The organism is Mycolicibacter sinensis, from assembly GCF_001667945.1.
Lineage (GTDB): Bacteria > Actinomycetota > Actinomycetes > Mycobacteriales > Mycobacteriaceae > Mycobacterium > Mycobacterium sinense_B.
Genome location: NZ_LZJK01000046.1, coordinates 57,253 through 114,923, shown reverse-complemented (window position 1 = coordinate 114,923; position 57,671 = coordinate 57,253). Strand labels below are relative to the sequence as shown.

At 69.4% G+C, this 57,671-nt stretch carries 34 protein-coding genes and 1 pseudogene (2 of these 35 only partly in view); 29 read left to right on the top strand and 6 right to left on the bottom strand.

The window, feature by feature from the left end; genetic code table 11:
* The 5 genes from A5694_RS05970 to A5694_RS05950 form a co-directional block, all read left to right on the top strand.
* Positions 1-554, top strand: the 3' portion of a protein-coding gene (locus A5694_RS05970) for a DUF58 domain-containing protein (RefSeq protein ID WP_064920953.1). Its footprint begins 358 nt before the window's first position; only the last 554 of its 912 coding nucleotides appear in the window; the start codon falls outside the window, past its left edge; its stop codon occupies positions 552-554.
* A 31-nt stretch (positions 555-585) separates the two neighbouring features.
* Complete coding sequence (locus A5694_RS05965) at positions 586-1,593, top strand: VWA domain-containing protein (RefSeq protein ID WP_064920912.1); 1,008 nt, start codon at positions 586-588, stop codon at positions 1,591-1,593.
* A gap of 99 nt (positions 1,594-1,692) precedes the next feature.
* Positions 1,693-2,436 (top strand): 3-oxoacyl-ACP reductase FabG1, encoded by a 744-nt coding sequence (gene fabG1 / locus A5694_RS05960; RefSeq protein ID WP_064920911.1) that lies wholly within the window; start codon positions 1,693-1,695, stop codon positions 2,434-2,436.
* Positions 2,437-2,462: 26 nt separating this feature from the next.
* Positions 2,463-3,272, top strand: coding sequence for an NADH-dependent enoyl-ACP reductase InhA (inhA, locus tag A5694_RS05955; RefSeq protein ID WP_064920910.1), 810 nt, complete (start codon positions 2,463-2,465; stop codon positions 3,270-3,272).
* An 11-nt stretch (positions 3,273-3,283) separates the two neighbouring features.
* On the top strand, positions 3,284-4,312 hold the full coding sequence (locus A5694_RS05950; protein WP_064920909.1) for a ferrochelatase: 1,029 nt from the start codon (positions 3,284-3,286) through the stop codon (positions 4,310-4,312).
* Here the strand turns inward: A5694_RS05950 and A5694_RS05945 are convergent.
* A complete protein-coding gene (locus tag A5694_RS05945; RefSeq protein WP_064920908.1) occupies positions 4,309-5,142 on the bottom strand; it encodes a hypothetical protein in 834 nt (277 codons plus the stop codon). The two genes, A5694_RS05950 and A5694_RS05945, sit on opposite strands and share 4 nt — an antisense overlap.
* Before the next feature lie 731 nt (positions 5,143-5,873).
* On the opposite strand from A5694_RS05945, the gene A5694_RS05940 reads away from it, so the two are divergent.
* From A5694_RS05940 to A5694_RS05930, 3 genes are read left to right on the top strand one after another with little or no spacing between them, the layout of a single operon-like run.
* The gene (locus tag A5694_RS05940) at positions 5,874-6,308 is read left to right on the top strand and encodes an NfeD family protein (RefSeq protein ID WP_064920907.1); all 435 of its coding nucleotides are present in this window, start codon (positions 5,874-5,876) and stop codon (positions 6,306-6,308) included.
* A gap of 15 nt (positions 6,309-6,323) precedes the next feature.
* A complete protein-coding gene (locus tag A5694_RS05935) occupies positions 6,324-7,472 on the top strand; it encodes an SPFH domain-containing protein (protein ID WP_064920906.1) in 1,149 nt (382 codons plus the stop codon).
* Positions 7,469-7,858 (top strand): DoxX family protein, encoded by a 390-nt coding sequence (locus A5694_RS05930; protein WP_064920905.1) that lies wholly within the window; start codon positions 7,469-7,471, stop codon positions 7,856-7,858. Before A5694_RS05935 ends, A5694_RS05930 begins: the two co-directional genes overlap by 4 nt.
* Here A5694_RS05930 and A5694_RS05925 read toward each other — a convergent pair.
* On the bottom strand, positions 7,855-8,532 hold the full coding sequence (locus A5694_RS05925; RefSeq protein ID WP_082952525.1) for an MIP/aquaporin family protein: 678 nt from the start codon (positions 8,530-8,532) through the stop codon (positions 7,855-7,857). The two genes, A5694_RS05930 and A5694_RS05925, sit on opposite strands and share 4 nt — an antisense overlap.
* 226 nt (positions 8,533-8,758) lie before the next feature.
* Here A5694_RS05925 and A5694_RS05920 point away from each other — a divergent pair, with 226 nt between their 5' ends.
* Complete coding sequence (locus A5694_RS05920) at positions 8,759-9,655, top strand: NAD(P)H-dependent flavin oxidoreductase (RefSeq protein WP_082952536.1); 897 nt, start codon at positions 8,759-8,761, stop codon at positions 9,653-9,655.
* Positions 9,656-9,666: 11 nt separating this feature from the next.
* Here A5694_RS05920 and A5694_RS05915 read toward each other — a convergent pair whose 3' ends face one another.
* Both A5694_RS05915 and A5694_RS05910 read right to left on the bottom strand, forming a co-directional pair.
* Positions 9,667-10,137, bottom strand: coding sequence for a nitroreductase family deazaflavin-dependent oxidoreductase (locus A5694_RS05915; RefSeq protein ID WP_064920903.1), 471 nt, complete (start codon positions 10,135-10,137; stop codon positions 9,667-9,669).
* Between the two features lie 2 nt (positions 10,138-10,139).
* Positions 10,140-10,901, bottom strand: a complete 762-nt coding sequence (locus A5694_RS05910) for a TVP38/TMEM64 family protein (protein WP_082952524.1) — start codon at positions 10,899-10,901, stop codon at positions 10,140-10,142.
* Between the two features lie 165 nt (positions 10,902-11,066).
* Here A5694_RS05910 and A5694_RS05905 point away from each other — a divergent pair, with 165 nt between their 5' ends.
* The 12 genes from A5694_RS05905 (at position 11,067) to A5694_RS05850 (ending at position 47,431) form a co-directional block, all read left to right on the top strand.
* Positions 11,067-13,079, top strand: a complete 2,013-nt coding sequence (locus A5694_RS05905; protein WP_064920902.1) for a methylmalonyl-CoA mutase family protein — start codon at positions 11,067-11,069, stop codon at positions 13,077-13,079.
* Between the two features lie 5 nt (positions 13,080-13,084).
* Positions 13,085-15,373, top strand: coding sequence for a methylmalonyl-CoA mutase (scpA, locus tag A5694_RS05900; RefSeq protein ID WP_064920901.1), 2,289 nt, complete (start codon positions 13,085-13,087; stop codon positions 15,371-15,373).
* Positions 15,374-16,363, top strand: coding sequence for a methylmalonyl Co-A mutase-associated GTPase MeaB (meaB, locus tag A5694_RS05895; protein ID WP_064920900.1), 990 nt, complete (start codon positions 15,374-15,376; stop codon positions 16,361-16,363).
* A gap of 67 nt (positions 16,364-16,430) precedes the next feature.
* Entirely contained in the window at positions 16,431-17,696 is a 1,266-nt protein-coding gene (locus A5694_RS05890; RefSeq protein WP_064920899.1) for a serine hydrolase domain-containing protein, read from the top strand.
* Positions 17,697-17,722: 26 nt separating this feature from the next.
* The gene (locus A5694_RS05885; protein ID WP_064920898.1) at positions 17,723-18,430 is read left to right on the top strand and encodes a thioesterase II family protein; all 708 of its coding nucleotides are present in this window, start codon (positions 17,723-17,725) and stop codon (positions 18,428-18,430) included.
* A gap of 567 nt (positions 18,431-18,997) precedes the next feature.
* Complete coding sequence (locus tag A5694_RS05880; protein WP_064920897.1) at positions 18,998-20,755, top strand: AMP-binding protein; 1,758 nt, start codon at positions 18,998-19,000, stop codon at positions 20,753-20,755.
* 58 nt (positions 20,756-20,813) lie between these two features.
* On the top strand, positions 20,814-26,162 hold the full coding sequence (locus A5694_RS05875) for a type I polyketide synthase (protein ID WP_428844258.1): 5,349 nt from the start codon (positions 20,814-20,816) through the stop codon (positions 26,160-26,162).
* Positions 26,163-26,181: 19 nt separating this feature from the next.
* The gene (locus tag A5694_RS05870; RefSeq protein WP_064920896.1) at positions 26,182-30,933 is read left to right on the top strand and encodes a type I polyketide synthase; all 4,752 of its coding nucleotides are present in this window, start codon (positions 26,182-26,184) and stop codon (positions 30,931-30,933) included.
* A gap of 5 nt (positions 30,934-30,938) precedes the next feature.
* A complete protein-coding gene (locus A5694_RS22405; RefSeq protein WP_082952522.1) occupies positions 30,939-36,335 on the top strand; it encodes a type I polyketide synthase in 5,397 nt (1,798 codons plus the stop codon).
* Positions 36,335-41,752 carry a type I polyketide synthase gene (locus A5694_RS05860; protein ID WP_064920895.1) on the top strand — a complete coding sequence of 1,806 codons (5,418 nt, stop codon included), beginning with the start codon at positions 36,335-36,337 and terminating at the stop codon, positions 41,750-41,752. The genes A5694_RS22405 and A5694_RS05860 overlap by 1 nt, the downstream gene beginning before the upstream one ends.
* Entirely contained in the window at positions 41,749-46,149 is a 4,401-nt protein-coding gene (locus A5694_RS05855) for a type I polyketide synthase (RefSeq protein WP_082952521.1), read from the top strand. Before A5694_RS05860 ends, A5694_RS05855 begins: the two co-directional genes overlap by 4 nt.
* A gap of 19 nt (positions 46,150-46,168) precedes the next feature.
* Entirely contained in the window at positions 46,169-47,431 is a 1,263-nt protein-coding gene (locus tag A5694_RS05850; protein ID WP_064920894.1) for a phthiocerol/phthiodiolone dimycocerosyl transferase family protein, read from the top strand.
* Here A5694_RS05850 and A5694_RS05845 read toward each other — a convergent pair.
* The gene (locus tag A5694_RS05845; protein ID WP_064920893.1) at positions 47,424-48,254 is read right to left on the bottom strand and encodes a class I SAM-dependent methyltransferase; all 831 of its coding nucleotides are present in this window, start codon (positions 48,252-48,254) and stop codon (positions 47,424-47,426) included. The genes A5694_RS05850 and A5694_RS05845 overlap by 8 nt on opposite strands.
* 103 nt (positions 48,255-48,357) lie before the next feature.
* Here A5694_RS05845 and A5694_RS05840 point away from each other — a divergent pair, with 103 nt between their 5' ends.
* From A5694_RS05840 to A5694_RS05815, 6 genes are all read left to right on the top strand, one after another.
* Positions 48,358-49,056 (top strand): flavodoxin family protein, encoded by a 699-nt coding sequence (locus A5694_RS05840; RefSeq protein ID WP_109535607.1) that lies wholly within the window; start codon positions 48,358-48,360, stop codon positions 49,054-49,056.
* 12 nt (positions 49,057-49,068) lie between these two features.
* Positions 49,069-49,578 (top strand): DUF2505 domain-containing protein, encoded by a 510-nt coding sequence (locus A5694_RS05835; protein ID WP_064920892.1) that lies wholly within the window; start codon positions 49,069-49,071, stop codon positions 49,576-49,578.
* Positions 49,575-50,303: a nitroreductase family protein gene (locus tag A5694_RS05830; protein ID WP_064920891.1), complete on the top strand. Its 729-nt coding sequence runs from the start codon at positions 49,575-49,577 to the stop codon at positions 50,301-50,303. The genes A5694_RS05835 and A5694_RS05830 overlap by 4 nt, the downstream gene beginning before the upstream one ends.
* 154 nt (positions 50,304-50,457) lie before the next feature.
* Complete coding sequence (locus tag A5694_RS05825; protein ID WP_125225038.1) at positions 50,458-52,044, top strand: hypothetical protein; 1,587 nt, start codon at positions 50,458-50,460, stop codon at positions 52,042-52,044.
* A gap of 258 nt (positions 52,045-52,302) precedes the next feature.
* Complete coding sequence (locus A5694_RS05820; RefSeq protein ID WP_131809521.1) at positions 52,303-53,931, top strand: hypothetical protein; 1,629 nt, start codon at positions 52,303-52,305, stop codon at positions 53,929-53,931.
* A 166-nt stretch (positions 53,932-54,097) separates the two neighbouring features.
* The gene (locus A5694_RS05815) at positions 54,098-55,450 is read left to right on the top strand and encodes a hypothetical protein (RefSeq protein WP_064920888.1); all 1,353 of its coding nucleotides are present in this window, start codon (positions 54,098-54,100) and stop codon (positions 55,448-55,450) included.
* Between the two features lie 39 nt (positions 55,451-55,489).
* Here A5694_RS05815 and A5694_RS05810 read toward each other — a convergent pair whose 3' ends face one another.
* Positions 55,490-56,560, bottom strand: a complete 1,071-nt coding sequence (locus A5694_RS05810) for a PE-PPE domain-containing protein (RefSeq protein WP_234786324.1) — start codon at positions 56,558-56,560, stop codon at positions 55,490-55,492.
* A 148-nt stretch (positions 56,561-56,708) separates the two neighbouring features.
* Between A5694_RS05810 and A5694_RS22400 the strand changes: the two are divergent.
* Together A5694_RS22400 and A5694_RS05805 are read left to right on the top strand one after the other, a co-directional pair.
* A pseudogene (locus A5694_RS22400) lies at positions 56,709-57,512 on the top strand (SDR family NAD(P)-dependent oxidoreductase); the annotation flags it as partial.
* Positions 57,513-57,587: 75 nt separating this feature from the next.
* Positions 57,588-57,671, top strand: partial view of an alpha/beta hydrolase gene (locus tag A5694_RS05805; protein ID WP_185746561.1) — the beginning only. The gene runs 702 nt beyond the window's last position; the window shows 84 of its 786 coding nt (coding positions 1-84); its start codon is at positions 57,588-57,590; the stop codon falls past the right edge of the window.

The following is a 57,671-nucleotide window of genomic DNA, read 5'->3' as shown; positions in this document are numbered from 1 at the left end:
GCGGCGGTAACCGGCTGGGCGCGTTGGTGGCCAACGGCGAGCGGGTGGTGCGGGTGCCGGCGCGTTCCGGGCGCAACCACGAGCAGACACTGCTGCGCACCATCGCCACCATTCCGCGGGCCCCGGTCGGGGTGCGCGGCGACCTGGCGGCGGCCATCGACGCCCTGCGCCGGCCCGAACGGCGGCGCGGCATGGCGGTCGTGATCAGCGACTTCCTCGGGCCGATCAACTGGATGCGCCCGCTGCGCGCGATCGCCGCCCGCCACGAGGTGCTCGGCATCGAGGTGCTCGACCCGCGCGATGTCGAGCTGCCCGAGGTCGGCGACGTGGTGCTGCAGGACACCGAATCCGGCGTCACCCGGGAGTTCACCATTGACGCCAAACTGCGTGACGACTTCGCCCGGGCCGCCGCCGCCGCCCGCGCCGACGTCGCCCACGCGTTGCGCAGCTGCGGGGCGCCGTTGTTGTCGCTGCGTACCGACCGGGACTGGATCGCCGACATCGTCCGATTCGTCGAGTCACGCCGGCGCGGCGCGCTGGCGGGGATGCCCTGATTCCGACCCGCATGCAAAAGACAGGTCTGCTATGACATTGCCGCTCCTTGGGCCGATGACGTTGTCGGGCTTCGCGCACCCGTGGTTCTTCCTGTTCTTGTTCGTCGTCATGGGGCTGGTCGCGCTGTACATCCTCATGCAGGTGGCGCGGCAGCGGCGGATCCTGCGGTTCGCCAACATGGATCTGCTGGAGAGCGTGGCACCCAAGGCGCCGACCCGCTGGCGGCACCTGTCGGCGGTGCTGCTGGTGAGCTCGCTGCTGCTGTTCACCGTCGCGATGGCCGGCCCGACCCACGATGTGCGGATCCCGCGCAACCGTGCGGTGGTGATGCTGGTGATCGACGTGTCGCAGTCGATGCGGGCCACCGACGTCGAGCCCAGCCGGCTGGTCGCCGCGCAGGAGGCCGGCAAGCAGTTCGCCGACGAGCTGACCGCCGGCATCAACCTCGGTCTGATCGCCTACGCCGGCACCGCCACCGTGCTGACCTCGCCGACCACCAATCGCGAGGCCACCAAGGCGGCGATCGACAAGCTGCAACTGGCCGACCGGACCGCCACCGGCGAGGGCATCTTCACCGCGCTGCAGGCGATCGCCACGGTGGGCGCGGTGATCGGCGGCGGCGACACGCCCCCGCCGGCCCGCATCGTGTTGCTCTCCGACGGCAAGGAGACCGTCCCGTCCAACCCGGACAACCCCAAGGGGGCGTTCACTGCGGCGCGCACCGCCAAGGACCAAGGGGTGCCGGTCTCGACGATCTCGTTCGGTACGCCGTACGGCTACGTCGAGATCAACGAGCAACGCCAGCCGGTGCCGGTCGATGACGACTCCCTGAAGAAGATCGCCGACTTGTCCGGCGGCACCGCCTACACCGCCTCCAGCCTGGCGCAGCTCAAGGAGGTCTACGCCACGTTGCAGGACCAGATCGGTTACGAGACGATCCGCGGCGACGCGTCCACCGGCTGGCTGCGCCTGGGCTCGTTGATCCTGGCGCTGGCCGGGCTGGCAGCAGTGCTGCTGAACCGGCGGCTGCCGGTCTGAGGTATCAGCGGGCCGTTGACTCTGCGCGCACGGCGCAGAAGTACGAGTAGCTCGCGCCCTCAGCGCAGAGTCAACGCGTTGGTCCGATAAGTTGACCGGGTGACAGATGCTGCAGAAAACCCCGTCAAGCCGCCATTCGTCTCCCGCTCGGTGCTGGTCACCGGCGGAAACCGGGGCATCGGGTTGGCGATCGCTCAGCGACTGGCCGCCGACGGGCACAAAGTCGCGGTGACCCACCGGGGCTCCGGGGCCCCCGAGGGCCTGTTCGGGGTGGTGTGCGACGTGACCGACAACGACGCCGTCGACCGGGCGTTCAAGGAGGTCGAGGAGCACCAGGGCCCGGTGGAGGTGCTGGTGTCCAACGCCGGTATCTCCAAGGACGCCTTTCTGATGCGGATGACCGAGGAGCGCTTCGAAGAGGTCATCAACGCCAACCTGACCGGGGCATTCCGGGTCGCGCAGCGCGCATCACGCAGCATGCAGCGCAAGCGGTTCGGCCGGATTATCTTCATCGGGTCCGTCTCGGGCATGTGGGGCATCGGCAACCAGGCCAATTACGCGGCCGCCAAGGCGGGTCTGATCGGCATGGCCCGCTCGATCTCCCGCGAGTTGTCCAAGGCGGGCGTCACCGCCAACGTCGTCGCACCCGGCTACATCGACACCGAGATGACCCGGGCGCTCGATGAGCGGATCCAGGCCGGGGCACTGGAGTTCATCCCGGCCAAGCGCGTCGGCACCGCCGAGGAGGTCGCCGGCGCGGTCAGCTTCCTGGCGTCCGAGGACGCCAGTTATATCGCCGGTGCGGTCATCCCGGTCGACGGCGGCATGGGCATGGGCCACTGAGGGCCACTGAGAGATAAGGACTTTTCATGGCAGGCATTCTCGACGGCAAGCGGATCCTGGTCACCGGGATCATCACCGACTCCTCCATCGCCTTTCACATCGCCAAGGTGGCCCAGGAGGCGGGCGCGCAGCTGGTCTGCACCGGCTTCGATCGGCTGCGGCTGATCCAGCGCATCATCGACCGGCTCCCCGAGCCCGCCCCGCTGCTCGAGCTCGACGTGCAGAACACCGAACACCTCGACACCCTGGCCGACCGGATCACCGAGGTGATCGGGGAGGGCAACAAGCTCGACGGCGTGGTGCACTCGATCGGGTTCATGCCGCAGACCGGGATGGGCGTCAACCCGTTCTTCGACGCCCCCTACGAGGACGTCGCCAAGGGCATTCACATCTCCGCCTACTCCTACGCCTCACTGGCCAAGGCGACGCTGCCGATCATGAAGCCGGGCGGATCGATCGTCGGGATGGACTTCGACCCGACGCGGGCGATGCCGGCCTACAACTGGATGACGGTGGCCAAGAGCGCGCTGGAGTCGGTGAACCGCTTCGTCGCGCGTGAGGCGGGCCCGCACGGAGTGCGGTCGAATCTCGTTGCGGCCGGGCCGATCCGGACGTTGGCGATGAGTGCGATCGTCGGTGGTGCGCTGGGCGAGGGCGCCGGTGAGCAGATTCGGCTGCTCGAGGAGGGCTGGGACCAGCGCGCCCCGGTCGGCTGGGACATGAAGGACCCCACCCCGGTGGCCAAGACCGTGTGCGCGCTGCTGTCGGACTGGCTTCCCGCCACCACCGGCACGGTCGTCTACGCCGACGGCGGCGCCCACACCCAGTTGCTGTAGATAGGACGGGGATGGAGGTAGGCGCGGTCTTACTCCTCTCTTTCGGCGGACCCGAAGGGCCCGAGCAGGTCCGGCCGTTCCTGGAGAACGTCACCCGGGGGCGCGGCGTGCCATCGGCCCGGCTCGACGCCGTCGCCGACCACTACCTGCATTTCGGCGGGGTGTCGCCGATCAACGGGATCAACCGCGAGCTGGCTGACGCACTGCGTGCCGAAATGCCGGGCCTGCCGGTGTATTTCGGCAACCGTAACTGGGAGCCCTACGTCGAGGACGTCGTCGCCCGGATGGCCGCCGACGGGGTCCGGCGCGCCGCGGTCTTCGCGACCTCGGCCTGGGGCGGCTATTCGGGGTGCGATCAGTATTCGGAAGACATCACCCGCGCGCGGCAGGCGGTCGGGGAGCGGGCCCCCGAATTGGTGAAGCTGCGCCAGTACTTCGACCATCCGTTGTTCGTGGCGATGTTCGCCGAGGCGATCGCGGCCGCCGCCGACACCTTGCCGGCCGGCCTGCGCGACACCGCCCGCCTGGTGTTCACCGCGCACTCGATCCCGGTGGCCGCCGACGAACGCTACGGCCCGCGGCTCTACAGCAGCCAGGTCGCCCACGCCACGGCCCTGGTCGCCGCCGCGGCGGGATACCCCGACTACGACCAGGTGTGGCAGTCGCGCTCCGGGCCGCCACAGGTGCCCTGGCTGGAGCCCGACGTCGAAGACCACCTGACTGCCCTGGCCGAGGCGGGGGTGCCCGCGGTGATCGTGTGCCCGATCGGATTCCTCAGCGACAACATCGAGGTGATCTGGGACCTCGATCACGAAGTGCGGTTGCAGGCCCAGGCCGCCGGCATCGCCTACGCGCGCGCCAGCACCCCGAACGCCGACCGCCGCTTGGCGCGGCTGGCGCGTGGACTCATCGAGGAACTGCGCGACGGCGGCAGACCCGAACGTGTCGCCGGCGGCGCAGCACTGGGCTGCGGATTCGGTGTCAACGGGGCGCGCTGCGGGTCCTCGCATTGCATCGCCGACGTGGCGCCCGCGCGCTAATCGCGCCAGGCCGAGTGCAGGATCGCGCTCACCGCGGCGCTGCGCGACGAACGCACCGTCGCCGACAGCGGCTGCACCGCATCCACGGCGCGCTGCGCCGCTGCCGACGAGTGCGCGCTGGCGGTCAGCAGATCGGCGCTGACCGCGATGATCGCCTCGACGTGGGCGGCGCTGTGCAGCACCCGTACCGCGCGGGTCGGCGCATGATCCGGAATGCGGTGCAACAGCATGGCTTCCATCATCTGCTCGACCCGAAGCCGCGGGTCCTCGACACCGTAGTCGGCCCACCGCGAACCGGTGGACCCCAAGGCTTCGGCGGCTGTGCGCACCGCCGAGCGCAACGCGTACTCGGCGTCACCCAGATCGTGCTGCTCGGCCACCGGCACGCTGGTCAGCGGGAAAGCCGTCCAACACAATTCGGCGACGTCGGGGGAGTCGGCGTCCTCCAGATAGGCCGGCACCAGCCCGACCGGTGGGGAAGCGTCAGACGACCCGATGAGCACCGCCTCACCGGCCAGGATCGCTTCCCGCGCGAACAGGGTTCCGGCCGGCAGCCCGCGCACATCGCCCGGTACCGGAAACACCGGGTGGATACGGGAACCGGCGCCGGGCGCCGCCGCGCCGCGCACCACCTGCAGCAGCGACGCCGCACCGCCGTCGGGTGCGCCGGACCAGCGCAGACCGGCCTCGCCGATGCTGATCGCGTCATAGGCGGCCACCGATTGCACTGGCGCCCAGGCCGATAGTGCGTCCAATACGTCGTCGGGCGCGGCCCGGCCGGCGAGCCAGGCGTTGGCCCACACCGACAGGGAGACACTCGGGCACCACATAATGCAACGCAGTGTAGTTGTCCACCGGATGCCCCCTGCTGCGCCCGGTTTCGAGTGCGCGCGAGCTAAAGCGTGTCGAACGACTAGGTGCGGTCGAGTCGGTGTAGAAGCTGCGTGATCTGGCTGACGTAGCGGAAGCCCTCGCGTTCTTCGAGGGTGGCTTCGTGTTGGCGACCCATACGCCGACAGTGGTTGATCGAGCCGGTTGTGGGTTCGGCTGCCCAGCGGCGGGGCTGGGCCCAGAACCCGGTCGCGGGTTTCGGGTCCAGACCTGATGTCGATGCGTATCCCGGCTTTGGTGGCTGCCTCGGCCACGGTCGCCTCAACCTTCGGGGCATCGTCAAAGCCGCGCGGGCCGGCCAGCGGGGATGCCTTGACGCGGGTCGGGGTACGCCCCTTGCGGGGGAGAGTCCCACCTGCGTGCGGGGGAGAGTCGACCACAGCAGCGTCAGGGCCGCCGACGGGCGGCCGGTCTGCGAGCGAACCTTGCCGCGTGCCGCGGTGAGCGCTTTCGCCCAGAGGCCGACGCGGCACCAGCGGAGGAAGTGGTTCGGCGCTGACGACCAGCCGACGGTGAAGTCGTGCGACTGGGGCACCCTTCGTGTGCCGGTGAAACCAGCCTGGTTGAAGCGGGAACCGACGTTCACGCCGCACCCGCAGCCTGAACCGACGACGCCCGAGATGGGCGGTGCGAACACGCACCATCGTTCGACACGCTTTATCCTGGCCGCATGTCGGCTGCGCTGGTCTGGTTGGTCTTCGCACTTGGGCTTGCCGGTGCCGAGGCGCTCACCGGCGACATGTTCTTGTTGATGCTGTCGGGCGGTGCGCTGTCGGCGGCCGGGGTCAGCTGGCTGACGGATCTGCCCGTCTGGACCGACGGCGCGGTGTTCCTGGTGGTCTCGGTGCTGCTGCTGGTGCTGGTACGCCCGGCCCTGCGACGCCGGCTGTGGTCCGGGGTGGGCGCCGAGACGGGGGTGCGGGCCTTGCAGGGTAAGACCGCTCTGGTGCTCGACCGCGTCGAGCAACACGGCGGCCAGGTGAAGCTCGACGGTGAGGTGTGGACGGCGCGCCCCCTGGTCGACGGCGACGTCTTCGAGCCGGGCGAACACGTCACGGTGATGCATATCGACGGGGCCACCGCGGTGGTCGGCAAGGTCCTGTAGAGAAAGGGAGTGCTCATGGAAGGCGCTACGACCGGCCTGGTGCTGCTAGCGGTCCTGGTGGTGTTCGCGGCGATCGTGGTGGCCAAGTCGGTCGCGCTGATTCCGCAGGCCGAGGCGGCGGTGATCGAACGGCTGGGCCGCTACAGCCGCACGGTCAGTGGCCAGTTGACCCTGCTGGTGCCCTTCATCGACCGGGTGCGCGCCCGCATCGACCTGCGTGAGCGGGTGGTGTCGTTCCCGCCGCAGCCGGTGATCACCGAGGACAACCTGACACTGAACATCGACACCGTCGTCTATTTCCAGGTCACCAACCCCAAAGCGGCGGTCTATGAGATCAGCAACTACATCGTCGGCGTCGAGCAGCTGACCACCACCACCCTGCGCAACGTGGTCGGCGGGATGACGCTGGAGCAGACCCTGACCTCGCGCGAGGTGATCAACAGCCAGCTGCGCGGCGTGCTCGACGAGGCGACCGGCCGCTGGGGCCTACGGGTGGCCCGGGTGGAGCTGCGCAGCATCGATCCGCCGCCGTCGATTCAGGCGTCGATGGAGAAGCAGATGAAGGCCGACCGGGAGAAGCGGGCGATGATCCTGACCGCCGAAGGCCAGCGGGAGGCCGCGATCAAGCAGGCCGAGGGGGAGAAGCAGGCCGAGATCCTCACCGCCGAGGGCGCCAAGCAGGCGGCGATCCTGGCCGCCGAGGCCGACCGGCAATCCCGGATGCTGCGGGCCCAGGGTGAGCGGGCTGCGGCCTACCTGCAGGCCCAGGGGCAGGCCAAGGCGATCGAGAAGACGTTCGCCGCGATCAAGGCCGGCCGGCCGACCCCGGAACTGTTGGCCTACCAGTACCTGCAGGTGCTGCCGGAGATGGCCCGCGGCGAGGCCAACAAGGTATGGGTGGTGCCCAGCGATTTCGGCACCGCCCTGCAGGGCTTCACCAAGCTGCTCGGTGCCCCCGGCGAGGACGGCGTCTTCCGCTACCAGCCCTCGCCCGTCGACGAGACTCCCGCTCGCCCGGAGGACGACAGCGACGAGGTCGCCGACTGGTTCACCACCCAGACCGACCCGGCGATCGCCCAGGCGGTCGCCAAGGCCGAGGCCGATGCGCGTAAGCCGGTCGAGGGCGCGATGCTGCCGCCGCAGCTCGACCCCGGCATGGCGTGAGCGTGCTGACCGCGCGCCCGACGTACGCGGCGCTGGCGGTGTTTCTGGCCGGTGATGCGGCGGTATCGGCGATCCCGGTGCCCTACGTCGCGGCGAACATGGACGCCATGCGGATCCCGCCCGGCCTGCGCTCGGCGGTACCGGTGGCCAAGGCCGCCACCGCGCTGGGCCTGGCCTCGGTGTTCCGCTTCCCGGGTGTCGCGCGGGCCACCACCGCGGCGTTGACGCTGTATTTCGCCACCGCGCTCGGCATTCACCTGCGGGTCCGCAACCGCGCGGCGAACACCGTGCCGGCAGCGCTGCTGGCGGCGGTGTTCGCGGTGATGACGGTTCAGGGCCCGCACACCGCCGGCGGCGGGGTACGGGCCCTGGGATCGGCGGCTTAACCCTTACGGGCGTGCGAGTGCTCGTCGAGGCTGGTCGCCTTGTAGGCGTAGGCGGCCACGACCGCGCCGAGCACCTGGGCGAGAACGTAGACCCACAGGAATTTCCAGGCGAAGATGCCCGACAGCATCAACCCGAAGGTGATCGCCGGGTTGAACGCGGCGCCGGAGATGGCGCCGACCGCCACCACGCCGACGGTCACGATGAACCCGATCGCCAGACCGTAGAAGCTGTTGCCGGCGCTGTCTTTGCTGGTCGCGGTGTGCAGCACGATGTAGCACAGCGCGAAGGTGAATATCAGCTCGGCGAGGAATGCCGGCCAGATCGTGCCGCTCAGGTCAAGAGTCCCGGTCGAGTACTTGTCATGCCACAGCCCGAATCCCACGCCGAAGGCGGCGAGGGCACCGACCAACTGGGCAACGATGTAGGGTCCCAGATCCCCCAACGGCAGGGCGCCGCGCAAATACGCGGCGATGGAGACCGCCGGGTTCAGGTGGCCGCCGGAGATGTGGCCGCTGGCATACACCATCACCATCAGCACCGAGCCGATGCCCAGTGCGGTGGCGGCAACGCATTCGGTGCCGGACAATACGATGCCGATCACCGCGAACATGAAAACAAACGTGCCGATCATTTCGGTCAAATACTTGCGCACCGCGGCGCTTCGATCAGCCATTGATCCCGTCCCTTCAATCCGTCGAGCAGCTGCGAGAAATTGTGCTGCGGCCGCACCTGGCACTGGGGAATACTTTAACTCCGGCACCGGTTTTCCCCGGATATATGTGCACCGCTTTACACCGAATTGTTGCCGGATTGGGGAGGCATTCGTGTTGTTTGCCAGCGCACTTTCCACCGCATTCACCGCCCTGCTCGATGTCGAGCATCCGGTGGTGTCCGCGCCGATGGCCGACGCCGCCGGCGGCTACCTTGCGGCGGCGGTGAGCGCCGCGGGCGGGCTGGGCCTGATCGGCGGCGCCTACGGCGACGAAGGCTGGCTGCGACGCGAATTCGACCGGGCCGGTGACGCCCGGGTGGGCTGCGGGTTCATCACCTGGGCACTGGCCGAACAACCGGCCCTGCTGGACGTGGCGCTGAGCTACCGCCCGGCGGCGGTCATGCTGTCCTTCGGCGATCCGGCACCGTTTGCTGCGGCGGTCCGGGATTCGGGCGCCCGGCTGATCTGCCAGGTTCAGGATCTCGGCCAGGCTGACCGCGCGCTCGGCTGCGGCGCCGACGTGCTGGTGGCACAGGGCATCGAGGCCGGCGGGCACGGTTTCGGCTGCCGCACCACCATGACGCTGGTGCCCGAGATCGTCGACCTGGTCGCCGCCCGGGACTCCACGGTTCCAGTGCTGGCCGCCGGGGGCATCGCCGACGGGAGGGGGCTGGCCGCGGCGCTGATGCTCGGCGCGTCCGGGGTGCTGTGCGGCAGCCTGTTCTACACCGCAGCCGAAGCACTGACCACCCCCGCGGCGCGCGAGACGGTCGCGGCCGCCACCGGCGACAGCACCTGCCGCACCGGTGTGTACGACGTGATCCGCGGCTACCGGTGGCCGGCCGGGCACACCATGAGCGTCCTGCGCAACGCCTTCACCGACCGCTGGCACGGCGCTGAAGCCGACCTGGCGGCCGCGGGCGACCCGGTCGCCGCGCAGTACCGGCAGGCCGTCGCCGAAGCCGACTACCGCACCGCCAACGTCACCGTCGGCCAGGCCGCCGGGTTGATCGGGCCCAGCGCCCCGGCCGGCGACATCATGGCCGGGCTCACCGCCGAAGCAGCACGCCTGCTGGCCCGCTGACGCGGCGGCTGTCAGCGGTCCAGCTGCAGCTCGACCATCGGCAGAGCGGTATCGGTCGCCGTCACCGGCTCGCCCAGCGTCTGTTCGAGCACCGCGCTGAACCGTTCCCAGGTGCGGGGATGGCGCTGGATGTAGTCGCCTAGCACCCGGTCGGCCTCATGTTGGCCGAGCACCCGGGCGGTGGCCGGTGCGGGTCGGCGGCTGCCCGCGTAGACCCGCACCCGGGGATTGGCGGTGATGTTGCGGAACCATTGGGCGCGGTCGCCGAAACCCGACGCGACGATGTAGCGGTGGGCCTGCGGGTGCTCCACGACTTCCAGCACGACGTGGCGGCGGGCGCCGCTCTTGCGGCCGACGTGTTCGAGCATCAGCAGCCGCCCACCGAGCAGCCCGCCGAGGCGTGCCCGATACAGCCAGATCGGCGCCCGCACCAGCCACCGCGACCGCAGTAGGCGGCTGGCGGTGTCGACGAGGACGGACATAGTCAGCAGGTCACCGCCGGTTCGGCGGGTTCAGCGGGCACCGCGGCCGCTGTCGCGCCCGGATGCCGACGGTGGGTGCGCACCTCGTAGATCAGCAACGCCACCCCGACCGCGGCGGTGCACGCCGACACCGCGAACAGCAGCGGGCTCACATCGCCGGTGAGGGCGTCGCCGAGCACCACCACCGCGGCGGTGCCCGGCAGCAAGCCGATCAGGGTGGCCACCGTATAGGGCAGCAGCCGCACCGCCGACGCGCCGGCCGCGTAGTTGATCACCGAGAACGGGATGGCCGGAATCAGCCGCAGCGACACCACCGCCGGCCAGCCGCGCTGCCGCAGCCGGGCATCGAGGGAGTGCATCCGCGGATGGCGCACCACCCGGCTCAGCTGCCAGCCGAATACCCGCATCAGGACCAGCACCGCCACGGCGCTGAGCGCGCTGGCCGCCACCGCCAGGACGACACCAAGCCACGGCCCGAACAGCAGGCCGGCGGCCAGGGTGAACGCGGTCCGGGGAAACGGGAACACGGTGACCACGGTGTGCGCGGCCAGAAAGGCCAGCGGAAACCACGGGCCGAGCGTCTGCGCCCAGTCGCGCAACTGCACGGCGGTGGGTACCGGAACCAGCAGCGCCACCGCGACCACGGCCACGATCACCGCGGTGGTCAAAGCCAACCGCCACACCGCGACTTGGCGAGCGGTGGCCACCAGCGCCGGCCATGCGCTGCGCAGCGCCTGCGGGATTCCGGTCGCGGCGGACTTCACGAGGCTCAAGGGTACGGGCCGATGGTTAACACCATGCGTCGCACCGTGGGCGTTTCTGCGCTCGGCGCACCTCGGCCGCACCCGCCGATCGGCATCATTTAGCCTGGTGAACACGTGTCGGGTAGCGATCCAACTGCTACTCATGAGTAACCACAGGAGCCGCCGGTGTCAATCGACGTGTCCGCCGAACCCGCCGGCCTGGAGCAGGCCCGCGCCCGCTGGCGCGCCGCGGTGGCCGGGGTGCTGGCCAAGAGTTCGCGCCGCGAGCCCGCCGATATCGACTCCGAGACCGGCGGTGAGCCCGAGCGGCTGTTGGACACCCCGGTGGCGGGCGATTTCACGATCCGCGCGCTCTACACCGCTTTCGACGCGCTGCCGGAGCCGCCGCTGCCGGGCAGCTGGCCCTACGTGCGCGGCGCCGACGCCCTGCGCGACGTCAACAGCGGCTGGAAGGTCGCCGAGGTCTTCCCGGCCAACGGTTTGGTGTCGGCCGCCGACACCAACGGCGCCATCCTGGGTGCGCTGACCGAAGGGGTCAGTGCGCTGGTGCTGCGGGTCGGCGACGGTGGTTCAGCGAGGCTCGACGAAGGAGAGGCGAAGCTGGGACCACCGCATAGGCCCGGTGGTTCAGCGAGGCTCGACGAAGGACAGGCGACGCTGGGACCACCGCAAAGCCCCGGCGGAGTGCCGGCCGGCGAGCTGCGGCGAGCCTTCGACGACGTCTATCTGGGACTGGTCCCGGTGCTCCTCGATGGAGCGGGGACCGGCGATTACGCCACCGCCGCTGAGGCGATGCTGGCGCTGATCGACGGCCTCGACCCGAACGACCGGGCCAATCTGTCGGTGGATCTAGGTGCCGATCCACTCACCGCGCCGCTGGCAGCTCGGCCGGCCCCGACGATCGACGAGGTGATCGCGGCGGCGACGCGCGCCGCCGGTCAGCGCGGCGTGCGGGCGATCGCGGTCAACGGCCCGGTGTTGCACAACCTGGGCGCCGGTGCGATCGAGGAGCTGGCCGGCGTGCTGGCCGCCGCGGTGGCCTACCTGCGGGTGCTCACCGACGCCGGACTGTCGGTCGCCGACGCGGCCCGCCAGATCAGCTTCCGGCTCGCCGCCGACGACGACCAGTTCATGACCATCGCCAAGATCCGGGCGGCGCGCCGGCTGTGGGCGCGGGTGGCCGAGGTGGCCGGGGCGCCGGAGTCCGGCGCCGCGATCGTCCACGCCGAGACCTCACGGGCGATGATGACCCAACGCGACCCGTGGGTGAACATGCTGCGCACCACGCTCGCCGCGTTCGGAGCCGGGGTGGGTGGCGCCGACACCGTGATGGTGTGGCCGTTCGACGTCGCGATTCCCGGCGGTCAGCCGGGGGCCTCGCCCACCTTCTCCCGGCGCATCGCGCGTAACACCCAGCTGTTGTTGCTGGAGGAGTCGCACCTGGGCCAGGTGCTGGACCCGGCCGGCGGATCGTGGTTCGTCGAAGACCTCACCGAGCAACTGGCGCAGCAGGCGTGGCGGCTGTTCCAGGAGCTCGAAAAGCATGCAGCACTAGGCGGTTTCGAGGCCGCGCGGGACCACCTCGCCGAGCGGATCGCGACCGTCGCCGCTGCGCGCGCCGACGACATCGCGCACCGGCGCAGCGCCATCACCGGCGTCAACGAGTACCCGAATCTGGCTGAGCCGCCGTTGCCGCCGTCGGCGGCCGCGGACGGCCCCCCGGGATTGCGGCGCTATGCGGCGCAGTTCGAGGCCCTGCGCGACCGCTCCGACGCCCACCTGGCCGCCACCGGCGCCCGGCCGCAGGTGCTGCTATTGCCGTTGGGCCCGATGGCCGAACACAACATCCGGACGACGTTCGCCGCCAACCTGTTGGCCTCCGGCGGTATCGAGGCGATCAACCCGGGGCCGGTGGACGCTGCCGGTGTGGCAGCCGCGGTCGCCGAGGCCGGCTTGACGGTGGCGGTGCTGTGCGGGAGCGACGCGCGCTACGCAGCCGAGGCCGCCGGGGTCATCGCCGCGGCCCGTGCCGCCGGAGTCAGCAGGGTCTACCTGGCCGGCCCGGCGAAGGCCCTGGCCGGCAACCCCGACACCGATCCACAGCCGGACGACTACCTGACCATGAAAATCGATGCGGTGCAGGCATTGTCGGACTTACTGACCCGATTGGGGGCTTGAGCGCCATGACCACCAGCACCTCACCCGGCACCATCGGCAGCTTCGCCGACGTTGCGCTACACGGCGATCGCCGCACCGATCCGGTGACCGAGGGCGCCGTCGCCGCGCACGTCGCGGCCGCGGCGGCTGCGCACGGCTACACCCCCGAGCAACTCCAGTGGCACACCCCGGAAGGTATCGCCGTCAAGCCGGTGTACACCGCCGCCGACCGGGCCGCCGCGGTCGCCGACGGCTACCCGCTGGACAGCTTCCCCGGCGAAGCACCCTTCGTCCGCGGGCCCTACCCGACGATGTACGTCAACCAGCCCTGGACGATCCGCCAGTACGCCGGGTTCTCCACGGCCGCGGACTCCAACGCGTTCTACCGGCGCAACCTCGCCGCCGGGCAGAAGGGGTTGTCGGTGGCGTTCGACCTGGCCACCCACCGCGGCTACGACTCCGACCACCCGCGAGTGCAGGGCGACGTCGGAATGGCCGGGGTGGCAATCGATTCCATCCTCGACATGCGACAGCTGTTCGACGGCATCGACCTGAGCGCGGTCAGCGTGTCGATGACCATGAACGGCGCGGTGCTGCCGATCCTGGCGCTGTACGTGGTGGCCGCCGAGGAACAGGGGGTGCCGCCGGAGAAGCTGGCCGGCACCATCCAGAACGACATCCTCAAAGAGTTCATGGTCCGCAACACCTACATCTATCCGCCCAAGCCGTCGATGCGGATCATCTCCGACATCTTCGGCTACACCAGCGCCAAAATGCCCAAGTTCAACTCGATCTCGATCTCGGGCTACCACATCCAAGAAGCCGGTGCCACCGCGGATCTGGAGCTGGCCTACACGCTGGCCGACGGGGTGGACTACATCAAGGCCGGCCTGGACGCCGGTTTGGACATCGACAAGTTCGCGCCCCGGCTGTCGTTCTTCTGGGGCATCGGGATGAACTTCTTCATGGAGGTCGCCAAGCTGCGTGCGGGCCGGCTGCTGTGGAGTGAGCTGGTCGCGCAGTTCAACCCGAAGAATGCCAAATCGCTGTCGCTGCGCACACATTCGCAGACCTCCGGATGGTCGCTGACCGCCCAGGACGTGTACAACAACGTGGCTCGCACCTGCATCGAGGCGATGGCCGCCACCCAGGGCCACACTCAGTCGCTGCACACCAACGCCCTCGACGAGGCGCTGGCGCTGCCCACCGACTTCTCCGCCCGCATCGCCCGCAACACCCAGCTGCTGCTGCAGCAGGAGTCGGGCACCACCCGGCCGATCGACCCCTGGGGCGGCTCCTATTACGTGGAGTGGCTGACCCACCAGCTGGCGCAGCGCGCCCGCGCCCACATCGAGGAAGTGGCCCAGCACGGCGGGATGGCCCAAGCCATCAGCGACGGCATCCCCAAGTTGCGCATCGAGGAGGCCGCTGCCCGCACCCAGGCCCGGATCGACTCCGGGCGCCAGCCGCTGATCGGCGTCAACAAGTACCAGGTCGCCGAGGACACCGAGATCGAGGTGCTCAAGGTCGAAAACAGCCGGGTGCGTGCCGAACAGCTGGCCAAACTCGAGAAGCTGCGCGCCGAGCGCGACGAGGCGGCCTGCCAGGCAGCGCTGGCCGAGCTGACCCGGGCGGCCGGTAGTACCGGGACGGCGGGGGAGGACGGGCTGGGCAACAACCTGCTGGCGCTGGCCATCAACGCCGCCCGGGCCAAGGCCACGCTCGGGGAGATCTCCGACGCCCTGGAGAAGGTCTACGGGCGCCACCAGGCCGAGATCCGTACCATCGCTGGCGTCTACCGTGATGAAGTCGGGAAGGGCAGCAACATCTCTAGCGCAACCGCCCTGGTGGAGAAGTTCGCCGAAGCCGACGGCCGCCGGCCCCGGATCCTGATCGCCAAGATGGGTCAAGACGGGCACGACCGGGGCCAGAAGGTGATCGCCACCGCGTTCGCCGATATCGGTTTCGACGTCGACGTCGGCGCGCTGTTCTCCACCCCCGACGAGGTCGCCCGGCAGGCCGCCGACAACGACGTGCACGTGGTCGGGGTGTCCTCACTGGCCGCCGGTCACCTGACCTTGGTGCCGGCGCTGCGCGACGCGCTGGCCGAGGCGGGCCGGCCCGACATCATGATCGTCGTCGGTGGGGTCATCCCGCCCGGCGATTTCGACGAGCTCTATGCCGCGGGGGCGACCGCGATCTTCCCGCCGGGCACGGTGATCGCCGACGCCGCGGTGGGCCTGCTGCACACGCTCGCGTCGCGGTGTGGCTACGAGCTCGGCGAGCCGGGCGGACCGGTCGCCGACCCGAGATAGATGGCCGCCAGCATGGGCGACACCGTCGCGGCGTTGGCGGCAGCGGTGCGGTCCGGTGATCGCTCGGTGCTGCCGCGGGCCATCACCCTGGTCGAGTCCACCCGCGCCGACCACCGCCAGCAGGCCCAGGAACTGCTGCTGGCGCTGTTGCCGGCCGCCGGCGGTGCCCGCCGGGTAGGCATCACCGGCGTGCCCGGGGTCGGCAAGTCGACCACCATCGAGGCGCTCGGGATGCACCTCATCGAGCACGGGCACCGGGTGGCGGTGCTGGCGGTGGACCCGTCGTCGACGCGTACCGGCGGTTCGATCCTGGGCGACAAGACCCGGATGCAGCGGCTGGCCGCGCACCCGGACGCCTACATCCGTCCTTCACCGACGTCGGGCACCCTGGGCGGGGTCGCCAAGGCCACCCGGGAGACCGTGGTGCTGCTGGAGGCCGCCGGCTTCGATGTGATCCTGATCGAAACCGTCGGCGTCGGCCAGTCCGAGGTGACGGTGGCCGGCATGGTCGACACCTTCGTTTTCTTGACCCTGGCCCGCACCGGCGATCAGTTGCAGGGCATCAAAAAGGGCGTGCTGGAGCTGGCCGACGTCGTGGTGGTCAACAAGGCCGACGGCGAACACCTGCCCGAGGCGCGGATGGCCGCACGAGAGCTGTCGGCCGCGATCCGGCTCATTTATCCGCGTGAAACCCTTTGGCGCCCCCCGGTTTTGACGATGAGCGCGATCGAGGGCACCGGGCTGGCGGAATTCTGGGACACCGTCGAGCGGCATCGCCAGACGCTGATCGACGCCGGCGAGTTCGATGCCAGGAGGCGCGCCCAGCAGGTGGACTGGACCCGGCAGTTGGTGGCCGATGCGGTGCTGGAGCGGGCGTTGGCGGATGCGTCGGTGCGCGAGGTGCGCACCGACGTCGAACAGCAGGTGCTGCGCGGTGAGCTGACCCCCGCGCTGGCCGCCCAGCGAATCCTCGCCGCCATCTGGCATTAGCCGCCTAACCGCCGACGCGCCGGATAACTCGACTTATCTGCGCCGGTCGCGAGGTAGATTGCCAATCATGAGGCAGCATCCCGACCCGCGCCAGACGGCGCTTCCGGCGAACGTGCACGGCGCGGCAGACCCGAACTTCGGCTGCGCGGTGCGCGCCTTCGCGGCGATGTTCCCCGGCCGCCGCTACGGCGGTGGGGCGCTGGCGGTGTACCTGGACGGCCGGCCCGTCGTCGACGTGTGGACCGGATGGTCGGACCGGGCGGGCCGGGTGCCGTGGTCGGCCGACACCGGCGCCATGGTGTTCTCGGCGACCAAGGGTGCGGCGTCGACGGTCATCCACCGGCTGGTCGACCGGGGTCTGATCGACTACGACGTCCCGGTGGCGCAGTACTGGCCGGAGTTCGGCGCGAACGGAAAGGCCGCGATCACCGTCCGGCAGCTGCTGGGCCACCGGGTCGGGCTGACTCACCTGCACGGCGCCAGCAGAGCGGACCTGCTGGACCACCTGGCGATGGAAGCGCGGATGGCTGCCGCGGCACCTGGCCGCGAGTTCGGCAAGCCCGCCTACCACGCGTTGACCTACGGCTGGCTGCTCTCCGGGCTGGCCCGGGCCGTCACCGGCGTCGGCATGCGGGACTTGTTCCGCGCCGAGCTGGCCGCCCCGCTGGACACCGATGGCCTGCACCTGGGCCGGCCACCGGCCGGTGCGCCGACCGTTGCCGCGGAGATCATCATGCCGCAACGCAACCGGCAGAACCCGGTGGTGGATTTCCTGGTGCCCAAGGCTGCCGCGCTGCTGCCGTACGGGGGACTCGGCGCGTTCTACTTCCCCGGCGTGATGGGCACGGTGCGCGGCGACATCCCCTTCCTGGACACCGAGGCCGCCTCCATCAACGGCGTCGCGACCGCGCGAGGATTGGCCCGCCTCTACGGCGCACTGGCCAACGGCGGGCGGATCGACGGCACCCAGTTCCTGTCCCGCCGATTGGTGGACGGCCTGACCGGTCGGCACACCCTGGAGCTGGACCGCACCGTCGGCGTTCCGCTGGCGTTTCACCTCGGCTATCACGGTGTTCCGTTCGGCCAGGTGCTGCCGGGCTTCGGCCACGTCGGGCTGGGCGGCTCGGTGGGCTGGGCCGACCCGGCGTCGGGGCTGGCGTTCGGATTCGTGCACAACCGGCTGCTGACCCCGTTCGTGGCGCTCGACCATGCCGGTTTCGTCGGGACGGCCGCACTGATCCGCCGGGGTGTCGCCCGCGGCCGCCGGCACGGAATCAGCACCGTGCCGCGGCTCGGGGCACCGTTCGCCGAGCGGGATGCCGCAATCGGGTAGCCGGTGCACCCGTTAGGGTGTCCCGAGTGACAGACCGTACGCCGAAGCTCTACATCTTCCCGCACGCCGGCGGATCGCCGCAGTACTACGTTCCGTTCTCCAAGGCGTTCGCCACCGATGTCAAACGCATCGGTGTGCAGTACCCGGGCAAGGGCGGCAACCATGACCTTGGTGCGTTCACCAGCATCGAGGATCTCGCCGACCGGGTCTGCGAGAAGCTGCCCTCGCCGACCGGCGGACCGGCCGCCTTCTTCGGGCACAGTATGGGCGCCCTGCTGGCCTTCGAGGTGGCCCGCCGGTTCGAGGCCGAGGGCAAGGCGATCGCGGCGCTGTTCGTGTCCGCCGCGGGCGCACCGGGGCGAGCGGGGTACGACAACATCGGCGACTCCGATCGCGGACTGCTCGAGGCGGTCAGCCAGATGACCGGAGTCAATCCGGAGTTTCTGGAGAACGAGGAATTCGCGGCGAAGATCCTGCCGACGCTGCGTGGGCTGAAAGCCATCGCGAACTACGACTGCCCGCCCGAGGCCCGGGTGTCCTGCCCGATCGTGGCCTTCCACGGCGACCAGGACGACGTCGCCACCGCCGACAAGGTCGCTCCCTGGGCCGAGCGCACCACCGGCGAGTTCAGCGTCCGGACGTTCACCGAGCCCGGGCACCACTTCTACCTCAACGATCACCTGCCGGAGCTCGTCGGCGCCATCGAGGAGAAACTCGCGGTCTATTGCCGGTGATGACACCGGCACCCCGGCAGCCATCCTGTGAGGTACCTGTTGGTGCCGGTGTGACCGCTGGTGCTGGACGTGTTTTCTGCGCTACGATGCCGGGTCTACTGCGTCAGCACTGTATGGACACCCATAAATTCCTTGTCAACAGCGCCTACGTGGTAACCTCCGCGGGAGGGAAACACCTGGGATGTCGGGGTCCAAGGAGTTTTTGCGTTGGTTCCACATCCAGAAGGGGTACCCGTGTCGATGGTCGAATCACCCGCACCGGCCGCATCGGCCGCGCGATCTCGGCGCCCGGCTGTACCCGCCCTCACCTTTGACCGGCATGGCGGGCGACCGGCCCCGGTTAAGGCTGAAGTTCTCGGCTGAGCAGGTCGGGCAACGTGCCCACCGGACCCGGCCTCGCATGGGACACATCCCAAATGTCGCTAATCCAATTGCATACCTCCGCTGTGCAGGACCACCGCGCAGCGAACCGTCAGTCCGGACCAGACGCCTGACGACTTTCGACGGGGACGAAGTACTCAGCAGGTGAGGTCCGCGGACCTGACAGCACAAGGAGAAAACATCGCTATGCCGGCCACTCAATCGCACATTCCGAGCTTGTTGGCGGAGCGGGCCCGGGAAAAACCGGATGCGCCTGCCTACACCTTCATCGACTTCGACGTCGACCCGGCCGGATACCGCGAGACCGTGACCTGGTCGCAGCTGCGCAACCGCGCCCAGGTGGTGGCGGCCGAACTGGCGACCTGCGCCTCCCCGGGCGACCGGGTGGCGCTGTTGGCCCCGCAGAGCATGGAGTACATCGTCGGGTTCTACGGCGCGCTGGAGGCGGGGATGATCGCCGTTCCGCTGCCGGTACCGATGTTCGGTGTGCACGACGAGCGGGTGTCGGCAGCGCTGCGCGACTGCGCCCCGGCGGCGATCCTGACCACGTCGGCCGCCGTCGGCGACATCGCGAGCTCGATCAGTGACCTCGGCGGCACACCGCCGGTGGTGATCGAGGTGGACGCGCTGGACCTCGACTCCCCGCCGGCGGTGGCGCCCACCGCCACCGCACACACCAAGGTGGCGTTCCTGCAGTACACCTCCGGCTCGACCCGGACTCCCGCCGGCGTCATGGTGGGGCACCACAACGCGATCGAGAACATGCGGCAGATGATCGCCGACACGTTCGAGAACGTCGGAAAGAAGGTGCCCGACGACACCACGCTGGTGGCCTGGCTGCCCTTCTACCACGACCTGGGCCTGATGTGCGGCATCATCTTCCCGCTGGTGGGCGGCCATCAGGCGGTGATCTTCAGCCCGATGGCCTTCCTGGCCAAACCGGCCCGCTGGATGCAGCTGGTGGCCAGCTACCCCAATGCCTACACCGGTGGACCCAACTTCGCCTATGAGCTGGCTGTCCGGCGCACCTCCGACGAGGACATGGAAGGCCTCGACCTGAGCCGCGTCCACACCTTCGCCTTCGGCGCCGAGCGGGTGCACGCGGCCACGCTGCGGCGGCTCGTCGACCGGTTCGCCAAGTTCAACCTCAACCCGGCGGCGCTGCGGCCCGGCTACGGGCTGGCCGAGGCCACGGTCTACCTGACCTCGAACACCCCCGGCAGCCCGCCGCCGACCCCGCGCTTCGACTACACCAAGCTCGCGAACGGCACCGCCGAGCCGAGCGGCCCCGAGGGCGGCGTCGAGCTGGTCAGCTGCGGGGTGCCCCGCGCCTGCACGGTGCGCATCGTGGACCCGGACACCCAGACGGAGAACCCGGAGGGCAAGGTCGGCGAGATCTGGGCGTACGGCCCCAACGTCGCCGCGGGCTACTGGCACAACCAGCAGGCCACCGAGGCGACCTTCAGTGGCAAACTGGTCAACCCGTCGCCGGGCACGCCTCAGGGGCCTTGGCTCAAGACCGGCGACCTCGGGGTGGTCTCCGACGGCGAGCTCTACATTGTCGGCCGGATCAAGGACCTGCTGATCGTCGACGGGAAGAACCACTACCCGGACGACATCGAGGCCACCGTCCAAGAAATCACCGGTGGGCGTGTCGCCGCGGTGTCCATCCCGAACAGCCGGTCGGAAGAGCTTGTTACGATCGCCGAGTTCAAGAACAAGGGGGGCTCGGATGAGGAGGTCGCTGACAGGCTGAACGAGGTGAGGCGGAAGGTCACGGCCGCGTTGTCGAAAGCGCACGGTCTGGCGGTCGGCGATCTGGTTCTGGTGCCACAGGGTGCCATCCCGATCACGACCAGCGGCAAGATCCGGCGCTCCAGCTGCGTAGAGATCTACCAGCGGGACGGGTTCGACCGACTGGATGCTTCCGCTCGGTCTGTGTGACAGATGACGAGCTGCTCGCGCAGCTTTCGGGGAGGTTGAGTTGAGCGAGATGAATGCAGTGCCGGCCGGGGGGCCGGATCGCCGGGCGATTGTTGCTGAGGCGCTGCGCAAGATTGATGATTTGACGGCGCGGTTGGCGGTGGCTGAGGCCGGTGATACCGAGCCGATCGCGGTGGTGGGTTTGGGTTGTCGGTTGCCGGGCGGGGTTCATGATCCGGCGGGTTTCTGGCGGTTGTTGTGTGCTGAGGGTTCGGGGATTGTTCGGGTTCCGGCGGATCGTTGGGATGCGGATGCGTTTTATTCGTCGGATCATTCGGTGCCGGGGACGATTTGTTCTCGCGAGGGTGGGTTTTTGACCTCGTGGCAGCCTGCGGAGTTTGACGCGGAGTTTTTTGGTATTTCGCCGCGTGAGGCCGATGCGATGGATCCTCAGCAGCGGTTGTTGATGGAGGTGGCGTTCGAGGCGTTGGAGCATGCCGGGATCACCAAGGAGGCGATCCGGGGCACGCAGACCGGCGTCTTCGTCGGGCTGACCACCAACGACTACGCCCTCAACATCGGCGGCAGTATCCGTCCCGCCGACATCGATCCCTACGTGCCGTTCGGCAATGCCGCCAATTTCGCGGCCGGTCGGCTGGCGTATTTCCTTGGGGTGCATGGTCCGGCGATCATGCTTGATACTGCGTGTTCGTCGTCGTTGGTGACGATTCACCTGGCGTGTCAGAGTTTGCGGCGCCGGGAGTCTGATCAGGCCTTGGCGGCCGGGGTGAACCTGATGCTGACGCCGCAGAACAGCATTGCGACGTCGCGGTGGGGGATGTTGGCCCCTGATGGGCAGTGCAAGACCTTTGATGCCGCCGCCGACGGTTACGTCCGCAGCGAGGGTGCTGGGGTGGTGGTGCTCAAGCGGCTTTCGGATGCGCAGCGTGATGGTGACCGGGTTCTTGCGGTGGTGCGGGGGTCGGCGGTGAATCAGGATGGGCCGTCGAGTGGTCAGACGGTGCCGTCGGGTCCGGCGCAGCAGAAGGTGTTGCGGGCGGCGTTGGCTGCGGCGCGGTTGTCTCCTGGTGATATCGACTATGTCGAGGCGCATGGGACCGGTACGGCGTTGGGTGATCCGATCGAGTTGGATGCGTTGTCGGCGGTGTTCGGTGAGCGGGGTGCGGCCGCGCCGTTGGTGTTGGGGTCGGTCAAGACCAACCTGGGGCATCTCGAATCTGCCGCTGGGGTGGCGGGTTTCATCAAGACGGTGTTGTCGGTGCAGCACGGGTTCATTCCGCGGCATCTGAATTTCTCGCAGTTGACGCCGAATGCCAGTGCGGGGGCGTCGAAGTTTCAGATTCCGTCGCAGGCGATGGCGTGGCCGGCGGTGTCGCGTCCGCGTCGGGCGGGGGTGTCGTCGTTCGGGGTGTCGGGCACCAACGCGCATGTGGTGATCGAACAGGCCCCTGCCACCGAATCCGCCGAGATCGAGGTCGCCCCGGCGCCGGTGGTCAGCACGTTGCTGGTGTCGGGTAAGTCGCCGGCGCGCATCGCGGCCACCGCCGGTGTGCTGGCCGAATGGATGGCCGGCGAAGGCGCCGAGGTGCCGCTGGCCGACGTCGCCTATACCCTGCGCGAACACCGCAGCCGCTTCAAGTACACCGCCGGCGTGTGCGCCCGGGATCGCGCCGCCGCAGTGGCCGGATTGACCGCACTGGCCGCCGGAGAGAGTGGCGCCGGTGTCGCCGAACCGCGGATCCGCCCGTCAGATTCCCGGCCGGTGTTCGTGTTCTCCGGTCAGGGTTCGCATTGGGCGGGGATGGGTCGGCGGTTGTTGGCGGATGAGCCGGTGTTTGCTGCGGCGATTGATGAGTTGGAGCCGGTGTTTGTCCGTGAGGTGGGTTTTTCGCTGCGGGAGGTGATTGCCCAGGGCGCGGAGATCTCCGGTGATGCTCAGGTGCAGCCGGTGATCATGGGGTTGCAGTTGGCGTTGGCGGCGTTGTGGCGGTCCTATGGGGTGGTCCCGGCTGCGGTGATCGGGCATTCGATGGGGGAGGTGTCGGCGGCGGTGGTGGCCGGGGCGCTGACCGCCGAGCAGGGTGTGAAGGTGATTGCGGCGCGGTCGGCTTTGATGTCGCGGCAAGCCGGTCAGGGTGCGGTGGCGTTGTTGGAGTTGGACGCCGATGCGACACGTGAGTTGTTGGCGGGGTATCCGCAGGTGGCGGTGGCGGGGTATTTGTCGCCGCGGCAGACGGTGGTGGCTGGGTTGCCGGCGGATGTGGATGCGGTGATTGCGGCGGTGTCGGCGCGGGAGCGGTTTGCGCGGCGGGTCAATATGGAGGTGGCTTCCCATACCGCGTTCATGGATCCGATTCTGGATGAGTTGCGCGCGCAGCTGGCGGATTTGGTGCCGGCGGCCCCGCAGATCCCGTTCATCTCCACGGTGGTCGACCCGGCCGGGCCGGCGCCGGTGCTCAACGGCGACTATTGGGCCAACAACGTGCGCCAGCCGGCCCGCGTCAGCCAGGCCATCACCGCCGCGGGCGAGAAGTACGGCACGTTCATCGAAATCAGCCCGCACCCGATCCTGACCCACACCATCGACGAGAACCTGGAGACGGTGCCGCACTGCAGCGTCGCCACATTGGTGCGCAACGGCGACGACACGGTCAGCTTCCACGAGCACCTCAACAGGGCACACCCGGTCAGCCCTCGGGAGCTGCCGCACCCGGCCGAGCCGCACCCGGTGCTGCCCGCCTCGCCGTGGCGGCACACCCACCACTGGCTGGAGAACGAAAACTCCGTCAGCGCAGCCGAATCCGCACCGCGGCCCGGCGTACTGCTGGGCACGCACATCAAGATCGGCGCCACGCCGACCGTGCACCTGTGGCAGGCGCGGCTGGCTCCGGAGTCCAAGCCATACCCGGGTGTGCACCGCAACAACGGTGTGGAGCTGGTGCCGGCATCGGTGCTGCTGCAAACGCTTTCCGAGGCCGCGATCGCGGTCAGTGGGCAGCCGGCCGTCAGCGACATCCGCTTCGAGCACCCGATCCTGGTCGACCGGCCGCGGACCATCCAGGTCGTCGCCGACGCCGAATCGGTGGTCATCTTGTCGAAGTCGGTGTCATCGAAGTCGGTCACCGACGACGACGCCGGCGTGCGCTGGATCAAACACCTCAGCGCCCGTATCACACCCCGCGGCGAACCCGCTTCGGACGGCACCGAGGCGATGCACAAAAACGGCCACGCCGGAACGCAATTCGATGACGACGCGGTGACCTCGCTGTGGCTGACCTGGGGCAGCGAAGGCCGCCCCTTCGACTGGTCGCTGGTCTCCGGGCGGTCGACGCCGGTGGAGCTGCGGGCCGACATCGAAGCAGCAGAGTCCGCGCCAGGGACGGTGGCGCTGCTCGACGCCGCGCTGCACGTCGCGCGGCTAGTGGACGGGTCCAACCCGGAGTTGATGGTTCCCGCCGCGGTCGACAGCATCCGGTTCGCTGCTGCACCGCCCGCCGACGGCCGGGCCGGCGTCACCGTGCACCGGCGCGACGGCGGCGACGGGCCGCTCGTCGTCGACATCGCGGTGACCACGCCCGACGGCGGACGCTGCGCCGACATCCGCGGACTGCGCTACGCGGCGCTGGACACCGCGACCCCCGCCCAGGACCCCAGCTCGATCGCGCACGCCATCGAATGGCGGCCCTGGGACGCCGCGCCGGGCACCCCGGACCAGCCCGGCACGCTGGCGGTGGTCGGCGACGGCGCCGCTGCCGAGGCCCTGCTGGGCGGACTGACCGCAGCCGGTCACCGCACGGCCGGCATTGCCGAGGCCCAGGCCGTCGTCTACGTCGCCGACTCCCGGCCGGACGAGTCCGACCTGGACTGCGCGTCCCGCCTGGTCGGCGAGGTGTCCGACCTGGTGGCGCGGCTGGCCGAGCGGGACACCCACCCGCCGGCGCTGTGGATCGTCACCCAGGGCGTGCACGAGGCGGCGTCTGATGCCGCGGTGCGCCAAAGCTGCCTGTGGGGCCTGGCCGGGGTGATCCGCGCCGAGCAACCGCAGCTGTGCGGCGGCTTGGTGGACCTACCCGCCGACCCCGCCGGCATCGCCGAGGGCGTGGGGACGTTGTCGGCGGTGCTGCGCACCCCGGCGAAATCCATTCTGGTGCTGCGCAACGGCCAGTTCCTGGCGCCGACGTTCACCCCGATCTCCGGTCCGCCGCAACGCGAGCCGATGGTGTGCCAGCCCGACGGCGCCTACCTGATCACCGGCGGCATGGGCGCACTCGGCCTGCTGATGGCCGGGTGGCTCGCCGACCGCGGCGCCCGCCGGCTCGTATTGGCCGGGCGCAGCGCGCTACCGCCCCGGCGCGACTGGGACAACGACGACCTCGACGCCGACATCCGGCATAAGGTCGCCGCCATCCGGGCGCTGGAGCGGCGCGGCGTCAGCGTCGACGTGGCCGCCCTGGACATCGGCTCCCGCGACGGCGTGGTCGACCTGCTGGCCCGCCGCGACGCGGCGGGAGCACCGCCGATCCGCGGCATCATCCACGCCGCCGGCGTCACCGAGGGCCAGCTGCTGACCGAGGTCGACGACGACCGGCTCCGGGACACCATGTGGCCGAAGGTCGCCGGCGCCCAGGTGCTGCACGAGCTGTTCCCGCCGGCCAGCGTGGACTTCTTCTTCATGACCGCCGCGGCGGGCGCGGTGTTCGGGGTGCCCGGCCAGGGCGCCTACGCGAGCGCGAACGCCTACCTCGACGGGCTGGCCCGTGCCCGCCATCTGCGGGGCTGCCACAGCGTCAGCTTGGACTGGGTGGCCTGGAAGGGCCTCGGCTTCGGCGCCGAGGCGCACGTCGTGCTGCACGAGTTGGAGCGGATGGGTTCCCGCCCGATCTCCCCGGCCGAAGCCTTCGCCGCCTGGGACCACGTGGAGCACTACGACGTCGCCCAGGCCGTCATGGTGCCGCTGCCCCTGGAAGGCTCCGTAGGGAGGCCGGGATCCTCCGCTGCCGACGGTGCCGCACCGACCCGCGACTGGTCGCAGCTGCCCGCCGATGAGATACTCAGCGAGCTGGAAATCGGGTTGCGCAGCATTCTGGCCCGCGAGCTTCGCATGCCGGAGGCCGATCTGCAGTTGGACCGGCCGTTCGCCGAGCTCGGCCTCAACTCGGTGATGGCGATGGCCGTCCGGCGCGATATCGAAGCGCTCGTCGGCCTGGAACTGTCGGCGACGATGCTGTGGAACCACCCGACGACTGCGGCGCTGGCGGCACACCTGACCGGCAAGCTGCTGCCGCAGGAGGAGTCCGGCGACGACCCGGCGGCCGCCAACGGCGCACTGCCCGAGTCGGCCGACAGTGTGTTGAATGAGCTGTTCGACAGCGTGGAATCGGCTCCGGCCGGATGGGACGGGATCTAGTGGGAATTGAGTCCCTCGCATGACCGCAGCATTTGACGAAGAATCCCTGCGCCACTGGCTGGCCGACTACCTGGTCACCAATATCGGCTGCAGCCCCGACGAGATCGATTTCAACGCGTCGCTGAACGACCTGGGCGTCGGATCCCGCGACGCGGTGGTGCTCTGCGGAGAGCTGTCGGAACTGCTCGGCCGCAAAGTCTCGCCGGTCGAGCTCTGGCAGCACCCGTCGGTCGCGGAGCTGGCGAAGTTCCTCATCGAGCCGGAGTCCGCCGACGAGGAGTCGACCCCCGAGCCGGGCCGGCTCGGCTCCGACGAGCCCGTCGCGGTGATCGGTCTGGGCTGCCGGTTCCCGGGCGACATCGACTCGCCGGAAGCGCTGTGGCAGTTCCTGATCGACGGCGGCAACGCGGTTACCGAGGTGCCGGCCGACCGTTGGGCGCCGTTCGACGACGGGTCGCCCGAGACCACCAGTGCGATCGCCCGCACCACCCGGTGGGGTTCGTTCCTGAGCGACATCGCCGCCTTCGACGCGGAGTTCTTCGAGATCTCCAGCCGCGAAGCCGTCAAGATGGACCCCCAGCAGCGGCTGCTGCTGGAAGTGGCGTGGGAAGCGTTGGAGCACGCCGGGATTCCGGCGACCTCCCTACGGCGCTCGCAGACCGGCGTGTACGTCGGGGCCAGCATCACCGAGTACGGCTGCCACGCCTCCGCCGACCTGCAAGGCGTGGACGCCTGGAGCAACGCCGGTGGCGCACTGAGCATCATCGCCAACCGGCTGTCGTACTTCCTGGATCTGCGCGGCCCCTCGGTGACCGTGGACACCGCGTGCTCGTCGTCGCTGGTCGCTCTGCACCTGGCGTGCCGCAGCCTGCGCACCGGCGAGTGTGACACCGCCATCGCCGGCGGGGTGAACCTACTGATGTCCCCGGCGGTGTTCCGCGGCTTCGACCAGAGCGGTGCGCTGTCGACGACGGGCGCATGCCATGCGTTCGACGCCGAGGCCGACGGTTTCGTCCGCGGCGAGGGCTGCGGTGTCGTGGTGCTCAAGCGGCTCTCGGATGCCCGGCGCGACGGCGACCGGGTGCTGGCGGTGGTCCGCGGATCGGCGATCAACCAGGACGGCCACTCCAACGGCCTGCTGGCGCCCAACCCGGCCGCCCAGATGGCGGTGCTGCGTTCGGCCTACGCCGACGCCGGTATCGCGCCTCAGGAAGTCGACTACGTCGAAACCCACGGCACCGGAACGCTGCTCGGCGACCCGATCGAGGCGCGGGCGCTGGGCACGGTACTGGGACGCGGACGCCCCGCGGATGCGCCGCTGCTGCTCGGTGCCGCCAAGTCGAACCTGGGCCATCTCGAGGCGGCCGCCGGCATGGTCGGCTTCATCAAATCGGTGCTGGCCGTGCAGCGCGGGCAGATCCCGCGCAACCTGCACTTCAACACCCCGAACCCACACATCGCCTTCGACCAGTTGCGTCTGAAAGTCGTTGCCGAACAACAGGACTGGCCGTCCACCGACCACCCGCGGCGGGCCGGGATCTCCTCATTCGGCTTCGGCGGCACCAACGCGCACGTGGTGATCGAGCAGGCGCCACCAGCCAAAGTCACTGCGCGCGAAGCAGATCCAGCGGTCACCACGCTGGTGGTCTCCGGGCGGACCCCGGAACGGATCGCGGCGACCGCCGGCGACCTGGCCGCCTGGCTGAACGGTGACGGCGCCGAGGTGGAACTGCCCGACGTCGCACACACCCTCAACCACCACCGCGCCCGCCAGGCCCAGTTCGCCACCGTGTGCGCCCGCGACCGCGGCCAGGCCATACGCGGTCTGCAGGCGCTGGCCGCCGGCACGTCGGCTGATGGTGTCGTCGGTCCGCACGACGGGCCATGCGGGCCCGGCACGGTGTTCGTGTACTCCGGGCAGGGCTCGCACTGGGCCGGTATGGGCCGGCAACTGCTCACCGACGAACCGGCGTTCGCCCGGGCGCTGGCCGTGCTGGAGCCGGCGTTCGTCGAACACGTCGGGTTCTCGCTGTGGCAGGTGATCTCCGGCGGTGAACCGGTCAGCGGCGACGCGCAGGTCCAGCCCGTCCTGATGGGGCTCCAGCTGGCCCTGACCGAACTGTGGCGCTCCTACGGGGTGCACCCCGACGCCGTCATCGGTCACTCCATGGGGGAGGTGACCGCCGCCGTGGTGGCCGGCGCCCTGAGCCCGGCCGATGGCTTCCGGGTGATCGCGGCCCGCTCCCGGCTGATGTCGCAGCAGGCCGGCCAGGGCGCGGTGGCGTTGCTGAATCTCGACGCCGAGACTACCGAGTCACTGTTGGCCGCCTACCCGGGTGTCAGTGTGGCGGGCTACCTCTCGCCCAAGCAGACCGTGGTGGCCGGCCCGGTGGCGCCGGTTGACGCGGTGATCGCCGCCGTGAGCGCCCAGAACAAGTTCGCCCGACGGGTCAACATGGAAGTGGCCTCGCACACCGCGCTGATGGACCCGATCCTGCCCGAGCTGCGCGCGGCGCTGACCGGCCTCACACCCGAGGTCGCCACCATCCCGTTCTTCTCCACCGTGACCGAGAGCGCCATGCCCGCCGGTGGCATGCCGCTGCTGGACGCCGACTACTGGGTGAACAACGTGCGGCAGCCCGCGCTGCTGGCGCAGGCCGTCACCGCCGCCAGCGCCGAACACACGACCTTCGTCGAGGTCAGTGCGCACCCGATCCTGACCCACGCGATCGCCGACACCTGCGAGGCCCTTGGCGGGCACCACCACAGCGTGGGAACCCTGGCGCGCAACGCCGACGACGCGGTCAGCTTCCACACCAACCTCAACCGGACGCACACCGCCCAGCCGCCGCAGACACCGCATCCGCCGGAACCGCATCCGGTGCTGCCGACCACGCCGTGGCAGCACAACCGCTACTGGATCGAGACCGTTGCCGTCCGCAGCGCCGCCGGCCCGGTGAGCAGCGGCGCTGACCGGGCCACCGGCCACCCCGGTGCGGTGCCCACCGACTGGTGGTGCGAGCTGACCTGGCCGGCCAGCGACGTGGCCGCGGCCGACACCGCCGAGCAGTCCTGGTTGGTGATCGGCGACGATGTCCTGGGTGCCGAGATCGCCGCGTTGCTCGGTGGCACGGTGACGATGCTGGCCGCCGACGCCGACCCGGCGGCACTCGCCGCGGCGCTGCCCGGGGCCACCCACGTCCTGTACGCGCCGACGACGGCGGCGGCCGACCTCAGTGCGGGCCCGGCTTACCAGGTGTTCAACACCGGCCGGCGGCTGGCCGCGGCCATGGCGGATCAGCCAGTCCCGGCGAAGTTGCTCCTGTTGACCCGCAACGCCCAACCCGTCGGCGACGGCGACCGGGCCAATCCCGCCCATGCCGTGCTGTGGGGCCTGGGCCGCAGCCTGGCCCTGGAGCATCCCGAGATCTGGGGCCGGGTCGTCGACGTCGACGAATCGGTTCCGGCCGCGCTGGTCGCCGGGTACCTGCTCACCGAGGCCGGCGCCGCCGACACCGAGGACCAGATCGTCTACCGCGCCGGCGTCCGCCGCGTCCCGCGGCTGCGCAAGGGCCGTCCGACCGGGGCCGCCACACCCGTCGAATTCGACCCGGACAGCTGCCATCTGGTGATCGGGGCTACCGGCAACATCGGGCCGCAGCTGGTTCGGCAGCTGGCGGCCAGCGGGGCCCGGACCATCGTCGCGGTGTCGCGGCGCCCGGGCACGCGTCTTGACGAGCTGGCGGCCGAATTGTCCTCGACCGGGACGACGCTGGTGACGGTGGCCGCCGACGCGGCCGACGAGACGGCGATGAGCGCGCTGTTCGACCGGTTCGGTCCCGACCTGCCGCCGCTGGCCGGTATTCACGTGGCGGCCTTCGCCGGTGGGCCGGTGACCCTGCGCGACATGACCGACGACGACGTCACCGCCATGTTCCGGCCGAAGCTCGATGTGGTCGCGGTGCTGCACAAGCTGTCACTGCGCCACCCGGTGCGCCACTTCGTGCTGTTCTCGTCGATCTCCGGAATCACCGGGTCGCGCTGGCTGGCGCACTACACGGCGACCACCACGTTCCTGGACACTTTCGCCTACGCACGTCGCGCGGCCGGGCTGCCGGCCACCGCGATCAACTGGGGCCTGTGGAAGTCGCTCAACGACACCCAATCCGACGTCGAACGCCAGGTGACGGTGGAGTCCGGCCTCGAGCCGATGAGCGACGACGTGGCGATCGGAGCGCTGCCATTGGTGATCGGCGCCCACAGCGCCGTGCGGCACACCGTGGTGGCGGCGGACTGGGCGCGGCTGGCCACCGCCTACCGCACCCGGGCGGCGCTGCACATCGTGGATGACCTGCTGGCCGTTGCCGAGCCGGCGGACGGTTCGGCGCCGGTGAGCACCGAGTTCCGCCGCGCCCTGACCGAAGCCGAACCGCAAGAGCGCCTGGAGTTGCTGCGCGACCACGTCACCACACAGGTCGTGGCCGCCATGGGCCTGGCGTCACGGCACGCCTTGGACCCCACGGCCGGATTCTTCGCCTCCGGCATGGATTCGTTGATGAGCGTGACCCTGCAGCGGGCGCTGTCGGACAGCCTCGGCGAAACACTGCCGGCCGCAGTCGTATTCGACTATCCGACCATCGAGGCGCTGACCGGGTACCTGGCCACGATCCTGCCCGAGCTGGTGGAGGCCGCCGAACAGGACAGCACCGACGCCTATGACGACATGAGCGATGACGAGCTGCTCGCGCAGCTGTCGGAGAGGTTGAGTTGAGCGGGATGGTTGGGGGGTCGGCCGCGTCGGCCGGAGGGTCGGATCGTCGCTCGATTGTTGCTGAGGCGCTGCGCAAGATTGATGATTTGACGGCGCGGTTGGCGGTGGCTGAGGCCGGTGATACCGAGCCGATCGCGGTGGTGGGTTTGGGTTGTCGGTTGCCGGGCGGGGTTCATGATCCGGCGGGTTTCTGGCGGTTGTTGTGTGCTGAGGGTTCGGGGATTGTTCGGGTTCCGGCGGATCGTTGGGATGCGGATGCGTTTTATTCGTCGGATCATTCGGTGCCGGGGACGATTTGTTCTCGCGAGGGTGGGTTTTTGACCTCGTGGCAGCCTGCGGAGTTTGACGCGGAGTTTTTTGGTATTTCGCCGCGTGAGGCCGATGCGATGGATCCTCAGCAGCGGTTGTTGATGGAGGTGGCGTTCGAGGCGTTGGAGCATGCCGGGATCACCAAGGAGGCGATCCGGGGCACGCAGACCGGCGTCTTCGTCGGGCTGACCACCAACGACTACGCCCTCAACATCGGCGGCAGTATCCGTCCCGCCGACATCGATCCCTACGTGCCGTTCGGCAATGCCGCCAATTTCGCGGCCGGTCGGCTGGCGTATTTCCTTGGGGTGCATGGTCCGGCGATCATGCTTGATACTGCGTGTTCGTCGTCGTTGGTGACGATTCACCTGGCGTGTCAGAGTTTGCGGCGCCGGGAGTCTGATCAGGCCTTGGCGGCCGGGGTGAACCTGATGCTGACGCCGCAGAACAGCATTGCGACGTCGCGGTGGGGGATGTTGGCCCCTGATGGGCAGTGCAAGACCTTTGATGCCGCCGCCGACGGTTACGTCCGCAGCGAGGGTGCTGGGGTGGTGGTGCTCAAGCGGCTTTCGGATGCGCAGCGTGATGGTGACCGGGTTCTTGCGGTGGTGCGGGGGTCGGCGGTGAATCAGGATGGGCCGTCGAGTGGTCAGACGGTGCCGTCGGGTCCGGCGCAGCAGAAGGTGTTGCGGGCGGCGTTGGCTGCGGCGCGGTTGTCTCCTGGTGATATCGACTATGTCGAGGCGCATGGGACCGGTACGGCGTTGGGTGATCCGATCGAGTTGGATGCGTTGTCGGCGGTGTTCGGTGAGCGGGGTGCGGCCGCGCCGTTGGTGTTGGGGTCGGTCAAGACCAACCTGGGCCATCTCGAATCTGCCTCCGGGGTGGCGGGTTTCATCAAGACGGTGTTGTCGGTGCAGCACGGGTTCATTCCGCGGCATCTGAATTTCTCGCAGTTGACGCCGAATGCCAGTGCGGGGGCGTCGAAGTTTCAGATTCCGTCGCAGGCGATGGCGTGGCCGGCGGTGTCGCGTCCGCGTCGGGCGGGGGTGTCGTCGTTCGGGGTGTCGGGCACCAACGCGCATGTGGTGATCGAACAGGCCCCTGCCACCGAATCCGCCGAGATCGAGGTCGCCCCGGCGCCGGTGGTCAGCACGTTGCTGGTGTCGGGTAAGTCGCCGGCGCGCATCGCGGCCACCGCCGGTGTGCTGGCCGAATGGATGGCCGGCGAAGGCGCCGAGGTGCCGCTGGCCGACGTCGCCTATACCCTGCGCGAACACCGCAGCCGCTTCAAGTACACCGCCGGCGTGTGCGCCCGGGATCGCGCCGCCGCAGTGGCCGGATTGACCGCACTGGCCGCCGGAGAGAGTGGCGCCGGTGTCGCCGAACCGCGGATCCGCCCGTCAGATTCCCGGCCGGTGTTCGTGTTCTCCGGTCAGGGTTCGCATTGGGCGGGGATGGGTCGGCGGTTGTTGGCGGATGAGCCGGTGTTTGCTGCGGCGATTGATGAGTTGGAGCCGGTGTTTGTCCGTGAGGTGGGTTTTTCGCTGCGGGAGGTGATTGCCCAGGGCGCGGAGATCTCCGGTGATGCTCAGGTGCAGCCGGTGATCATGGGGTTGCAGTTGGCGTTGGCGGCGTTGTGGCGGTCCTATGGGGTGGTCCCGGCTGCGGTGATCGGGCATTCGATGGGGGAGGTGTCGGCGGCGGTGGTGGCCGGGGCGCTGACCGCCGAGCAGGGTGTGAAGGTGATTGCGGCGCGGTCGGCTTTGATGTCGCGGCAAGCCGGTCAGGGTGCGGTGGCGTTGTTGGAGTTGGACGCCGATGCGACGCGTGAGTTGTTGGCGGGGTATCCGCAGGTGGCGGTGGCGGGGTATTTGTCGCCGCGGCAGACGGTGGTGGCTGGGTTGCCGGCGGATGTGGATGCGGTGATTGCGGCGGTGTCGGCGCGGGAGCGGTTTGCGCGGCGGGTCAATATGGAGGTGGCTTCCCATACCGCGTTCATGGATCCGATTCTGGATGAGTTGCGCGCGCAGCTGGCGGATTTGGTGCCGGCGGCCCCGCAGATCCCGTTCATCTCCACGGTGGTCGACCCGGCCGGGCCGGCGCCGGTGCTCAACGGCGACTATTGGGCCAACAACGTGCGCCAGCCGGCACTGGTCACCCAGGCCATCACCGCCGCAGCACACGACCACGCCACGTTCATCGAGATCAGCCCGCACCCGCTGTTGACACACTCGATCATCGAGACGGTCGAGGCGGCCGCCGGCGAACCGGCCACGGTGGCGTCGACCTTGCGCAGGGGCGACGACGAAACCCTGAGCTTCCACCTTCAACTCGCCGAACTCGGCCTCGGCGCCAGCGGCAGCAAGGCCGGGGGCTTCGCCGAATTGCCCACCGCCCCATGGCAACACACCCAGCACTGGATCACCGCGCCGTCCCGTACCGGCCAGACACCCGACGTCCACCCGCTGCTCGGTGCGCACGTCGAGATGCTCACCGGCGGCGACCACATCTGGCAGACCGACCTGAGCGCCGAAGCGATGCCGTGGCTGGCCGAGCACCGGGTTCAGGACCAGGCGGTGCTGCCGGCGGCAGCCCTGATCGAGATGGCGTTGGCGGCGGGCAGCCAAGGCCTCGCCACGCCCGCCGCATCGATCTGCGTGACCGGCCTACAGATCGAGCAGCCACTGGTGCTCGACGGCGGGATGCAGGTCACCACCCAGCTCAGCGACGCCGATGCCCAGCCCCGGATCGAGATCCACGCCCGAGCTCGCGGTGAAGCCTGGTCGCGGTATGCGGTCGCCGAGATCAGCCCGGTGCAGCAGACGGTCGATGCGCCGCCGGGACGAACCGTGCTCACCCTGCCGGATGACGTCGCCACCCATCCGGCATACCAGCTGCACCCGGCGCTACTCGACGCCGCGCTGCGGCAACTGGCCGCGATTCCCGACGCGGACGCCGGAGCCCTCGGTTATGCGCCGACGGCGGTGGGCGTGGTGCGGGTGTTCGCACCTGTCGGGCGCCAGGTGCGTTGCCATACCGAGGTGACCGTCGAGCCGAGCTCGGCCGATGACACCGTCGTCGGCCGCGTGGTGCTGACCGACGATGTGGGCACCACGCTGGCCGACCTCACCGGCATCGAACTGCGTCCGCTCGACCCCCGCTCGCTGCGGGTGCCGCTGGAGCAGAAGATCTTCGCCACCGAATGGATCACCTCCGACGCGCCGGAACCCTCCGCTGCCGCCGACGGCAGCTGGCTGCTGCTCGCGGAACCGGACGCCGACGCCGAGGGCCTGGCGGCGGCATTCGCCGCCCGGCTGGCCGCCCCGAACCGCAAGGTCGTCACCGGTCCGTTCGCCGACCAGCCGGCGCTGACCGAGGCGGTCGCGCAAGCCGGTGCCGATCCCGCGCACCCCCCGGCCGGCATCGTGGTGTTCCTCGGACGGCGGAGCCGCGATGTCGCCGACCCGCAGGCGCTGGCCCGTGCCCGCGACCTCATCTGGACGGCGTCGACCGCGGCCCGGGCGGCAGTCGAGGGCTGGGCGGGCGCACCGGGCGCGCGGCTGTGGCTGGTCAGCCGCGGCGGGCTGGCCGTCGGAGCCGCCGAACCGGGCGACCCGGCCATCGGTGCGCTCAAGGGTGTGGTCCGCACCTGGCGATTCCCCGGTGAACTGGCCCGGGTGCTGGCCGACGAACCGGACCTGGGTACGACCCTGGTCGACCTGGATGCCGACGAGGACCTCGACACCCTGGCCGACACCATGCTGGCCGAACTCGGCGCCCCGCTGCGCGACGACGTCATCGCCTGGCGTGGCCGGCAGCGCCGCACCGAACGACTCACCCGGGCGACGTTCGACGCAACCGGCGACACCGCGCAGGCCACGGTGCGCGCCGACGGCTCCTATCTGCTCACCGGCGGTCTCGGCGGGCTGGGCACCGTGGTGGCACGCTGGCTGGCGTCGCGCGGCGCCGGGCGGATCGTGCTCAACGGCCGCAGCGAGCCCTCGCCGCAGCAGCGCGCCGTACTCGACCAGCTGGCCGCGCAGACCGAGGTGGCCTTCGTCGCCGGTGACATCAGTTCGCCCGGGGTGGCGCAGCGCCTGGTCGCTGCCGCCGAGGAGACCGGCCGGCCCCTGCGCGGCGTCGTACACGCGGCCGGTGTGCTCGGCGACGGCCTCGTCACGGCGGTAACCCCGGAGAGCCTGGAGAGCGTCTGGGCGGCCAAGGCCGCCGGCGCGGCCCAGCTGCACGCCGCCACGGTGGACCGCCAGCTCGACTGGTGGGTGGGGTTCTCCTCGATGGCCGCCTTGCTGGGCCTGCCCGGCCAGCTGGGCTATGCCACCTCCAACGCCTGGCTCGACGCCCTGATGAGCTGGCGGCACGCGTCCGGCTTGCCGGCCACCGCCATCAACTGGGGCCAGTGGTCCGACGTGGGCCTGGGACGCTCGATGACACTGAGCGTGCTGGATCCGATCAGCCCCGACGAAGGTGTCGAGGCGCTGGACGCGGTGCTCGGCGCCGACTTCCCCCGGATCGGGGTGGGACGGCTGCGCATCGACCGTGCGGTGGCCACCTCACCGGAGTTCGGCGACCTGACCTTCTTCGAGGACCTGGTCGGTGCGGGCGCGACGCTCGGTGCCGCCGAGGCGGGTGGGCAGGCAACCAGCGGCACCGCAGACCCGTCGGCGGGCGCCCCGGACTGGTCGCAGATTCCCGCCGACAAGCGACGCGATGAGCTGGTGGTCAGGCTGCAGGCTATTCTTGCGCGCGAGCTCCGGACATCGGCGGCAGCGGTCGACGTGGACCAGCCGTTCCCGGAGATGGGCCTGGATTCGATGATCGCGATGACGGTCCTGAAAGAGACACAGCAGCTGGTGGGGGTGGATTTGTCGGCGTCAATGCTGTGGAATCACCCCAGCATTTCAGCTTTGGCGACGCATCTGGTGGGATTGCTGGCATCCCGGTACGCCCCACAGGACGACGCAGCCCAAGACGACGGTCATCTGACGTTCGACTCCTCCGGCGGTGTGCTGGACGAGTTGTTCGATCAGGTCGAGTCGGCATCGACCGGGAGCGAGAGCGGTAGTTTCTGATGACGACGATCTTCAACAGGATGTCGGCGATGGGTGCCGACAAGCGGGGGGCGCTCACCGAGCAGTTCGAGAAGGCGTCGCGGATCGCCGCCGCCGAACCGATCGCGGTGGTCGGGATCGGCTGCCGGTTCCCCGGCGACGCCTCGGGCCCGGAAGCCTACTGGGACCTGCTGGCGAACGGCCGCGACGCCATCACCGAAATCCCCCCGGACCGTTGGGATGCCGACGAGTACTACGACCCGGATCCGCTGGCGCCGGGTCGGATGTCATCGAAGTGGGGCGGGTTCATCTCCGATGTCGCCGGTTTCGACGCCGACTTCTTCGGGATCTCGCCGCGCGAGGCCGAGGCGATGGACCCCCAGCAGCGGCTGATGCTGGAGGTGGCCTGGGAGGCGCTCGAGCACGCCGGGATGTCTCCGGAACGACTCTCCGGCATCCGCTCTGCGGTGATGATGGGTGTGTATTACACCGAATACCAAGGGATTTCGGCTTCCAACCCGAACGCGATCGACGGTTACTCAGCCACCGGCAACGCCCACGCCGTCGCCGTCGGCCGGATCGCCTACCTGCTGGGCCTGCGCGGGCCGGCGGTCGCCATGGACTCGGCGTGCTCATCGTCGCTGGTCACCATCCACATGGCCTGCCAGAGCCTGCGGTTGCGCGAGAGCGACCTGGCGCTGGCCGGCGGGGTCAGCCTCATCCTGCGGCCGGAGACCCAGATCGCCATGGCCAAGTGGGGCATGCTGTCACCGCGCGGCCGGTGCCACACCTTCGATGCGGGGGCCGACGGGTTCGTCCGCGGCGAGGGCGCCGGGATCGTGGTGCTCAAGCGCCTCGCCGACGCCATCCGCGACGGTGACCGGGTGGTGGCGGTGGTGCGCGGTTCGGCGGTCAACTCCGACGGCAGGTCCAACGGGCTGACCGCGCCGAACACCATCGCCCAAAGTGACGCGATCACGCGTGCGCTGCGCAGCGCCGACGTCGCGGCGAGTTCGGTGAACCTCATCGAAACCCACGGCACCGGAACGGGTTTGGGCGACCCGATCGAATTCGAGGCGCTCGCGGAGGTGTACGGGCGCGGCGCTGACCGCTGCGCACTCGGTGCCGTCAAGACCAACATCGGCCACCTGGAGGCCGCCGCCGGCATCGCCGGATTCATCAAGGCCGCGCTGGCGGTGCAGCGGGGGCAGATCCCGCCGAACCTGCACTTCTCCAAGTGGAACCCGGCGATCGACCCGTCCCCGACGCGGCTGTTCGTCCCCACCGAGATGACACCCTGGCCGGCGGCCGAGGGCCCGCGCCGTGCCGCGGTGTCGTCGTTCGGGCTGGGCGGCACGAACGCGCACGTGGTGCTCGAGCAGGGCCCGGAGCCGGTCCCCGGCCCGGCTCCCTCCGATCCGGTGACCACGCTGGTGGTCTCGGGCAAAACCGAGCAGCGGGTGGCGGCCTGGGCCGCGACCCTCGCTGATTGGATGGCCGGCCCCGGCGCCGAGGTGCCGCTGGCCGATGTCGCCAACACCCTCAACTACCACCGCAGCCGCTACGCCAAGTTCGCCACCGTCTGCGCGCGCGACACCGAGCAGGCGATCGCCGGACTGCGGGCGGTCGCGGGCGGCTACCCGGCACCCGGGGTGGTCGGCACGCGCGCCGCCCGGGGCGGCAAGGGCACCGTGTTCTTGTACTCGGGCCAGGGGTCGCAGTGGGCCGGTATGGGCCGTCAACTGCTGGCCGACGAGCCGGCGTTCGCCGCCGCCGTCGATGAGCTGGAGCCGGACTTCGTGGCGCAGGTCGGGTTCTCGCTGCGTCAGGTCCTCGAATCCGGTGAGCCGGTGGTCGGCATCGACCGGATCCAGCCGGTGCTGGTGGGCATGCAGCTGGCGTTGACCGCGCTGTGGCGCTCCCACGGCGTCGAGCCGGACGCGGTGATCGGGCATTCGATGGGGGAGGTGGCCGCCGCGGTGGTGGCCGGTGCCCTGAGCCCGGCCGACGGCCTGAAGGTGATCGCCACCCGCTCGAAGCTGATGGCCCGGTTGAGCGGCCAGGGCGCGATGGCGCTGCTGGAGCTCGATTCGGGCGCAGTCGAGGCGGCCATCGCCGAGCATCCCGACATCACCGTGGCGGTGTACGCCGCACCGCAACAGACCGTGATCGCCGGCCCGCCCGATCAGGTCGACGCGGTGGTCGCGGTGGTCGACGCCCAGGGCAAACTCGCCCGCCGCGTCGAGGTGGACGTGGCATCGCATCACCCCACCGTGGACCCGATCCTGGGCGAGCTGCGCACCGCGCTGGCCGATTTGGCGCCGACCGCCCCGAAGATCCCACTGATCAGCACCGTCGGCCAAACGGGCAGCGACACACCGGCTTTCGACGCCGACTACTGGGTGCATAACCTGCGCAACCCGGTGCGGTTCAGCCAGGCCGTCACCGCGGCCGCGGCCGGTCACGCCAGCTTCATCGAGGTCAGTCCGCACCCCCTGCTGTCGCACGCCATCAACGGGAACCTGGAGTCGGCGCGGCCTTCGGGCGATCACGTCGTGGCCGGCACCCTGCTGCGCGACCAGCCGGAGGCACTGAGCTTCCACACCAACCTGGCGACGGTGGCACCGCCGTCGGCCGACGCACCGCAACCCGACGGCGGTCGTGGGCGCGCCGACCTGCCGTCACGGCCCTGGCAGCATGTGCGGTACTGGGCGGGCGCAACCGCCGCCAACCGGCACTCGGCCGACGCGCATCCGTTGCTGGGCGTGCACGTCGAGCTGCCGGCCGGCCACGGCCACGTCTGGCAGGCCGACGTGGGCACCGACATCGTCGCGTGGATGGCGCATCACAAGGTGCACGGCCAGGTCGTGATGCCGGCCACCGGCTTCGCCGAGATGGCGCTGGCCGCGGCCGGCGAGGCCCTGGGACTGCCCCCGTCGGCGGTCGCCGTGGACCGCGTCGAGGTCGAACAGATGCTCCGCGTCGACGACCGGACCGAGGTGACGACTCGGCTGCTGCACGAGGGCGACGGTTCCGAGGAGCTGCGGGTCGAGATCCATTCCCGCGCGCCCGGCGGCACCTGGTCGCGCCACGCCGTCGCCCGGGCCGCGGCCGCGCAAGCGGCCACCCCGGCCGAGCGCCCGCCGGCCGCTGCCGGCGGCACGGCGCTGTCACCGGCGGACCTGTACACCGCGCTGCGCCGCACCGGTCTGCAGCACGGGCCGGCGTTCGCCGCGCTGACCCGGATCGTCCGCAAGCCCGGCGGCGCCTCCGAAGCCGAGATCGTGCTGCCCGACGAGGCCACCGCACACCGCAGCTACCGGATCCACCCGGTGATGCTCGACGCCGCGCTGCAGTGCCTGGCCGCCGCGCTGCCCGAGGAATCGCTGACCGGGTCGGGCGCCGGTTCCGAGGAAGCCACCTACCTTCCGGTCGCCGTGGAGACCATTAGGGTCTTCGGCGACGTGGGCCGGCGGGCCCGCGGCCACGCCGAGGTGGTGAGCCACGACGACGGCGGCATCCTGGGGCGGGTCACCCTGACCGACGAGACCGGGACGATCACCGCCGAACTCGGCGGGATCTACCTGCAGCGGGTGCAGCGCCGCACGGTGCCGCTGCCGCTGACCCAGAAGATCTTCGACACCGACTGGGTCGACGTTTCCGCGCCCGCCCAGCCCCCTGCCGCCGCCGACGGCAGCTGGCTGGTGTTGACCGACGGCTCCGAAGCCGAAACGTTCGCAGCGGATTTCGCGGCCCGGTTTGCCTCAGAGCGGCGCCGGGTGATCACCGCGGACCTGCGGAGTGAGCCCGCGGTGCGCGAGGCGTTCTCCCGGACCGCCGACGACCCGGACCTGCCCCCGGTCGGGGTGCTCGTCGTGCCTTCCGCCACCCCCTTCGACGAGACCCCGGGCGATGTAGCCGTTCGCGGCCGCGATCTGGCCTGGGCGGTCGCGTCGACGGTGCGCACCGTCGTCTCCGGCTGGCACGGCACCGCGCCCCGGCTGTGGCTGGTCGGCCGCAATGGTCTGACCGTGGGTGTCGACGAACCCGGCGACCCGTCGATCTGCGCCCTCAAGGGCCTGGTGCGGGTGCTGGCCTACGAGCATCCGGACCTGCACACCGGCGTGGTGGACCTGGATGCCTCGGCCGAGCCGGTGGCCGCGCTGATCACCGAGCTGGGCTTGGCGAGCACCGACGACGTGGTGGCCTGGCGTGGCGACAAGCGCTACGCCGAACGGCTCAAGCGGGCCACCCTGACCGCCACCGGCGCCCCGACCGTCCGGTCCGACGGGGCCTACGTGCTCACCGGCGGCCTGGGCGGCATCGGGCTGGTCGTCGCCCGGTGGCTGGTCGACCACGGCGCCGCGCGGATCGTGCTCAACAGCCGTTCCCAGCCGTCGGAGGCGCAGCGTGCCGTGCTCGCCGAGCTCGAACAACGGGCCCAGATCGCGGTCGTCTCCGGCGATCTCGCCGCGCCGGGGGTGGCCGAGAGCCTGGTTGCCGCCGCGGAGGAGAGCGGGCTGACGCTGCGCGGTGTCATCCACGGTGCCGCAGTCATCGACGACCAGATCGTGGTCGGCATCGACAAGGAGACCCTCGACCGGGTGTGGGCGCCCAAGGCCGCGGCGGCACTGCGCCTGCACGTCGCGACCGCCGGGAAGGAACTGGACTGGTGGGTCGGGTTCTCCTCGACCTCCTCGTTGCTGGGGGCGCCCGGTCAGGCGTCCTACGCCGCGGCCAGCGCCTGGCTGGACGGCCTGGTGGCGTGGCGGCGGGCGGCCGGGCTGCCGGCGATCACCATCAACTGGGGCCAGTGGTCCGGCGTCGGTGTCGCCCAGGAGCTCAAGTTCAGCGCGCTCGACCCGATCAACCCCGACGAGGGCATGGAGGCGCTGGAGGCGATCCTCGGCGGCGACCTGTCCCGGGTCGGGGTGGCGCGGCTGCGCCTGGACCGGGTGGCCGCGGCCTTCCCGGAACTGCAGCAACTCGGGTACTTCGCCACCCTGGCCGAAGAGCTCGACCTCGATGACGAGGACGACGACTGGCCGGGTCCGGACGGGCTCAAGCAGCTCGACGCCGCCGAGGCCGCCAAAGCGGTTGTGGCACGGTTGGGTTCGCGGATCATGGCCATCATGGGCTACCCGAAGGACAGTGCCATCGACCCTGCCCGTCCGCTGACCGAGCTCGGTATGGACTCGCTGATGGCGGTGCGTATCCGCAACACCGTCCGCGGCGACTTCGGGGTGGAGCCCCCGGTGGCGCTGCTGCTGCAGGGCGCCTCATTGACCGATCTGGCAGCCGACCTGACCCGCCAACTCGGCCTCGCTGCGCCGGAGAATGCAGACGGCGCCGGCGACGGTGTTCGGGGCCGGGCCCAGCAGCGTGCCGCGGCACGGCAACGGGCGGCGGCGCGGCGAAAAGTAGGAGACCGAACGTGAGCACCAACAATGAAGTGCCGGCCAATGCGATCGCGGTCGTGGGCATGGCCGGCCGGTTTCCCGGCGCCCGCACCCTGACGGCGTTCTGGGACAACCTGCGCAACGGCACCGAATCCATCGTCACGCTCTCCGAGGAGGAGCTGCGTGCCAATGGGGTGACCGACAAGGCGCTGGCCAACCACAACTACGTGCGCCGGGCCGCGCTGCTGGACGGTATCGAGGAGTTCGACGCGGGCTTTTTCGGGTTCACCCCGCTGGCCGCGCGCACCATGGACCCGCAGCACCGGCTGTTCCTGCAGACCGCCTGGCACGCCCTGGAGGACGCCGGCTACCGGCCCGGCGAGCTCGAGGGTTCGGTCGGCGTCTACGGCACCAGCACCACCAGCGGCTACCTGCTGCACAACCTGATGTCGCACTACGACCCGAACCTCATCCTCGGCCAGGGCGTCAGCTTCGACATGGTCAACCTGTCGCTGCAGAACGACAAGGACTACCTGGCCACCCGGGTGGCCCACCAGCTCAACCTGCGCGGGCCGGCCCTGTCGGTGCAGACGGCCTGCTCCTCGGCGCTGGTCGCGGTGCACCTGGCCTGCCAGAGCATCCTCAACGGCGAATGCGACATGGCGCTGGCCGGCGGCTCGTCGCTGCGTATCCCGCACCACGTCGGCTACTGGCACGAGCCGGGTTCGATGGTCTCGTCGACCGGGCATTGCCGGCCGTTCGACGTGCGGGCCGACGGCACCATCTTCGCCAGCGGTGTCGGCGTGGTGGTGCTCAAGTCGCTGGAGGCGGCCGTCGACGACGGTGACCGCATCCACGCGGTGATTCGCGGCTCGGCGCTGAACAACGACGGCGCCACCAAGATGACCTATGCCGCGCCCACCGCCGCCGGGCAGGCCGACGTGATCGCCGAAGCGCATGCGGTGTCCGAGGTCGACGCCGCCACAATCAGCTACGTCGAGTCGCACGGCACCGGCACACCGCTGGGCGATCCGATCGAAATCGAAGGCCTGCGACAGGCTTTCGCCGTCTCCGAGGAAGCGCGGCCCGGCCCCTGCTACGTGGGCTCGGTCAAGTCCAACATCGGGCACCTGGAGTCGGCGGCCGGCATCGCCAGCCTGATCAAGACCATCCTGTGCCTCAAGCACCGGGCGATCCCCGGCACCCTGCACTACACCAGCCCCAACCCGGAACTGCACCTGGACTCCGGGCCGTTCCGGATCCGCAGCGAGTACGGGCCGTGGGAAGCCGAAGGCATCCGGCGCGCCGGGGTCAGCTCATTCGGGGTGGGCGGCACCAATGCGCACGTCATCGTCGAGGAATGGCCCGAGGACGGGTCAGACGAGTCCGCGGGCGCCGCACCCAAGCCCGGCCCCGAGGTGCTGCTGCTGTCGGCACGCACCGCCGAAGCGCTGACTCAGGGGCGCTCGGAGCTGGCGGCTGAGCTGTCCAGCACCGAGTCGCCGGACCTGCATGACGTGGCCTACACGCTGGCGGGCCGGCACCCGCACAACCTGCGACTGGCCGCGGTCGTCGCCGATCGCGCCGATGCGGCCACGGTGCTGGCCGCCGAAGAGAGCGAGAACGTCTTCATCGGCGAGGGCCTAGACGTTGCGGGCGACGCGACCGACCGGGTGGTGTTCCTGTTCCCGGGTCAGGGCGCCCAGCACATCGGCATGGCGCGCGGGCTGTACGACTCCGAACCGGTGTTCGCCGAGTACTTCGACCGTTGTGTCGCCGGATTCGACGCGGAGCTGGGCTTCGACCTGCGCGCGATGATCTTCGACGGCACCTCACGTGACCTGGAGCGCACGGACCGCACCCAGCCGGCGCTGTTCACCGTGGAGTACGCACTGGCCAAGCTGATCGAAAGTTACGGGGTGCGTCCGGCGGCGCTGGTGGGCCACAGCATCGGCGAATACGCCGCGGCCACCGTCGCCGGCGTCTTCGATCTCGACACCGCGATCAAAGTGGTGGCGATGCGGGCCCGGCTGATGCACGCCGCGCCCCGCGGCGTCATGGTGGCGGTGCCGCTGAGCCCCGACGCGGTCGGCACGTACTTGACCGGTGACGTCGACCTCGCCGCGGTCAACGATCCCGACGGCTGCGTGGTGGCCGGCAGCGAAGAGGCCATCCGCGAGTTCTCCGCGGCGCTCAAGCAGGCCGGGATCAATGCGCGCCGGGTGCGCACCTCGCACGCGTTCCACTCCCGCCTGATGGAGTCGATGATTCCGGAGTTCACCGGATTCCTGTCCCGCCAGACGCTGCACGAACCGAAGATCCCGCTGCTGTCGAACCTGACCGGCACTCACATGGCGGCCAGTGAGGCGACCAACCCGGCGACGTGGGCACGCAGTGTGCGGGCGACGGTGCGCTTCGCCGACGAGATCGACACGCTGCTGAACGAGCCGAACCGCGTTCTGGTGGAGGTCGGCCCCGGGGCCACCCTGACCGCTTCGGCGGCCCGCCACCCGAAGTTCGCCGGCGGGCACCGGACCGTCCGGCTGATGCGTCACCACGCCCAGAACCGCGACGACCGCGACGCCTTCTTGCTGGCGCTCGGCCAACTCTGGGCCGCCGGAATCGAGGTGGACTTCTCGCCGCTGCGCGGTGACTACCAGCCCAAGCGCGTCACGGTGCCGGGTTATCCATTTGAGCGGCAACGGCATTGGCTGGAGCACAACGCCGGGGCCACCTGGGTCTCCGGCGGCGCCGCCGGCGCTCCGACCCCCAATGGGCAGGTTGGTGCCGATGGTGCCGGCGGCGCGGCCGGACCTTCGATGGAAGCGACACTGCAACGCATCTGGGCGGTCTGCCTGGGGGTCGGTTCGGTCGAGACCAACGCCAACTTCTTCGACATCGGTGGCGACTCGCTGGTCGCGATCAGCGTCGCGATGGCCGCCTCCCACGAGGGCCTGGACCTCACCCCGCAGGATCTCTACGACAACCCGACGGTGTCGGCGCTGGCCAAGGCGCTGACCGCCCGCTACGCCGCAGGGGGGCTGGCCCGCCAGTCACCCGGCTGTGATGTCGAGCACCCGCCCGTGCCGCCGAACATCACCTACTTCCTGGAGAACGGTGTTCGCGACCACGGTCATTGGCGGATCCCGCTGATCCTTCGGCTGCGTCCCGAGGTCTCGGTCGACGACGTCCGCTCCGTGCTCACCGCGGTGGTCAACCACCACGACGCCCTGCGGCTGCGGGTCACCGAACGGGCCGGCACCTGGGAGCAGCACATCGCCGAACCCGGCGACTTCGGGGAGATCAGCACGCATGCCCTGCCGGAGGGGCTGACCGCCGAGCACGACGCGGTGCGCACGATGCTGGCCGAACACATCCGCGAACAGGATCTGTCCACTGCGCCGCTGACCGCCCTGTACATCCGGGGCTCGGCGGGGGACGTGTGCTATCTGGGGCTGAGCCTGCATGCCATGGTCGGCGATGAGGCATCCCGCGACATCCTGCTGACCGACATCTTCACCGCGTTCGGCCAGCGTCTGGCGGGCAACGACATCGAGTTGGCGCCGGTCGGCGTCGGGTGGGCCGAATGGTCGCAGCGCTGCGCCGGGCTGGCCACCCACCCGGCGGTGGTGGAGAGCCGCGAATACTGGTTGCGGGCAACCAAATCCGCGACCCTGCGGCTGGGTGCGGAGGTCGCCGAACCGCCGGCGGCAGCCGACCTGTGCAAGCTCACGTCGGCGCTGGCGGCAGCCGACACCAGCGAGATCGACGACGCCCGCCGCCGGCTGCGGCTGCCGATCAACGAGATCCTGTTGGCCGGGCTGAGCCGGGCGGTGGCCTCGGCCGTCGGCGAGGGCACCGTGGCCGTCGACATGGGGGGAGCGGGCCGTTCGGTGCTCAAGCCCGACGTCGACCTGCGGCGCACCGTGGGGTGGTTCACCACGGTGTACCCGGTCGCGCTGAGCTGCTCCACCGACGCGACGGCAGGCGCGCGTCAGCTGCTGGACGAAATCCACGAAACCCTGGGCGGTGTACCGCATTACGGGATCGGCTACGGCCTGCTGCGTTACGTCTACGCCCCGACCGCACGCCTGTTCGGATCGGTCGCCCCGGCTGACATCCACTTCTCCTACGTCGGGGCGATCCCCGAGCTGCCGTCGGCGGGGGATGCACCGGTGCAGTTCGACCCCGACATCGCCATGCCGGTGCGCGAGGCGCTTCCGGGCCTGGGACACGCGCTGGAGCTGCGGGCCTACCGCACCGCCGGTGTGCTGCACCTGGACTGGTGGTATGACAGCCGCCGGATCGAGGAGTCTGTGGTGCGCGGGATCGTCGACGGCTTCTCGACGGCGGTGATGGAGCTGGTCCGCGAAGCCATCGCCGAAGACGAGGTGGAATCCGCTGACGACGAGATGGCCCTGGTCGAGCTGTCGTAGGTGAGGAGAGAACCGGAAAGTGTTTGCCACGTCGGTCATTCGGAAGCTGGCGATCAGCGAGGAAATGCTCGCCGAGACCCATAATTTCGTGGGCCTGGCCGCGCACGTCACCGGTCCGGTCGACCTCGACCTGCTCTCGGAGGCCTATGAGGCGCTGCTGGAGGCGCACCCGATCCTCACCGGGCGCTTGGAGCGGCTGCCCGACGGCCGGCATCAGTTCGTCACCGACGATCTGATGCCCGACGGCATCGAGGTGATCGAACTCGCTCACCCCGACGCCGAACCGCCCGCCCCGCACTTCGATCAGACCGAGTCACTGGTCGCGCTACGGGTGGTCATCAGAGACGGGCAAGCGCAGCCGACGCTGTATGTGCACCACGCCGTCGCCGACGGCCACCACATGTACGCGCTGATCGAGGAGATGCTGTCCTTCTACACCGATCTGGTCACCACCGGACGCATCGGTGCGATCAACGTCGAGCCCGCACCGCAGTCGATCGAGGCGGTGCTGGCCGACCGGGGCATCGAGAAGCAGCAGCGGTCCGGGATCGAGCGGTTCATGCCGGCGCTGTTCGCCTATGACCTTCCGCCCACCCGCCGGGCCGTCGCCGACCAGACCCCGTCGTCGCCGGTACGGGTCCCGATGGCGTCATGCCGGCTGACCGAAAGCCAGACCAACGATGTGGTCGCGTTCGGGCGGGCCCACGACCTGAGCCTGCACGCCGTGCTCTCGGCGGCGGTCCTGATGGCCGAATGGCAGCTGCGCGGCAAACTGAGCATCCCGGTGCCCTACGTCTACACCGTCGACTTGCGATACTTTCTGTCACCACCGGTTTCGGCGACCGGCTGCACCAACCCGATCGGGTTGGCCACCTACCTCGCCGAGATCGACGCCAAGACCGATCTGGTCGAGATGGCCCGCGACATCGCCGAGAACTTCCAGAAGGACCTCGATGAGGGCGTCATCCAGCAGTCCCGGCTGCACTTCAGCCCCCAGTACGTCGGGAACCCGCCGGGCCTGCCGGACGTCGTGGTGTTGAGCAACAACGGTCTGGTTCCGCCGGTGCGCACCCCACCCGGGGTGGAGGTGACCACCACTCACGGCGAGCTGTACTTCGCGGTGAGCGCCGGCATCGACATCTACTTCACCCAGATCTTCGCCGGACAGCTCAACATCGAATACCACTCGCATGGACCCGAGCCGGAGCGCTCGGTGGAGGCCATCCGCGCGCTGCTGTGCGGCATCGCCGAGCAGCATGCCGCCGCGGCCGGCGTCAGCTGAGGCGGCCGAAAGCGTAGCGGTGGTACTGCAGCATTCCGCGCAGCGGCGGGACCACGCGGACCACCCGGCTGGATCGCCGGAACCCGGCCGGCACCCGGCTGAAGGTCTCCGCGTCGAAAAGGTTGGCAGCGGCCAACAGTCGGATACCGGTGACCTTGTCGAGAATGTCGCCGGGGCTGTTGACCGCCCAGTGCAGCGTGGCACCGGACTGCCGCTGCAGTCGGTGGGTCTTCTGCGACTTGATCCCGAACCAGTTGTAGAAGTCGATCTGCAGTTCGCCGGCCCCGAAGCGGTCGACCACACTCTGCAACAACGCCACACCGTCGGCTTCGGTCAGGTACATGCTGATCCCCTCGGCCAGCAACAGCACGGGGCGGTCGGTGGGGATCTCGTCCAGCCAGGACGGGTCGGTCGCCGAGGTAGCCATCAGGTGATAGCCCGGGCGGCCGGGATAGATCTGCTCACGCAACGCGATCACCGGCGGCTGGTCCACGTCGTACCAGGCCACTTCCGGGCCCGGATCGATCCGGAAAACGCGGGCGTCCAGGCCGCAGCCCAGGTGGATGACGGTGGCCTGCGGGTGCGCGGCCAGGAACTGGCGCGCCCAGATGTCGTACTGGGCGGTGCGCACCGTCACCAGGGGCGCCCACCGGCCGGGGGCTTTGAGTGCGTCCCAATCGAAGTCGATGCGCTCGACCGCCTCCTTGGCGAACCGGTCACCGAGCACCGGCGAGTCGAAGTCGGCGTCGAGGGCCTTGAGGTACAGCGTCGTCAACATGGTCGCCGCGGCACCGTGCAGGTCGACGGGGATCTTGTCTGCCACGTCGGCGAGCCTAATACGCTTGGCGGACACTCGATGCACCGCACGGTCGAACCCGGCGGTTCAGCGAGGCTCGACGCAGGAGAGCCGAAGCCGGGGCCGCCGCATGAACCAGGAGGCACACATGACGGATGAGAACACCGCGGGCGGCGGGACCGCGCCGCGGATCTTGTTGCTCTACTACAGCTTCACCGGGCAGGCGCGTAAGGTGCTCGATACCGCCGGTGAGGTGTTCACCGAGCGTGGTTGCGAGGTGGTCGAGGCCGGTATCGAGTTCACCGATCCCCGCTACGCGCCGCGGTTCTCGCGGTTCCCGATGCGGCGGGTGTGGCCGGACATGCTCAGCGTGCTCAAACCCCAGCAGCGGGGCGAGACCGGGGCGATCCGCATTCCCGATGCGGTGCGCGACGGCGACTATGACCTCATCTGCATCGGTTCGCCGACGTGGTGGAAGGCGCCGGCCATGCCGATCCGGTCGTTCCTGCAAACCGATGAGGCGCGAAAGCTGTTGGACGGCAAGCCGTTCGCGGTGTTCACTGTGTGTCGCGAGTATTGGCAGGAGAACTACGCCGAGGTGGCCCGGCTGGGGGAGCAGTGCGGTGGCCGCTACACCGACGAGATCCATTTCACCTATCCCGGCGATCCGCTGCGCTCGATGCTGTCGTTGACCAGCTACCTGGGCAGCGGACGCTACCGCAAGCGCTACCTGGGTCTGCGCCTGCCGCCCACCAACGTCCAACCCGAGCAGCTGGACCGGGTCCGCACGTTCGCCGCGGGCCTGGCGAGCCGCTTGTTCGGAAAGTAGAGAAAGGCACCGATGCCCCGTTCCTTCGAGATCGTGTTCGAGTCACCCGCGAGTGTCGAGCAGGTGCATTCCGCATTCGGCTCGCGCGACTACTGGCTGGCGCGAATCGACGCCTTCGAGGGCGAGAAGACCCTGGACTCGCTGACCGTCGACCCGGACGGCGTGGTGCACGTCGTGGTCACTGAGGACCTGCGGCATGGGGCACTGCCGGGGATCCTGACCAAGGTCTACCGCGGCGACCTCAACATCGTCACCACCGAAGTCTGGACCCCCACCGGTGACGGCCGGGTCAACGGCGACATCGATGTCGCGGTGATCGGCGCGCCGGGCCGCGGCAGCGGCACCGCGGTGCTGCAACCGGCCGGCAGTGGTTCGCGGATGGACCTCACCGGGACCGTCGAGTTCAAGATCCCGCTGGTGGGTGGGCCCATCGAAAGCTTCCTGGCCAAGGAGTTCGCCCAGGGCATCCCGGAGATCCAGCGGTTCACCGCGGAGTGGCTGAGCGGCGGGGCCGGAAAATGAGCAGGCCGGACACACCGCGGTTCACCCCCACACACGTGCCCGATCCGGCCGAGGCGCTGGCCCGCCTCGACATGCCCCTGGCCGAGGCGATGATGACCCAGCGCGCGGTCCGGCGGGTCTACTCGGAGCCGGTCGACGATGCCGTGGTGCTCAAGTGCATCGAACTGGCGCTGCGGGCCCCCACCGGCAACGACGGCCAGAACTGGGAGTTCATCGTGGTGCGGGACCGCCGCGTCAAGGAAGAGCTGGCCAAGCGTTACCGGCAGGCGTGGAAGATCCAGCGCGGGGTGGTGCTGCGGCGCAAGCTCAAGACCGACGCGTCGATCGCCGGCATCGCGCGGGCGATGGAATGGCAGATCGACCACTTCGCCGAGATCCCGGTGCTGGTCGTGGCCTGCCTGCGGCTGGGCGCCCGGGAGGGGCGGCTGCCGGTGGTGCGGATGCCGCACATCGCGGAGTCGGCGTACTGGGGGTCGATCTACCCCAGTGTGCAGAATCTGCTGCTGGCGGCCCGTGCCATGGGGCTGGGCGCCTCACTGATCACGCTGCCGCTGTGGAGTCAGCGGGCAGCGCGGCGCATCCTGGGTCTGCCGCATGCGGTCACGCCGTGCTGCATCGTGCCGCTGGGCTGGCCGCGTGGACGTTACGGTCCCACCACCCGGCGGCCGGTCGGCGAGGTGGTGCATCTGGACGGCTATGGCAACCGCGCCTGGCTGCCAAAATGATCCATTTTGGATGAAAACCCGCAGCGCAGGGGTGCAAAAGTTTTACGCTAGCGAAAAAAGATGACGAACGCTTGTAAAAAGTCGTCTGGGCGTACCGCGTGGGTGTAGATTCGGCCGGTCTTGTGTAGCGCAATGGCCGGGGGGACTCATGTACATGCCGAAACACTCATCGGACGCCAAGGTCGCCGCGTTGGCCGCGGCCGGCGTCCTCACCGCGGCGCTGGCCGCGCCGGTGCCGACCTCGCCGGGGATGTCTGCCGTCGAGCGCGAGCTGCTGCTGGTCAGTGGCGCGGACTCGCTGCTCAACGTTCCGCTGAACCTCTTCCAGGCACTGGTCAACGTGCCCAGCACCGAGATCGGGGCGATGACCATCCTGGGCAACTCGCTGATCTACAGCGGGAACTGGTGGTCGCCGAGCGCCACCAATATCTGGGGGGAGGACCCGGGCGACCCGGGGCACTTCATGGGCATCGTCGACATGATGTTCCCGTTCCCCCAGATCTCCGGGCAGGGCAGCCCAGAACCGGGAGCGCCCGGGTTCAGCTGGGACGACGCCGCCGCCGGACACCTGGGCCTGGGGCAGCAGCTCACCCTGCTCGCCGACGCCGAGATCCCGACCAGCGCGTCCAGCGACGCCGACTACAGTGCGCCGCTGCTGCCGTCGACCGAGATCACCGGCTCCTCTTTCTTCGACCACAACGCCTGGTTCTTCGCCGCACTCTCCGGCCTGCAGCCCTACCCACTGTTCCAGCATTGGTTCCAGGTGCCGCTGTCAGACCTGTTCAGCGGCTACACCTTTCCCACCGTGATCAACCCGGCGATGGGAATCGGAACCGACAGCGCGGGAAACCCCGACGGCTCGGTGCCCAGTGACCCCGTCCTCGGCTTCGTGGGCACCCACCCGGCGACCCCGGATGACATCGCCAACCTGCCTCAGGACGCCGCGACCCAGTCGCAGGGGATTCACGTCGTCCCCGGGACCGACGACGTTGTCAACGGCAATGGCAACCCGGTCAACCTGATGCCGTGGTCCAACGAGACGTTCAAGCTGGACCCGCTGTACCCGTTCCAGAACTTCTGGAACAGCCTCCAGGCGCCGGTCGACCTGAACACCTATGCCAGCGGCTTCCAGATCCCCACGCTCGAAGAGTTGGGCCGGGCGCTGCAGACGCTGGCCGCGGGCCAGATCATCGCCTTCGACCCGTCGTCGCCCGGAGACCCGTTCTGCGGCACCACCTGTCTGGCGAATCCGTCGGCGACGCCGTTGGCACTGGTGACCGAGCTGGACAGGCTGTGGCCGGGCAACCCTTATATAGAGGACTGGCTGACCCGGGCCAATGCGGACAACCCGCTGAACGCGTACTACGGAATGGCCAACGGTCCGACACCGCACCAAGTGGACGTCAACGACGCGTTGTCACAGTCCCTGCAGCAGTGGTTCGACGTGGGCAACCCGTCGCCGGATGACCCGCCGGCCAACGTCGACACCCCGATCTCGTTCTCGCCGTCGCCGGCGATGCAGCAGCTCATCGACCTGATGCAGCAGTCGGGGGTTCAGCAGTTCTTTGCGGACTGGGCGCAGGTGGCCGGCTATCAGCCGGTGGACTTCGCCGACCTCACCCCGGTGCTCGGGGCCGCTACCGACAGCGGCGACGTCGGTAGTTCCGCCGTCGGGACCGCGGACGGGTTCACCGGTCTGCTCGACGCCATCGGCTTGGGCGACCTGAGCGGGCTGCTCTAGACCGGTGTACTGCCCGACCCAAAAACAGCCGATGACAACGATGAAGTGCTACTTAGCAGACCGTGTTCCGCAGGCCGTGTAAATTAACCCGTACTCGCTTAGACACGGAACCGTGACACGGATATGCTGTCACGGTTCGTGGGGACTAAAGGGGGACGTGTGAAGCATGGTGTGACGCGTGGGCGGCGGTACGCAACGGGTGGTAGACACCGCGCGAATTCCGAGCGTCGAGTCGCAACGACAGGTGCGCATCGCGCAATGCCGCAGCGCCGGCACGTGACAGCGGGCGCGGCTTTTGCTGCCGCGAGCGTCGTGGCGATCGCCCCGGTGGCGCCGGTCGCACCGTGGAAGTCCGGCCTGACGGCCGCTGAGCGGGCGGTGCAGCTGGCCGCCGAGGCCTCGATCCTCAACATTCCGTTCAACCTGTTCCAGGACCTCGTCAACATCCCGTACAACGAGGTGTCGGCCACCAACGTGCTGGCCAACTCGTTCTTCTTCACCGGGAACTGGTTCACCCCCAGCGCCACCAACATCTGGGGCGAGGACCCGGGCGACCCGGGCCACTTCATGGCCGTGATGGACTACCTGTTCCCGTTCGCGCCCCAGCTCTCTGGCCTGTACGACCCCACGATCGACCCGGATGCCCTGGCCAACGGCACCGCGGGCTGGGGCCAGCAGTTCGCGATGTTCGCCGCGGCCCTGCTGCCGATCAGCGTGTCGTGTGACTCGATCCAGTGCTACCCGATGTCTCCGGTCGAGCCGATCACCGGGATCACCGGTTTGGACGCGATGCTGAACTTCTTCGCGAAGTTCACCAACTTCCCCAACGACGACAATCAGCTGGACCTGTTCAAGTACTGGCTCAAGGTGCCGATCCAGGACATGCTGAACGGTTACAAGTTCCCGGACAGCCCGTTCAGCGACCCCGACAACCCCACCTCCGGCGGCATCGCCAACCCGGACGCCGGTGTCGGTGAGGGCGGCGCGGTGCCGGGCGGGCCCATGTACGGCGGGAGTCCATGGTCCGGTGAGGCTCAGCCCGGCTTCGGCTACCCGGGCACGCATCCGCTGCTCGACGAAAACGGCGACCCCGTCCTCGACGAGCACGGCAACCAGATCAACCTGATGCCGTGGGCCGGCCTGACCTTCAAGCTGGATCCGTTCGGCCCCATGCAGAAGTGGTTCGACAGCCTGATGCAGCCGGTCGACTGGAGCGTCAACGGCGACGACCCGCTCACCGGCTTCCACTTCGCCAGCTCGGACGACGTCTTCCAGGCCATGAAGGCCCTGATTGCTGGGATGGTCGTCGACTTCAACCCGTACGTTGCGGGCAGTCCAATGTGCCCGGGACTGTGCAATATGCCGCCGGTCTCCCCGCCGTGGGGAGTGACCACCCTGGACCTGGTCAAGTCGATCCAGTCCATCGGCGCCCCCAACCCACTGATCCAGCAGTGGATCGACCTGACCGAGCAGGACGCCGAGAACGCCGTCGGCAATGCCAACGGCGGAACCGACGAGCAGATCCTGGCCGGTATCTCGGCGCTGCAGACCGGTATGTTCACCTTCGACGCGGACACCCACAACAAGATCATCGACGCGCTCGCGGCCATCAACCCCTGGTTGCCGGCCCTGGTCGTCAACGGCGGGATCCTGACCGACCCGGGCCTGCTGGGGCCGTGGCCGATCAACCCGGAGACCGGCTACTACATGCCGCCGACCTGGAACCCCGACCTGCCGCTGGACATGCAGGAGATCGGCGACTACGGCGGCAAGAACTCGCTGCTGGTCTGGGACGACTTCCTGCACGCCCTGGACCCCGAGCACGACAGCGTCTATCTGGGGCTCACCGACCTGTGGGCCGAGATGTCGAGCTGGTTCGGCTTCTAGACCAACAACACAGCAGCCCGGCCGTTTTCGCGGCCGGGCTGCTGGGCTTTTGGGGGCACCGCGCTTATCGGTTGCGCTCAGGAAATTCTTTGGTAGATTGCGTAAGCCGTCTTAGGTCCGGTCATCTCAGACGCGCCTTTTCACCGTCACTGGAGGAATCATCGGGATGGTCGCGGCCCTGCGCAGCTACTCCACCGCTGGGTTGGCGATCACGATGGCGGGACTCATCGCCGTCGCTCCGGCCGCGCCACCGGTGCCCGCTCCGGCCGCCGCGGTTCACCTCGCCGAGCGTCTCAGCGCCGGCGAGTCATTGCTCAACGTTCCGCTGAACCTCTTCCAGGCCCTGGTCAACATTCCGGCGAACGAGATCCACGCGCTGGACACGCTGTCGAAGTCGCTGTTCTACAGCGGGCCGTGGTTCGTGGGCAGCCCGACCAACGTCTGGGGCGAGGACCCGGGCGACCCGGGCCACTTCGAATCGGTCATGCAGTTGCTGGTGCCGTTCCCGGAGCTGTCCGGGGCCGGCCATGAAGGGGACCTGTTCTACCCGGGGCTCGGCCAGCAACTGGCCATGCTGGCGACGGTAGAGATCCCGATGCACCCGATTTGTCAGAGCCTGGACTGCCTGCCGGCTATGCCGGTCAGCCCGATCACCGGCTTCACCTGGATCGACCAAGCCCTCTGGAGCCTGCTGATCATCACCGGTCTGCAGAAATTCCCCCTGATCGAGAACTGGTTCCAGGTCCCGTTCTCGGACATGATGGACGGCAACGCGTACTACTTCGACCCGAACTCGCCCGGCATGGTCAACAGTGGCCTGGCGCACGACGGCTTCTATTGGACGGGCAGCCGCACTCTGGAGGAATTGGGCCTCGACCCGGAGGACTACCCGAACATCGACCCGAAGGCTCCGCTGGTGCCGTGGGCCGGGTCGTCGTACGAGATGAACTTCGAGCAGCCGTTCATCAACTTCTACAACAGCCTGCTGCAGCCGTTCGACCCGGCCAAGTTCGAGCTGCCCGACCCGGTCGAGTTCGGCCGGGTGCTGCAGGCTGTGATCGCGTCGATGCTGGTGGCGTTCAACCCGTTCATCCCGGGCAGCCCGTTCTGCCCCGGGCCCTGCCTGTTGCCCGACCCGGCCGGCGACATCACGGATCCCGACGACTGGAACACGCCCAGCTACTACCTGCTGGTGAAGGCGGTTGGCGACCTGTGGCCGGGCAACCCCGTCATCGACCAGTGGCTGGCCCACTACGACGAGGGCACCGCCAATGTGTCGACCCCGGAGATCATCGACTATGAAGCCTGGCTGTGGCGGCTGGGCACGGTGCTGCTGGACCTGAAGAATCCGCTTCCGCCCGACGCGGTGATCGACACCACCGGCTTCCTGCCCACCGTCGAGCAGATCCACAACTTTTTGGGCGACTATCTGTACAACATCGCCGACAACAGCGGGATCATCGGGCCCTTCGACATCCAAGGGCTCTGGGATGCCGTGTTCGACGTCGCCGCCACCTAGTCGGCCGGCCCGATCCGGGGCCGGCCGACCGGAGGTGTGCTAGGCCCCGATCAGACCGGACAGATCCGGCAGATACGGGTACAGATCCGGCAACTCCGATTCCGGCAGCATGCCCAGATCGACCTGGGCGGCGATCCAGCCCTGCTCGAACCCGAGCTGCAGATTCTGCGCCACGGTGTCCCAGTCGATCGGCGGCATGCTCAACGAAATCGGCGTGACGACATCGGCGGGATCGGTGCGGTCATAGCCCAGGTCGATCAGCACCCGCAGCGCGGGCTGCACCAGGTCGGCCATCGCCGGTCCGAACACCGGGAACGCCCGGATCCCGTCGAGCAGCGGAAGGTTCTGCGTCGGGATGAGATAGTAGTCGGTGTTGACGTCTTCTGAGGTCGGAAGCTCGACCGCGTCGGCGATCGAGCTCGGGTCGAACGTCGTCGGCCAACCGGGCAGCAGGGCCGGGTGCAGGTAGACGTAGCCGGCCATCGCGTTGGCGAGCGCGAGGAAGTTCAGCGGATACTTCGGGAAGTCGGTCGCCCCGCTGTACTCGATCGTGTAGATGTCGGTGTGGTAGATCCCGTCCGGCGGTGTCACCGGCATGCCCGAGCCCTCGAACCGAGTGAAGAACCCGCCGTTGGGGTTGCCGAGGTTTTCCAGCAACACGAAGCTCAGGGTGTCCGGATCCGGCTGCTCACCGGGCGGCAGCGCCAGCAGGTTCAACAGTTCCTGAGTAGCCACCGCGGCACTCATCGAGTAGCCCCAGACGGTGACATTGTCGCCGTTGGCCAAGTGCTCCATGATCGCCTTGTCGATGTCGGCGACGCCCTGGGTCAGGCCCGGACCGTAATCGGTCTCCGGTGTGGTCACCCCGACCGGGGTGTAGCCGGGAAACGTCGGCTGCCCGGGAAACGGGTTCTGGGGGTTGAGGAAATCGGCCATCACCTGGTCGATGTACGAGTCCTTCGGGGTGGGCTGAAGGGCCGATCCCATGATGAGCGCGGTGTCCTCGCCGAGCGCGAATCCCGCGCTGAGCATCGAGGTCATCCCCATCAGGCCGGCGCAGCCCCCCGCTACCAAACCGACCGTCAGCCACCGATAGCTGGAATGCGTCATCAAATCCCCCATTTACGTCAGACACATGACCGTGTCAGCGTACACAGGAACTCGCCCCAGCGCCTGTCGAGGGAAGCCGTCAATTTACCCGAGTGTCAGATATTTGCCAGGGGACGCTCGGCGGGGCACCGGACGATAGGGTAGCCAGGTGGCTTTACCAGCACCCGGTCCCGGCCGCGCGGCCATCGTCACCGGCGCATCGTCGGGGATCGGCGCGGCCGTGGCGCGCGAACTTGCCCGGCGCGGTCACCAGCTTGTCCTGGTGGCGCGCAGCGCCGATCGCCTTCACGCGCTGGCCGCCGAGCTGAGTCCCCGGCCGGTGCACGTGCTGCCGGCCGATCTGTCGCGCCGCACGGAACGGGCCGCCTTGCCGGGCCGGATCGCCCACCTGGGTCTGGTCCCCGACGTCCTGGTCAACAACGCCGGCCTGGCGGTGGTGGGGCTGGCGGCGAACACCGAACCGGAGCGCCAACTCGGCCTGGTCGAGGTCGACGTCGCCGCCGTCGTCGACCTGTGCACCAGGTTCCTGCCGGGCATGGTGGAGCGGGGACGCGGGGCCGTGCTGAATGTGTCGTCGGTGGCGGCGTTTGGGCCGCTGCCCGGGCAGGCAACCTACGGCGCTGCCAAGGCGTTCGTCGCCTCCTACACCGAGAGCCTGCGCAGCGAGTTGCGCGGCACCGGCGTCACCGTCACCGCACTCTGCCCGGGGCCGGTGGACACCGGCCTGGACGTCGCGGCGGGGTTCCGCGAAGGGGAGCGCAAACAGGTGTTGCCGGCGGTGATGTGGAAGTCGGTGGACACGGTGGCCCAGGCAGCGGTCGAGGGTCTGGCCGCCGGGAGGGGACGGGTGACACCGGGGTGGGCGAACCGGTTGCTGGTTGGCGCCTACCGCGTCGTGCCGCACGGTCCGCTGCTACCGTTGCTGGCGCGGCGCACTCCACTGTCGACTCGCAGCTCGGGTAAGGGGAAGACCCGGTTATCGTCGATGTCGGGGGACGGCGGATCGCCGGACAGGGGGAGCAGCGTGGTGCTTGAGGTGATCGACAAGGGCTGTGTCAGCGAAGACCATCCGGTTCCGCTGTTGTTCGTGCACGGGGCCTGGCACGCCGCC

Bases quoted from the DNA above. Each gene is read 5' to 3' on its own strand.
- A5694_RS05965 (WP_064920912.1), top strand. From the start codon at position 586: ATGACATTGCCGCTCCTTGGGCCGATGACGTTGTCGGGCTTCGCGCAC.
- inhA (WP_064920910.1), top strand. From the start codon at position 2,463: ATGGCAGGCATTCTCGACGGCAAGCGGATCCTGGTCACCGGGATCATC.
- A5694_RS05950 (WP_064920909.1), top strand. From the start codon at position 3,284: ATGGAGGTAGGCGCGGTCTTACTCCTCTCTTTCGGCGGACCCGAAGGG.
- A5694_RS05945 (WP_064920908.1), bottom strand. From the start codon at position 5,142: ATGTGGTGCCCGAGTGTCTCCCTGTCGGTGTGGGCCAACGCCTGGCTC.
- A5694_RS05940 (WP_064920907.1), top strand. From the start codon at position 5,874: ATGTCGGCTGCGCTGGTCTGGTTGGTCTTCGCACTTGGGCTTGCCGGT.
- A5694_RS05935 (WP_064920906.1), top strand. From the start codon at position 6,324: ATGGAAGGCGCTACGACCGGCCTGGTGCTGCTAGCGGTCCTGGTGGTG.
- A5694_RS05925 (WP_082952525.1), bottom strand. From the start codon at position 8,532: ATGGCTGATCGAAGCGCCGCGGTGCGCAAGTATTTGACCGAAATGATC.
- A5694_RS05920 (WP_082952536.1), top strand. From the start codon at position 8,759: ATGGCCGACGCCGCCGGCGGCTACCTTGCGGCGGCGGTGAGCGCCGCG.
- A5694_RS05915 (WP_064920903.1), bottom strand. From the start codon at position 10,137: ATGTCCGTCCTCGTCGACACCGCCAGCCGCCTACTGCGGTCGCGGTGG.
- scpA (WP_064920901.1), top strand. From the start codon at position 13,085: ATGACCACCAGCACCTCACCCGGCACCATCGGCAGCTTCGCCGACGTT.
- meaB (WP_064920900.1), top strand. From the start codon at position 15,374: ATGGCCGCCAGCATGGGCGACACCGTCGCGGCGTTGGCGGCAGCGGTG.
- A5694_RS05890 (WP_064920899.1), top strand. From the start codon at position 16,431: ATGAGGCAGCATCCCGACCCGCGCCAGACGGCGCTTCCGGCGAACGTG.
- A5694_RS05880 (WP_064920897.1), top strand. From the start codon at position 18,998: ATGCCGGCCACTCAATCGCACATTCCGAGCTTGTTGGCGGAGCGGGCC.
- A5694_RS05870 (WP_064920896.1), top strand. From the start codon at position 26,182: ATGACCGCAGCATTTGACGAAGAATCCCTGCGCCACTGGCTGGCCGAC.
- A5694_RS22405 (WP_082952522.1), top strand. From the start codon at position 30,939: ATGGTTGGGGGGTCGGCCGCGTCGGCCGGAGGGTCGGATCGTCGCTCG.
- A5694_RS05860 (WP_064920895.1), top strand. From the start codon at position 36,335: ATGACGACGATCTTCAACAGGATGTCGGCGATGGGTGCCGACAAGCGG.
- A5694_RS05840 (WP_109535607.1), top strand. From the start codon at position 48,358: ATGAACCAGGAGGCACACATGACGGATGAGAACACCGCGGGCGGCGGG.
- A5694_RS05835 (WP_064920892.1), top strand. From the start codon at position 49,069: ATGCCCCGTTCCTTCGAGATCGTGTTCGAGTCACCCGCGAGTGTCGAG.
- A5694_RS05830 (WP_064920891.1), top strand. From the start codon at position 49,575: ATGAGCAGGCCGGACACACCGCGGTTCACCCCCACACACGTGCCCGAT.
- A5694_RS05825 (WP_125225038.1), top strand. From the start codon at position 50,458: ATGCCGAAACACTCATCGGACGCCAAGGTCGCCGCGTTGGCCGCGGCC.
- A5694_RS05820 (WP_131809521.1), top strand. From the start codon at position 52,303: ATGCCGCAGCGCCGGCACGTGACAGCGGGCGCGGCTTTTGCTGCCGCG.
- A5694_RS05815 (WP_064920888.1), top strand. From the start codon at position 54,098: ATGGTCGCGGCCCTGCGCAGCTACTCCACCGCTGGGTTGGCGATCACG.
- A5694_RS05810 (WP_234786324.1), bottom strand. From the start codon at position 56,560: ATGACGCATTCCAGCTATCGGTGGCTGACGGTCGGTTTGGTAGCGGGG.